This window comes from Pseudomonas sp. 5C2 (assembly GCF_034314155.1).
Classification (GTDB): Bacteria; Pseudomonadota; Gammaproteobacteria; order Pseudomonadales; family Pseudomonadaceae; genus Aquipseudomonas.
The window spans coordinates 461,374-519,044 of record NZ_JAVIWH010000002.1 but is presented as its reverse complement, the minus strand read 5'-3'; the positions used below and the strand labels follow the sequence as shown (position 1 = coordinate 519,044).

The window sequence follows — 57,671 nt, the reverse complement described above, 5'->3', positions numbered from 1 at the left end:
CCAATCAGTTTCGCTTGAGCATGTCGCGCAATGAAATTGGCAACTTCCTGGGTTTAGCCGTGGAGACAGTGTCGCGGGTGTTCACCCGTTTCCAGTCGAGCGAGCTGATCGCAGCCGAAGGCAAGGAAATCCAGATCCTTGATCCTATCCAACTCTGCGCGCTGGCGGGCGGCTCAATCGAAGGCTGAGGCATGCTATCCATGGCGGCTGCGCTGTAGACTAGCGTCAGCCAATACGCCTCAGGATCCTCTTGATGATTTTCGACGAATTCAGCTTCAAATCCCTTATTCGCCCGGTCATGGACTTCCCTAAACCTGGCGTTGTTTTTCGCGATATTACCCCGCTGTTTCAATCGCCAAAGGCCCTGCGCCTGGTGATCGACAGCTTCGTGCAGCGCTATATCGACGCCGAATTCAGCCACATTGGCGCCATGGATGCTCGCGGCTTCTTGATTGGCTCAATCGTCGCTTATGAGCTGAACAAGCCACTGATCCTGTTCCGCAAGCAAGGCAAACTGCCGGCAGACGTGTTGTCCGAGGCCTACCAGACCGAGTACGGCGAAGCATGGCTGGAAGTGCATGCCGACAGCCTGTGTGAGGGCGATGCCATCGTGATGTTCGATGATCTGATTGCCACCGGTGGCACGCTGGTCGCGGCCGCCAACCTGGTACGCCGCATGGGCGCCCATGTCTACGAAGCCGCGGCGATCATCGACCTCCCGGAACTCGGCGGCTCACAGCGCCTGGAAGACATGTCCATCCCGACCTTCTGCCTGACCAACTTTGCGCTGAGCGATAGATAGCGACAGGGGGGCATCAAGCGCCTGCAGGTTTTCGAAAATACACAATCAAAGCCCCATCTGCTTGGCAATGATCTCGTTCATTACCTCACGCGTACCACCTCCGATTGAAAGGATGCGCTTATCGCGGTACAGGCGCTCCACCAGGCTATCGCGCATATAACCCGAACCGCCAAGGATCTGCACCGCGTCGTAAGTGATGCGGTCGGCGGTGTCGGTGGCGAAGTTCTTCGCCATGGAAATCTCTTTGATCACGCTCTGCCCTGCGGCCATTTTTGCCGCCTGGCGGTAGGTGAATTCGCGTGACACTTCCAACTGCGTGGCCATTTCTGCCAACCGATGCTTGAGCACCTGGAACTTGCCAATCGGTTTGCCAAATGCCTCACGCTGCTTGGCCCAACTCAGGCTCTGTTCAAGCGCCAGTTGTGAGGTCATATTCGCCATCAGCGCCAGTGCCAGGCGCTCATGCTGAAAGTTGCCCATGATGCAGGCAAACCCCATGTTCTCCGCGCCAATCAAATTGGCCATCGGCACCCGACAGTCCTCGAAAAACAGCTCAGCCGTGTCCGACGCCCACCAGCCCATTTTCTTCAACTGCCGACCGACACTAAAACCCGGAGTGCCCTTCTCTATCAGCAACAGACTGATGCCCGCAAACCCAGGCTCACCGGTGCGCACTGCTACGGTATAAAAGTCGGCGCGTATGCCGCTGGTGATAAATGTTTTGCTGCCGTTGACCCGATAGCCGTCACCGTCTCGCACCGCACGGGTTTGCAGGTTCGCCACATCAGAACCACCCCCGGGCTCAGTGATCGCCAGCGCCATGATCTTTTCCCCGCTCAGCACCTGCGGGACAACACGTTCGCGTAGCGCCGGCTGCCCCCACTTGACCACCGGCGGCAAACCAATGTCCAGCGAACCCAAACCGGCGACCAGCCCGGCAGACCCGCAACGCATAAGCTCTTCGCTGGCCGCAACCTTGGCAAATACATCACCTTCATGGCTGCCGCCCAGCGCTTCGGGATAACCAATGCCCAAAATCCCGGCAGCGCCCGCCTTCAGGTAGAGCTCACGCGGAAAGCCTTCGGCCTCCTCCCACTCATCGACGAAAGGCAGTATCTCTCGCTCGACAAAGCGCCGCACGGCGTCGCGGATCAATTGGTGGTTGGGGTCGAAGTATTGCTGAAAGTCGGACATCGGCGCGCTCCACTGAGAGGTTCAGCGAACTTACCGAGCGCTTGCTTGGTTTACAAGCGCTAATCGTTCCTCACGCCGAAGCCTCGAACCGGCGCCGAGGAACGATCCATCACAATGCTATTGGCTTACGCCCTGCAAACGAATGCGCCAATGTACCGCCGTCCACCAGCTCCAGCTCACCCCCCAGCGGTACGCCGTGGGCGATGCGGGAGGTGATCAGGCCTTTGTTGCTCAGCAACTGGGCGATGTAATGCGCGGTGGCTTCGCCTTCGACGGTCGGGTTGGTGGCGAGAATAATTTCGGTGAAGGTGCCCTGCTGCTCGATGCGCGTCACCAATTGCGGAATGCCAATGGCTTCCGGCCCGAGACCGTCCAGCGGCGACAAGTGCCCCTTGAGTACAAAGTAGCGACCACGGTAGCCCGTCTGCTCCACCGCATAGACATCCATCGGCCCTTCGACCACGCACAGCAGTGTGTCGTCACGACGAACATCCGAACATTGCGGGCAAAGATCGTCTTCGGTAAGGGTGCGGCAGAGCCGGCAATGGCCGACGCCCTCCATGGCCTGACTCAATGCCAGCGCCAGGCGCGAACCGCCGCTGCGATCACGCTCAAGCAATTGCAGGGCCATGCGCTGGGCAGTTTTTTGACCGACGCCGGGCAATGTACGCAAAGCATCGATCAATTGGCGAATCAGGGGGCTGAAGCTCATGAGAAAGGTCCGACAAAACAACGAGACGCGGTTTATACCCGCGCCTCCGGTTAGCGTCAATTCAAGCATCAGCGACACGGACGACCAGCTTGCCAAAGTTGCGTCCTTCCAGCAGACCGATAAAGGCCTCGGGCGCCTGTTCGAGCCCTTCGACTATATCTTCACGAAACTTGATCTTGCCCTCTTTAACCCACGGGACCATGGCAGCGAGAAACTCCGCGTGGCGATCGCCATACTCCTCGAACACGATAAAACCCTGAATCCGTGCGCGCTTGGTCAGCAACGTGCGCATCAGCAATGGCAAATGATCGGTCCCTTCCGGCAGCGACTGCGCGTTGTATTGGGCGATCAAACCGCATAAAGGAATCCGCGCACGGGCATTGAGCAGTGGTAGCACCGCGTCGAACACCTTTCCGCCAACCAATTCAAAATAGATGTCGATGCCATTGCCACAGGCTTTCGCCAGCTCATCGGCGAAATGTTCGCTTTTGTGATCGATACACGCGTCAAACCCCAACTCATCGACCACGTACCGGCATTTTTTGGCACCGCCAGCGATGCCCACCACGCGCAAACCCTTGAGTTTGGCCACCTGCCCTACCACCGACCCGACCGCACCGGACGCCGCAGCCACCACCAGGGTCTCCCCGGCTTTGGGCTTGCCGATGTCCATCAGGCCCATGTACGCGGTCATCCCTGGCATACCCAGCACGCCGACGGCCATTGAAGGGCTGGGTAGATCCTTGGGCACCGACACCACTTGCGTACCATCGCAGATGCTGTGGGTTTGCCAACCGGTCATGCCTACGACCAGATCGCCCGGCTTGAAATGGGCATTGCGTGACTGCTCGACGCGGCTCACCGCCCCGCCCGTCATGACGTCATTGACCTGCACCGGTTCCGCATAAGACGGCGCGTCGCTCATGCGCCCACGCATATAGGGGTCGAGGGACAGATAGAGCGTACGCAGCAACACCTGACCCTCTTCCAGATCAGGCAGCGCCTCACGCTCCAGACGAAAATTCTCTGGCATGGGTGCGCCTTTGGGACGAGAGGCCAGAACGATGCGTTGGTTGAGGATCAATTCTTGCGCCATAGAGCAGTTCCTTAATCGATAAATTCAGGCTAATACAGAGCAGACCGTTTTGCTCGGCAGGCGTTCGGTCGATATCCAATAAAGCAACCCGTGCAGGCATGGTCTTGCCCACGATAAGCCGGGGACGCGCTCGACCCGCAGGACCTTCTTCGCAGCAAAAAAAAGCCAGGCACGGGGCCTGGCTTCCGGTCACGCTAAAACGTTTTAGAACGGCAGTTTCATGCCCGGTGGCAATTGCATGCCCGCCGTCATGCCAGACATCTTTTCCTGGCTGTTCTGCTCGATCTTGCGCACAGCGTCGTTCACCGCGGCAGCGATCAGGTCTTCAAGGATTTCCTTGTCTTCCTGCATCAGGCTGTCATCCAGGCTGATCCGTTTGACGTCATGACGACCGGTCATCACGACGCTGACCAGGCCTGCGCCCGACTGCCCGGTGACTTCGGCATTGGCCAGTTCTTCCTGCGCCTTGGCCATTTTCTCTTGCATCTGCTGTGCCTGCTTCATCAGGCCGGCCATGCCACCTTTCATCATGGGAATTCACCTCAAGTATTGATGGGTCATTTTTGCGTAGCGCCACACAGGCGCCACGCACGTCAGTTAAAGAGTCTGAGCCGCCGGAGCATCAACAGGTTCAATCGTATCCTCTCGAATCACCGCGCCAAACTGTTGCAGCATTTGCTGGATGAACGGATCGGCGTGGATCGATGCTTCTGCTTCGCTCTGGCGCTCGGCACGGCGGCGCGAACCCGCCTGAGCCGGGGTTTCCTGCTCGGGTTTGATCAGCTCGATGCTCAAGTTCAAGGTCCGCCCGTGGTATTGATTCAGGGCATCGTTGAGTCGGCGCAGTTGCGTTGTATTGAACAGCGCGCTGTGGGCCGGGTCCAGGTGCAGCAGCCAGTTATCGCCCTCCACGGCCATCAAGGTGCAATTGGCAGCGATACTGCCCGTCATGCCCGACACCGGCAGCTTCGGAAACAGATTCAGCCACTCCAGCGCCAGCCCTGTCGCCGGCATCAAGGCCGGTAACGGCTCGGGCTCAACGACCTCGGTCACACTGTCGTGGGCCAGTTCGTCCAGGTAGCTATAAGATGCGGGGTCAATGTCCACCTCCACATCGAAGAAATCATCATCGTCCGGCGGCTCGTCATCACGGTCCATGGGCGCAGGAACGAATGCCACTGACTCTGGAACCGGCTCAACCATGGCCGGCGTCGCCACCTCCGTAGCAGCCTGTACGTCCTCAGGCTTAACTACGTCAGGCGCGTCGGGAACCGGGCTTGCGGGTGCCGGTATCGGCATGGGCGTCAGGTCCGGCTGTTCGGCCACGGTATCGAGCATCGGCTCGGGAACGGTTTCTACGACCGGCTCGGAATCGGATTCCGGCTCAGAGATCGACTCAACGTCGGCTTGTAGCTCTGGTTCAGGCTCAATTACCGGCTGCACGGCCCTGGGCTCATTCCAGGGTAAATCGACTTCTTCTGCCGGAGCAGGTTCAGGCATGATCGGCGCGGCAACAGGCTGAACAACCGGCTTATCCATAGGTGCAGGCACAACGGCAGCTACCGGGGCGCCTGCAACTACCGGCGCAACGGAAGTCGCGCCGGCCACTGGTTGCCTGGAATCAACTGTGGCCTGGTTGATCCCCACTGGCTTTAGCGGCTGCCTCGGCGCATCACTGCTGTCAGCGGGGCGGAAGGCCAGCATCCTCAGCAGAACCATCTCGAAGCCACCCCGAGGGTCTGGCGCCAGCGGTAAATCACGGCGGCCGATCAGGCCCATCTGATAGTAGAACTGCACGTCTTCGGCGGGTAACGCCTGAGCCAGTGCCAGCACCCGATCCCGGTCGCCATGACCGTTATCGACGCCTTCGGGCAACGCCTGGGCAATGGCCACGCGGTGCAACACGTTGAGAATTTCCGAGAGCACACCATTCCAGTCCGGCCCTTGCTCGGCCAGATGTCGCACGGCTTCAAGCACCCCGCGCGCATCGCCATCAAGCAGCGCATGCAGCACGTCGTACACCTGGCCATGATCCAGCGTGCCCAGCATGGCGCGAACGTCCGCCGCCATGACCTTGCCTTCGCCGAACGCAATCGCCTGATCGGTCAGGCTCATGGCATCGCGCATAGACCCATCGGCAGCGCGGCCCAAGAGCCACAGCGCGTCGTCTTCGAACGGTACATTTTCGACCGTGAGCACGTGGGTCAAATGCTCGACCACACGCTCGGGAGTCATGTTTTTCAGGGAAAACTGCAGGCAGCGCGACAGAATGGTCGCCGGCAACTTCTGCGGATCGGTGGTTGCCAGGATGAACTTGACGTAGGGCGGCGGCTCTTCCAGGGTCTTCAACAGGGCGTTGAACGAGTGAGTGGACAGCATGTGCACTTCGTCGATCAGGTAGACCTTGAAGCGCCCGCGGCTTGGTGCGTACTGCACATTATCAAGCAGCTCACGGGTGTCTTCGACCTTGGTCCGGCTCGCGGCGTCGATCTCGATCAGGTCGACGAAACGCCCCTCGTCGATCTCCCGGCAGACCGAACAAGTCCCACAAGGCGTCGACGTGATGCCCGTCTCACAATTCAGGCATTTGGCGATAATCCGCGCAATCGTGGTTTTGCCCACGCCACGGGTGCCGGTAAACAAATAAGCATGGTGCAGCCGTTGGCTGTCCAGCGCGTTGATCAAGGCCTTGAGCACATGGGTCTGGCCGACCATTTCGCGGAACGAGCGCGGACGCCATTTACGTGCAAGAACCTGATAACTCATCGAAAACCGTCGCAACTGGGAAGCGGAAGACCGCCAATGCTAGCGGAGCAAGGGCAAAATTGCATCCGGTGTCATTCTCTAATATGACTACGCTGTTGAAATGGAGGAAACTTCGGCATCAAATTCATCCTGAATCGCATCGTATTGCCCACGCAAAGGAACCGAATGCGGCCGCTCTTGAGCACTTTGTTGTCACTCAGCTGCTTATGCTCGTGCTTCAGCTACGCCGCTGAGGCACCTTTGCGCTTTTCGATTGCCGACAGCTGGTCGATGCCATTGGTACAGATCGACGGCGCTCAGCCAACTGCCGGATTCCTGTTCGACATCATGCAGAGCCTGGCCCGACAGGTCGGCCGCCCCGCGGAATACCATGTATTAGCCCGTCTGCGCGTGCAAAACGCGCTGGACCGTGGCGAAGTCGATGTTCGTTGTTACGCCGCGCAATCCTGGGTACCCAACTTCTCCGGTGACTACACCTGGAGCCTGCCGCTGATGACCCAACGCGACCTATTGATCAGTACCGCTGACAACACAGCTCCGATCCGCGTCGACCAGCTTAATGAACAGATGATCGGCACCGTTCTGGGTTATACGTATCCGCGCCTGCAACCCCTGTTCGACAACCACCAATTACACCGTGAAGACGCCCGTAGCCAGGAACAAGTCCTGCAAAAACTTGGGGCAGGCCGTTATCGCTATGCCGTGGCCAATGAATGGTCGATGAACTGGTACAACCGCCAACTGCCACCGGACAAACAATTGCACAGTGTTTCCATCGTCGAAGAACAAGCGGTAGGCTGCATCGTGCGTAACGACCCGAACCTGCCGGTACAGACCATTCTACGTGCTTTGTTGCGCATGAAAATGTCAGGGGAGATTGATCGGATCATCGAGCGCTACGGCACTCAGGCATCACTCTCGCTTGAACGGAATTAGCCAGCGACTCGCTAGCACCCGGACCGCGGCGTTAATCGCTAAACCCTTCACGCCTACCTTGTAGCATCAGCGTCACACTGCCTGACTACCCTCCTCCGAAATCATTTGTTACGAACTCAGCCAAACACGCAGGTAACCGCCATGAACAACAAAGACGACGACGCGTTGCAGCCGCCTGCTGGCGATAACCCACCCGATGCGGGTAGAAGACGTTTCCTTGGTGGCGTTGCGGCGCTTGGCGTCGGCGCGACCCTCAGCGCTTACGTTTCAGGCAACGAGCCGCCAGCCAAGCCCGACGACAAGCCTTTAACCGGTGCCGCGCTGGATCAGGCACTGCGCGATAACGTGAAAACGGTGGTGGTCATCTACGCCGAAAACCGTAGTTTCAACAATTTGTTCGGTGACTTCCCGGGTGTCGAAAAGCCGCTGGCTGCGCTCACCACAAACGATTATCAGCAACGCGACCGCGACGGCAGCATTCTGGAATCCCTGCCCCCGGTATGGGGCGGTATATTGCAGATTGGCCCACAAACCGTAGACGGCGTGACCTACCCCGCCGAAACCCAGTTTCAAGAGCACCTGATCAACGCGCCCTTCGCCCTTGAGGGGCCCAATGGCGAAGATCTGCCGCTAGGCTTGGTCACCCGCGACCTGTGGCATGTGTTTTATCAGAACCAGATGCAAATCAATGGCGGCAAGAACGACAGCTTCGTCGCCTGGGCAGACTCGGGTGGCCTGACCATGGGCCATTACGCGCAAACCCAGTACTCCCTGCGCCTGTGGGACGTGGCAACGGAGTTCGTGCTGTGTGACAACTTCTTTCAGGGCGCTTTCGGCGGCTCGTTTCTCAATCACCAGTACCTGGTGTCCGCTACTGTGCCGTTTTACCCTAACGCCGCGAACTCACCGGCCAAACAGCAAATCGCCACACTACAGAGCGATAATCCGCACGATACGCGGCTCAAGCCTCTGGAGAAGTCTCCCGCCAGCGCCATGACCGGCCCACCGCAATTCGGTCCAAGCGCATTGACGCCCGACGGTTATGCGGTCAACACCCTGGCCCCACCATACTGGCCGACCTGGCTGCGTGACCCCGAGCGCCCGGACTACTCAAAACCGGGTCTGGCCAACGTATTGGTGCCGCAAACCCATGACCATATCGGCGACAAACTGTCGAAGAAGAACATCGACTGGGCGTGGTACGCCGGCGGATGGCAGGCCACCATCGACCAGTTCAAAGACTCTCCCGGCATCCCGAAAATCCCGAATTTTCAGTATCACCACCAACCGCTCAACTACTTCAAAAAGCTCGGCCCCGACAACCCCACAGAACGCAGTAAACGCCTGCGCGACGCAGGTTTGGGTGAAGAGTCCAGAACCAACAAATTCTTCGCCGACGCCGAAGCTGGCAAGCTGCCCGCCGTCACTTTCTACAAGCCCCAAGGCAACCTCAACATGCACGCCGGTTACGCCGACGTTGCCTCTGGAGACCGCCACATCACTCGCGCCATCAAAGTCCTGCGCAACAGCCCGCAATGGAAAAACATGGTCATCGTCATTGCGGTCGACGAAAACGGCGGCTGGTGGGACCACGTCGCGCCGCCAAAAGGCGACCGCTGGGGCCCTGGCACACGTATTCCGGCGCTGGTCGTCTCACCCTTTGCCCGCAAAGGGGTTGTTGACCACACCGTCTATGACACCGCCTCAATCCTGCGTTTGATCACTCGAATACACGGGCTGGAGAAGCTGGATGGGCTGAAAGAGCGGGATGAAGAAATGCTGACCAGAGGCCAGGAGCCCATGGGGGATTTGACCAAGGCGTTGCAATTTTTCGAGGCCTAGCAACGCCTGCACCGAATGATCGGCGACATTCATCCCCTCTTTCGCAGCAGGAGATTAAGTTGATCGACCACCTCGGCCCAGTCGGCGTCTTCAAGGATCTCCTCGCGCAGAAAAGAGGCCTGTGCGGGGGTCCAGAAAAAAGCGTCCTCTAACGCAAGGTCGGCCTTGAGGGGTGAATGAGTGGCGAGGAAGGCGTCAATGCTGACCGGGTCGGCCGCAAGCCCCAACTGTTGAAAAAGAGCCGGCAAACTATGCACAGGTAATTCCATGAGTCACTCCTTGAGCCAGGTTGAACGCACGCGGCACAACCTGGCTCGATCATTGACGCTCATTACTGGCAGACCTCACGCACCTCGGCATGCGGCACCAGTTTCAGGTATTGGTCCATGCGCATGTGGACCAAATAGTGGTGGTTACCAGCTTCCAGGTAGATGTCCTCCTGGCGGGTCAACATCGGATCGAGCAGCATCTTGATTCCATAGGCCTCACCCAGTGCCGGGATCGCGCCACGCTCACAGTCGCCGAACAGGTGCGGCAAGCCACTTTCGCGAGTGAGCTGCCAATCCCCACTGGTTTGTATTTTGCTCAAATCCAAATGCCGATCAGCGGGCAACACAGCCATCATGTAATGCCCGTGTTGATCATCGAGAATCACTGATTTAGCCAAGCGCTCCGCCGGAACGCTGGCCACCCGCGCGGACTCCAGACTCGTCGCCGAGTGCGGGTGAACCACGATGTCATAATCACAGCGCGCCTGTTCCAGGCTACGTTGTACCGTTTTTGCCATACGCATGATGCACCTCCACGCCCTGCACGGAAGGGCAGAGCCGATATCTTTAACGTCAAGTTTAGGCAGCGCACGGCGTGGCGGCGATTGGATGGCAGTAACAGTTAAGACTATGCGGCACCGTCAATAGTCGAGAATGAACTAAGATCAGAACCTGCCTGCTCGCCCCTCTGTATGCCTACTTTCTGATGTAGATCAACCCCCCCTTAACACCGACTCCTATTCTTAAAACGGCACTCACGACGTTGATAGGAGCTGAAGATGAAAAAAGCAGGCCTGATCGGCCAATACATACTGATGGCAGCAAGTGCTTTACTGCTGCCATCAACCAACGTCTTTGCTAACCCGGAAACGCCACCTTCAGGGGGCGTGGCCGAATACCGTCAGAATTTTGACTGGGTCAAGCACACGCAACAGACTCTGGACGAACTCAAGGGCAAGCTGAATCTAACACCAGCGCAAATGCCTGCGTGGGAGACATGGTCCGCCGGCTTGATGACGGATGCCCATCAGCAACTGGAAAAAGACAAACCCGGACATGAGGAAAAAGGGAGCACGGCGAAACCGGTGATTGACGAAACAACGCCGGAAAGAATGGCACAAGGAATAGAGCGTTTACACGCACAAATCACCTGGATGCAAGCACACGTAGCTCGTCTGGAAGCGGCTCAAGCTCGCACCAAAACGTTTTATGACACGTTGAGCACTGACCAAAAAACCATATTCGATCTGTTCTGGAACGGGATGCACCGCAGAATGCACGGGTACGGCGGCTGGGGCACACACATGCCCATGTCGAGCCCCATGATGGAAGAAAACCAAAGCCGAACACACGAAGAATAAGCTGCATTGCACAGTCTATTAGGTAGACATCATGAACATTGACTCGATAAAACGTTGCACGCTTATTGGCGTGGTTCTGATCGGTACGAGTCTTTCATTACCGGCCACCGCCGACTCGCATGGAGGCGGTCATGGTGGCGGCTGGCACAGCGGCGGCCCCGCATGGTGGGGCATAGGAATTGGTTTGGGCCTGGGCTGGGAAGCCGCGCACATTGCCGGCCCTTACTACTACCCTGCTTACCCGGTCTATTACTATCCCGCCCCTGCTTACTACTACCCTTACAGGCCGTCCACGGTGGTGATTGAGCCAACACCGTCGATGCCGCCCGAGAGGATAACGACGGGGGCGCCATCAAGCCCTCCACCCGCGCCCAATTGGTACTACTGCGACTCGGCCAAAGGCTACTACCCCTACGTACGCCAGTGTCCTGAACCGTGGCGCACAGTCCCGGCGACTCCACCCGGACCGACACGCTGACCTGTCCAGCGAGTGCGATTCGAGGAAGGAATTCTGGACGTGAGAAAACACCCTTTGAATCGCCTTGTAGCGAAAGAGTGGTTAGCTGTTTTAATCGAGGAATTTTGCGTTATGGAGGCAACCCCACCAGCCACACCCCGGCACACAATGTTCCCGCTGTGGCTGCTTCCTTCCGGATCTGACCAGGTTCACGGGTAATCGTTGCGGGGGGACCGATGGGGTCACCATAACGACGTTCACCTGACGGCGAACGGCGCCATTGTACCGGTCTGGCGAGAAGTTACAACCGTTGGTTTTGGATTAAAAATCCGAGGGGGCTCAAGCACTTGTGTGACAGAGGCTGGCGGCTGTGTACGGTGGGCCCGACGTTGGGGCTTTTGCGTTACCCTATTCGGCCGTGACGCGATGCGTCCTCGCAGGATTCGATCGATGCAAACTAAATTGGTCTGTTATGAAGACCTATCGGTTGTTCAACGCCAGCAATTGCAACACCTTGAAGTGCTGCCGGAGCAGAAGGCTTTTTCCGGGGATATCTACAGCGCACTGAATGCCCTGCAGGGTAAACCGAATGACGATATCAAGGGTTTTGTACTGATTGCCGACGACTATCCCATCGGTTTTTTTATGCTAAAGCGCGGGCCGTATTTACCGCACTGGGCAGATCAGGATGCCGCCACCCTGCATGCCTTGCAGATCGACCGCAGGATGCAGGGTCATGGCCTGGGGAGAGTCTGCTTGCAGGCGGTCCCGGACATGGCACGCTCGGTGTGGCCAGATGTGGCGCAGTTGATGCTGTCGGTGGATACGGACAATCAGGCGGCGCTTTGCCTGTATCTTGGTCAGGGCTGGGTCGATACGGGGGAAGCGTATCGGGGGCGGATTGGTTATGAGCGGCGGCTGTCGTTGGCATTGCGGGATGGCGCTACCGAGCGTCTATAAGGGGTGTGCGTGCCCCCTCACTGCGCCTGTAGCACCTCGTCCGCCCTGCCCCCGGCTTGCTGAATAACCAAGTGAATGAAGTGCAGCTTGGTAATGACTGCCGAAGACAGAACGAACGGGTAAAAGTCAGGTTGCCCCATGCTCCGGGACAGTTCGTTGAGCATCCCCGCCAGTTCGATCCAGGCGTTGACGAATGAGAGGAACGCAGGACCGCCGGGGTGCTGGGGGTCGTAGAGAGCTTCCAACGTGAATGGCGGATAGTCGAAGTCCATATCCCGTGCGCTCATGCCAAAACCGAGGGCGGTGTCGACGGCATCCATCATGTGCAGGTAGTGGGCCCAGGTTTCAGCCCAGTCTTCCCAAGGATGCATGGTGGCGTAGGCGCTGACAAAACCCTGTTGCCAGTCAGCCGGCGCGCCTTTCTGGTAGTGGTGCTCAAGAGCATCGGCATAACTGGCGCGCTCGTCGCCGAACAGGGTGCGATAAGCATTTTCCCATGGGCTGTCGGGGATCAGACGATCCCAATAGTAGTGACCCACTTCGTGCCGAAAATGCCCGAGCAAGGTCCGATACGGCTCGTGCATCTGCACGCGCATGGCTTCGCGGTGGGCGTCGTCGGCCTCTTCGATGTTGAGTGTGATCAAGCCGTTGGCATGGCCGGTGGAGGGACACTTGCCTTCCCGGTCGACGCCGACGAAATCAAATGCCAGACCGGTATCTTCATCCTGCGCTTTTGGAATCACCTGCAAACCCAACGCGATCAATTGCGCGACAAGGCGGCGCTTGGCGGTTTCGACTTTGCACCAGCGATCCGCGTTTTCTGGAATAGACAGGTCGGGGATGGTTCGATTGAGGCTGCACGCGATGCAGAACTCACTCTGGTTGTGCGCCGGAAACAGCCAGTTGCAGGCAGCAGGCGTGTCCAGGTTGGCGCAACGCCTGTAAAGCTCCAGGCCGGGTTCGTCGCTCAAGCGCCAGGTGCCTTGATCAGGCCCCGACTCGAGCGCGGCCAGCCGACCCTGCTCCGGCAAATAGCCCAGCGCTGCAGAACAGGCCAGGCACCGGGTATTAGGGAAGAAGATCGACTGTCCACAGTGGCACTGCCAGACCTTGCTATTACGTTTGGTCTCGCCCACGAACGGCGCGGCAATGCGGGAGCTGAGTTGCTCGAAGAAGCGGTACATGACGATCTCCTTTTGGCGTACTAGCACTGGATCATGAATTGCATGACCGATTCCGTGTACATGAGGGTGAACCATGACGCCCCCTTCGCAGACAAGTCAGCTCCTACAGATCTGTCAGCTCACTTCAATATTGTGTTTCTTCAGAAACACCACAAACGCTTCTTCATCCAACACTTTTAGCCCCAGTTCATTGGCCTTGGTCAATTTCGAGCCCGCACCAGGCCCGGCGACGACGGTGTGGGTTTTTGCTGAGACTGAGCCTGAGACTTTAGCGCCGAGGCTTTCGAGTTTTTCCTTGGCGATGTCGCGGCTCATCAGCTCCAGGGACCCGGTCAGGACCCAGGTTTGCCCAGCCAGCGGCAGGCCTTCGACGACTTTTTTCTCGCTCTGCCAATGCATGCCGAAGTCTTCGAGTTGCGCCTCGATCTCCAGTGCACGCTGGACGTGCTCTTTGATGTCGAAGAAATCACGCACGGCTTTCGCCTGTTTCTCGGCCAAGGCCTGACGCATGTCCAGCCAGTCGGCGTCGATGATGCCTTGCAGCGAGCCAAATTTGTCCGCCAGTTTTTGCGCTGCACCCGGCCCAATCGCAGGGATGTGCAGTTTGTCGATCATGCCCGCCAAGGTAGTACTGGCTGCGAATTCAGCACCCAGCTCGCCCTGATCCTGCAATTCCAGACCGCGCTCAAGCAATTGCTCGATGACCTTGATGTTGTGGCCATCCCTGAAGAAGCTGTGGATCTCATAGGCGACTTCCAGCCCGACATCCGGCAAATACGTCAACACTTCCGGCAGCGCCTGTTTAATGCGCTCCAGCGAGGCCAAAGAGCGCGCCAGTACCTTGGCGGTCTCTTCGCCAACGTCGGGAATGCCCAACGCATAGATGAAACGCGCCAGGGTTGGTTTTTTGCTGTCGCTAATGGCCCTGAGCAGCTTGTTGCTGGAGACCTCGGCAAACCCCTCAAGGCCGACGATCTGTTCGAACTTCAAGGTATAGAGGTCAGCCGGGGATGACACCAGCCCTTCATCCACCAACTGCTCGACGCTCTTGTCACCCAAGCCGTCGATGTCCATCGCCCGACGGGACACGAAGTGGATGATCGCTTGTTTGAGTTGCGCGCGGCAGGCCAGTCGACCGACGCAACGGTACACGGCGCCCTCGCTGATGGTTTCCTTGCCTTTGCTGCGTTTGACCAGCTGCGTACGCTCGACCCGAGAACCACAGACCGGGCAGGTTTCTGGAATATGCACCGGACGCGCGTTATCTGGGCGGCGGTCCAGGACGACCTGCATCACTTGCGGGATGACGTCGCCGGCGCGACGAATGATCACCGTGTCGCCGATCATCAAGCCCAGACGCGCCACTTCGTCCATGTTGTGCAGCGTGGCGTTCGCGACAGTAACACCCGCAACCTTGACCGGTTTGAGGCGCGCGACCGGAGTGACTGCACCGGTGCGGCCAACCTGGAATTCCACGTCAAGCAGTTCGGTGAGTTCTTCCATGGCCGGGAATTTGTGGGCGATGGCCCAACGCGGTTCGCGGGCACGGAAACCCAGCTCGCGCTGAGAGGCCAGGTTATTGACCTTGAACACTACACCGTCGATTTCGTAGGGCAGCGACAAGCGCCGCTCGCCAATATCGCGGTAGTAATCCTGGCATTCGTCTATGCCGTTAGCCAACTTCAGCTCATGGCTGACAGGGATGCCCCATTGCTTGAGCTTTTCCATGTTGCCGATATGGGTGTCGGCGAACTCTTCCGACACCTGACCCAAGCCGTAGCAGCAAAATTCCAGCGGACGGTTGGCGGTGATCTTCGAGTCCAGCTGACGCAAGCTGCCGGCCGCAGCATTACGTGGGTTGGCGAAGGTTTTACCGCCGACTTCCAGCTGTCCGGCATTAAGCCGTTCAAAGCCTGCTTTGGACATGAACACTTCGCCACGCACTTCCAGGGTTTGCGGCCAGCCGCTGCCGTGAAGCTTGAGCGGGATATTGCGTACGGTACGTACGTTGACGCTGATGTCTTCGCCGGTAGTGCCATCACCACGGGTCGCACCGCGAACCAGCGAGCCATTCTGGTACAACAGACTGACCGCCAGGCCGTCGAGTTTCGGTTCACAGCTGTACTGAACGTGAGCGCCGTCGCCGAACAGGTCGCCCACCGGCAGGTCCAGGCCTTCGACGACACGGCGGTCGAATTCACGCATGTCGTTTTCGTCGAAAGCATTACCCAGACTGAGCATGGGAATTTCGTGACGCACCTGGGTAAATGCCGACAGCGCTGCGCTACCGACCCGTTGAGTCGGTGAATCAGGCGTTATCAGCTGCGGGTTCTCGGCTTCCAGCGCCTTGAGCTCTTGGAACAGGCGGTCGTACTCGACGTCGGGGATGCTCGGCTCGTCAAGGACGTGGTAGCGGTAGTTGTGCTGCTCCAGTGCTGCGCGCAGTTCCAGGATTCGGGTTTCGACGGCGGTCATACGTGTTCTCTCGAAAAGCAAAAAAGCAGCCGAAGCTGCTCAATGTTGATTCGCCACCGCAGGAAGGTCGTTCCGACCTTCTCGCGGGCAAGCGCGCTCCTACAGGTTAAGCGGCGCGTATTTAGCGGCGCTGGGTCAATGCACGGCGTTCGAATTCGGCGATGCGCTGGCGGTAGTGTTCAATGGTCTGCGCGGTCATGACGCTGCGCTGATCATCTTTCAATTCACCGTTGAGTTCGTGGGCCAGTTTGCGAGCAGCGGCCACCATGACGTCGAAGGCCTGTTTCGGATGACGCGGGCCGGGCAAGCCAAGGAAGAAACTCACGGCGCGGGTGCTGAAGTGATCGATATCGTCGAGATCGAACACGCCCGGCTTGACCGCGTTGGCCATGGAGAACAGTACTTCGCCGTTGCCGGCCATGCTCTCGTGGCGATGGAAAATATCCATCTCGCCGAAACGCAAACCACTTTCCAAAATGTTCTGCAGCAACGCAGGCCCCTTGAAGCCACTTTCGTCGCGGCAGATCACACTAATCACCAGCACTTCTTCAACGGGCGGCAGATCTTCGGTACGGCGCGTCGTATCGTCTGCACGTCGCCCAGGCTTGTTCTCGTCCGGAAAGTCTTCGTCGCGACCGGCGTGCAGGCTTGGCCCGTCCAGATCGAGATTCAGATTCAGGTCGCCCTGATGCGGTTCGTCCTTGCGTTTGCGCTTGGCATCACGCGGGGTGACGTTCACCGACGGCAGATCGTGCTCATCCAATTGCGGTTCTTTCTGGTTGTCCAGCACACGCGGCGGCCCCAAGAGCTCGGCGGACGTGGCTTCGTCGTCATCCGGCAGATTGGAGAAGCTTCGGTCCAGCCTGAATTTCAATTTACCCTTGCCGCCGCGCATCCGGCGCCAGCCATCAAAAAGAATACCGGCAATGACAATAATGCCGATGACGATCAGCCACTCGCGCAGACCGATTTCCATGTAATCCAGTGCCTCTAATAAAAATGCTGAGAAATAAGGGCCGAAACCCCTTTAAAACGTGGCGCCAACTCTATGTTCTGACAGGCGTTTTACCCACGCAAAAGAAAAAGTGGTGATTAAACTAGCACGACCAAAGATAACTTTACACCGTCTGTTGCAAAGGGCCGGCCGCTCAAAAGTGGTCAAACGGCTTCAGACGCTTGATAACACCATGCATTCCCATAGCAAAGGGGCCACTAAAACGCCATTTCCCTTGCTGTACAAGGCCTGCACGCTAGGCATCCACCAGCGCCATCGCTTCCTCCACGTCTACCGCAACCAATCGCGAGCACCCAGGCTCGTGCATGGTGACCCCCATCAACTGGTCTGCCATCTCCATGGCAATCTTGTTGTGGGTGATGTAGATAAATTGCACCGTCTGCGACATATCCTTCACGAGTCGGGCGTAACGTCCTACGTTAGCGTCGTCCAGCGGTGCGTCAACCTCGTCGAGCATGCAAAACGGTGCCGGGTTCAACTTGAAAATGGCAAAAACCAGCGCCAAGGCAGTCAGGGCCTTTTCACCACCGGACAGCAAATGGATGGTGCTGTTCTTCTTGCCAGGTGGCCGCGCCATGATAGTCACACCTGTATCGAGTAAATCTTCGCCCGTCAGTTCCAAGTAAGCGCTGCCACCACCGAAAACTTTTGGGAAAAGTGCCTGTAAACCGCTATTTATCTGATCAAAGGTCTCTTTGAAACGATTACGCGTTTCCTTATCAATCTTGCGAATGACGTTTTCCAGGGTATCCAGCGCTTCGACCAAGTCGGCATTCTGCGCATCCAGATAACGTTTACGCTCGGATTGTTGCTGGTATTCGTCGATGGCCGCGAGGTTGATCGCACCGAGGCGTTGAATACGCTGGGCAATGCGCTCCAACTCTTCTTCCGCGTGTTTTTCGTTGGCCTCGCTGGTCAGCGTAGCCAACACGCCATGCAGGTCGTAGCCGTCTTCGAGCAATTGGTCCTGCAGGGTTTTGCGCCGCACCGTGAGCGCCTGCCATTCCATGCGTTGCTGCTCGAGCTGGCCGCGCACCAGTTGCGATTGCTGTTCGGCCTGAGTGCGGCGTTTCTCGGCATCGCGCAGTTCACGGTCGGCGTCTTCCAGCGCCATTTTTGCCAGACGCATCTCGTCGTCGACAGCCATGCGTTTTTCCAGCAACTCTTCGAGCTTGAGGCGCAGTTCTTCGAGCGGCGCCTCGCCCTCTTCCAGATTAAGGCTTAGCTGCTCGCGTTTTTCGTTCAGACGCTCGGACTGCAACTCCAGCCGCTCAAGGGCCTGTCGGGTGGAATCGTGCTGCGCCTTGAGCGACCCTAGACGCACCGCCAATTGATGGGCGTGGTCCTTATGCTGACGGGCTTCCTGACGCACCCGGTCGAGGCGTTCGCGCAGGCTGTCGCGCTGAGCCAGGAGCAACTCACGCTGTTCGGTGTCGATGGCCATGCTGTCCAGCGCGCCCTGCAATTGCAGGCGAGACTCGCCGAGCTGTTCGTGTTCGATGGCGCGTTGCTCGCCCAATTCGCCCAGCTCTTCGTCCAGACGCGTGCGGCGCAGGGTCAATTGTTCAACCTTGGCTTTGCCAGCAGATAGCTGCGCCTTGAGTTCGCCTTGCTGACGCGCTTCATCCTGTAAACGCCGACGCAGCTGCTCGCGGGTGTCTTCTTGCTGCAACTGCTGCTCACGCAGGGTGACAAGCTGCTCTTCAAGGGCGCCCAGGGTGGCTTCGCGCTCCTCACGCTCCAGCCCCAGGCGCTGCAACTCCTGACCGCGAGCGAGCACTCCGCTTTCTGCTTCACTGGCGCGGCGCACCCTTAGAAAATGCCGACCGACCCAGTAACCGTCGCGGCTGATCAGACTCTGCCCTGCCCCAAGCTGACCGCGCAAGGCTAAGGCGTCTTCAAGACTGTCTACCGGTTTGACCTGACCCAGCCACGCCGACAAATCGACCGACGCTTCAACCTTGTCCAGCAAACTGCCAGGAATTCGCATCACGTCGGCCGACGGGCTGAGCAGGCGCAGGTCGCCCTGTTCGAAACCCGCAAGATCCAGTCCAGCGAAGTCATCCACCAGCACCGCTTGCAGGTCGGCACCGAGCACGGTTTCCACCGCCAGCTCCCAGCCCGACTCGACCCGCAGGCCTTCAGCCAGTCGCGGGTGCTCGGTCAGTTGCTGTTCACGCAGCCACTCAGCAGTACCGGTGCCCGGATCGAGCGCCGCTTGTTGCAAGGCTTCCAGCGAGGCCAGCCGACCGTTAAGGCGCTGTAGATCGCCCTGAGCCTGCTGCTGTGCCTGATTGGCTTGATGCAGCTCTCCGCGCAGTTGTTCCAGGCGCTCGACCAACTGTTCTTCGCTGGCGTGCAACTCTTCCAGGGTCATTTCGCGGGTGGCGAGTTCTTCGCTGAGTTCAAGAATGGCCGCGTCTTCCGGGTCTGCGGCGAGCAACTGTCGCTCTTCGCCCAAACGCCGTTGCCGTTCGCCCAATCGCTCCATACTGCTTTCCAGCTGCTGGATGCGCGACTGCTGCACTTCGGCCTGACGCCGCGGTTCGGCAGAGTCCAGATTGAACGCGTCCCACTTCTCCTGCCAGCCGTGCATGGTGCTTTCGGAGTCCTCCAGCGCTGCGGTGGATTCTTCGGCGGCTGCGCTGGTGATTTCCTGTTCGGGCTCGAGCATTTCCAGCTCTTCGCCTAGCGTCGCCAGCAAGGTGCGGTCGTGGCCCAGATGCGACTCTGTTTCCAGCCGCGCGCGTTCCGACTCGCGCAGGTCGTCCTGCAACTGACGCAAACGCTGCTGGCCGTGCTGGATACTTTGCTCGACCCTGGCAATATCGCCGCCCACGGAATAGAAACGGCCCTGCACCAGATTGAAGCGCTCGGACAGGTCGTGATGACCGTCGCGCAGACGTTCAATGCTGGCGTCGGCATTGCGTTGCTCAGCCACCAGTGCTTCGAAACCGACTTCCTGATTGCCGATCACCGCTTCGCGCTGGCCGACTTGCTCATTCAACGCCTGCCAGCGCAGAGCCGACAGTTGTGCCTTGAGTTGACGCTCTTCGCCTTTGTATTCCTGGTACTTCTCAGCCGCCTGCGCCTGACGGTGCAAACGGTCGAGCTGGCGTTCCAGTTCGTCGCGCAGGTCGGTCAGGCGGGCCAGGTTTTCATGAGTGCGGCGGATACGGTTTTCAGTCTCGCGCCGACGCTCTTTGTACTTGGAGATGCCGGCGGCTTCTTCGATGAAGTTACGCAGTTCTTCAGGCTTGGACTCGATCAGCTTGGAGATCATCCCTTGCTCAATGATCGAGTAGCTGCGCGGGCCCAACCCCGTGCCGAGGAAGATGTCGGTGATGTCACGACGACGGCATTTGGTGCCGTTGAGGAAGTACGTATTCTGGCTGTCGCGGGTGACTTTTCGGCGAATGGAGATTTCCGCGTAGCTGGCGTATTCGCCCACCAGGGTGCCATCGGAGTTGTCGAATACCAGCTCGATGCTGGCCTGACTGACGGGCTTGCGACTGGTTGAGCCGTTGAAGATGACGTCGGTCATCGATTCGCCGCGCAGGTTCTTCGCCGAACTTTCGCCCATCACCCAACGCACGGCGTCGATGATGTTGGATTTTCCGCAGCCGTTGGGGCCTACCACCGCCGCCATGTTACTCGGGAAGTTGACGGTGGTCGGGTCCACGAAGGATTTGAACCCGGCCAGCCTGATGCACTTGAGCCGCATAGGGTCAGCCTGCAGTCAGGGCGGACAGTACCAACTTGCAACTGCGCTCGACATAGCTGCGCAGCACATTACGAATCTGCGCATGGTCGCGCGCCACGACCGAGTCGAGCAGTTGCGCGAACAGGGTCAGGTACTCGCTCATTTCCGCCTTGCGTTGGTCCAGCGCCAGGTAATAGTTACGGCTCATGGACGGCTGCAGGTTTTCGACTGTTTCTTGCAGGTACGGGTTATTGGCGAACGGGTAAGCGGCGCGCATTACGTTGAAGCTCTCTTCAACGAACATTTTCACGTCCTGACGCTCGTAGCTGGCGGTCAGGCGCTGCTGAACCCGCAAAAACGGCGCAAGATCAGCATGCGTTTCCCAACGATTGGCCACGGCATTGGCAAGCAGGATGTACAGCTCGCCCATCAGCGCGCACAGGCTTTCAACGTTGTGCGCGTTAAGTTCGGTCACTTGGGCGCCACGACGCGGCAGGATCACGATCAGGTGGCGGCGCTCGAGAATCAGCAAGGCTTCACGCACCGAACCACGACTGACACTCAATGCTTGAGTGACTTTTTGCTCTTGAATGCGCTCACCCGGCTTGAGCTCGCCACGAACGATCCGTTCTGCGAGGTGGTGAGCGATTTGCTCGGCGAGGCTATCCGGCGCCTTGAACGTCATGGTTTTCCTTCAACTTCGGCTAAATCATACAAGCCGCGCAGTGTATCGCAATGGGCAGCCATGGCGCAGGGCCATGGGGGTTGAATCTGGCACGAAATAAGCAATTCTTTGAGCACTGGTCGGCAATTTTGTTACCGATCAGGCACACCGTTAATCGGCAAAACCGGGAAAAGCGATTTTTCCTGACTTAAGGGTCAGCAAATAATTGACCAAAAAGTCAGAGCTGATAAATTCAGTCCATGTGTCGATTACAAAAATAACGTGCAGAGGGGCCTTCCGTGATCCAACTCTTACTCAATCAGGCGCTACGCACCGAGCACGCCCTGGACCCGAATCTGACCGTGCTCAATTATTTGCGCGAGCATCTGGGCAAACCCGGCACTAAAGAGGGCTGTGCCAGCGGCGATTGTGGCGCCTGCACCGTGGTGATCGGCGAATTGAGCACCGATAACGATGGCGCCGAGCACCTGCGCTATCGCAGCATCAATGCCTGCCTGACGTTCGTTGCCTCGTTGCACGGCAAACAATTGATCAGCGTCGAGGACCTCAAGCATCAAGGCCAACTGCACAGCGTGCAAAAAGCCATGGTCGAGTGTCACGGTTCGCAATGTGGTTTCTGCACACCCGGGTTTGTCATGTCGCTGTTCGCGCTGCAGAAGAACAGCAGCGAAGCCAACACTCATCAAGCCCACGAAGCATTGGCCGGCAATCTGTGCCGTTGCACCGGCTATCGCCCGATTCTCGCCGCCGCCGAGCAAGCCTGCACTCAACGCGAGCCCGACCAGTTCGATCAGCGCCAGACAGAGACCATCGCCCGTTTGCGGGCCATCGCACCAAAAGAAACCGGCGAACTCAACAGCGGCGACAAACGCTGCCTGGTGCCGTTGACTGTCAGCAACCTGGCCGATTTGTATAACGCCTATCCGCAAGCGCGCTTGCTGGCCGGCGGTACCGATCTGGCGCTGGAAGTCACTCAACTCCATCGCACGCTGCCGGTGATGATCTACGTCGGCAACATCGAAGAAATGAAACGCATTGAGCACTTCGACGACCGTATCGAGATCGGCGCCGCCACCTCGTTGACCGACTGCTACGCAGCACTGACCGCTGAATACCAGGACTTCGGCGAGCTGCTTCAGCGCTTCGCCTCCTTGCAGATCCGCAATCAGGGCACCTTGGGCGGCAACATCGGCAACGCCTCGCCCATCGGTGACTCCCCTCCTCTGCTGATCGCCCTCGGTGCGCAGATTGTCCTGTGCAAAGGCGAAGTCCGCCGCACCCTCGCGCTGGAAGACTACTTCATCGACTACCGCGTGACGGCACGCCAGGAAAGCGAGTTCATCGAAAAAATCATCGTACCCAAGGCCAACGACAGACAGGCGTTCCGCGCCTACAAAGTGTCGAAACGGCTGGACGACGATATTTCTGCGGTGTGCGCGGCCTTCCGCTTGCAGGTCGAGAATGGCGCCGTTGTCGATGCGCGCGTTGCATTCGGCGGCATGGCGGCGATCCCTAAACGCGCCGCTGCCTGTGAACACGCGCTGATCGGCGCACCTTGGACCTCGGCCACCGTGGAGCGTGCCTGCGCGGCCCTGGCTGAGGATTTCACCCCGTTGTCAGACTTTCGCGCAAGCAAGGAATACCGCCTGCTGAGTGCGCAAAACCTGCTGCGCAAATATTTCATCGAGCTGCAAACGCCTCACATCGAAACGCGGGTGACCTCTTATGTCTAACCATGCCCCGGACCAAACCTTGGAAGACAGCCAAGCCGAAATGGCCGCGCTGTTTCAGCAGGACCTGAGCACGGGCGTGGGTCGCAGCGTCAAGCACGACAGCGCTGACAAGCATGTGTCCGGCGAGGCGGTGTACATCGACGACCGTCTGGAATTCCCGAATCAATTGCACGTGTATGCAAGCCTGTCCGACCGCGCCCACGCGCGGATCATCAGCGTCGACACATCGCCGTGCTATGCCTTTGAAGGCGTGCGCATCGCCATCACTCATGACGACATTCCGGGCCTCAAGGACATTGGTCCGCTGCTGCCGGGCGATCCGTTGCTGGCCATCGATGTTGTAGAATTCGTCGGTCAACCGGTGATCGCGGTTGCCGCACGGGATATGGAAACCGCGCGCAAGGCGGCAATGGCCGCGATCATCGAATACGAGGACCTCGAGCCCGTTCTGGACGTGGTGGAGGCCTTGCGCAAAAAACATTTCGTCTTCGACAGCCATACCCATCAACGCGGTGATTCGGCCAGCGCTCTCGCCAGTGCGCCGCATCGCCTACAAGGCAACTTGCACATCGGCGGGCAGGAACACTTTTACCTGGAAACCCAGGTCTCGTCAGTGATGCCCACCGAAGACGGGGGCATGATTGTCTATTGCTCGACGCAGAACCCCACCGAAGTACAAAAGCTGGTGGCCGCAGTGCTCGGCGTGTCGATGAACAAAATCGTGGTCGATATGCGCCGCATGGGCGGTGGTTTTGGCGGCAAGGAAACCCAGGCGGCAAGCCCTGCGTGCCTGTGCGCGGTGATCGCCGTGTTGACCGGGCTGCCGACCAAGATGCGTCTGCCCCGGGTCGAAGACATGCTGATGACCGGCAAGCGTCACCCCTTCTATATCGAATATGACGTCGGCTTCGATGACAGCGGACGCCTGCACGGGATTCAGCTGGAGTTGGCTGGCAACTGCGGCTGCTCACCGGACCTGTCCAACTCTATTGTCGACCGGGCGATGTTCCATGCCGATAACGCGTACTACTTGGGTGACGCCACCATCAATGGCCATCGTTGCAAGACCAATATCGCCTCAAACACCGCCTATCGCGGCTTCGGCGGCCCGCAAGGCATGGTCGCGATCGAAGAAGTGATGGACACTATCGCCCGTCACTTGGGCAAAGACCCGCTGGACGTGCGCAAAGCCAACTACTACGGCAAGACCGAGCGTAACGTTACCCATTACTACCAGACGGTCGAGCACAACATGCTCGAAGAAATGACCGCCGAACTGGAGGCCAGCAGCCAGTATGCAGAACGGCGAAAATCGATTCGTGCCTACAACGCACACAGCCCGGTGCTAAAAAAAGGCCTGGCGCTGACCCCGGTGAAATTCGGCATTTCCTTCACCGCCAGCTTCCTCAATCAAGCCGGTGCGCTGATCCATATCTACACCGATGGCAGCATCCACCTGAACCATGGCGGCACCGAGATGGGCCAGGGTCTGAACATCAAGGTTGCGCAGGTGGTGGCCGAGGTGTTCCAGGTTGATATCGACCGCATCCAGATCACTGCGACCACTACCGACAAAGTGCCGAACACCTCGCCGACGGCAGCTTCCAGCGGTGCAGACCTGAACGGTAAAGCTGCGCAGAACGCTGCTGAGATTCTCAAACAACGGTTGGTGGAATTTGCTGCGCGGCAGTACAAGGTCGGCGAAGATCAGGTGCAGTTTCACAATGGCCACGTGCGGGTTGGCGAGCACATTCTGTCGTTCGAATCCCTGGCGCAACAGGCATGGGTCGGTCAGGTATCGCTGTCGAGCACTGGCTATTACAAGACACCTAAAATCTATTACGACCGCAGCCAAGCGCGCGGTCATCCGTTCTACTACTTCGCTTACGGCGTGGCTTGCGTTGAAGTGGTGATCGATACCTTGACCGGCGAATACAAGATGCTCCGCACCGACATCCTGCATGACGTGGGCGCCTCGCTGAACCCGGCCATCGACATGGGCCAGGTCGAAGGCGGCTTCATTCAGGGCATGGGCTGGCTGACCATGGAAGAGTTGGTGTGGAATGCCAAGGGCAAATTGATGACCAACGGCCCGGCCAGTTACAAAATTCCGGCAGTCGCCGACATGCCCCTGGACCTGCGGATCAAGCTGGTGGAAAACCGCAAAAACCCGGAAGACACGGTGTTCCATTCCAAGGCCGTGGGCGAGCCGCCGTTCATGCTCGGCATCGCCGCCTGGTGCGCGATCAAGGACGCCGTCGCCAGCCTTGGCGACTACCGACATCAACCGAAGATCGACGCGCCTGCGACCCCGGAGCGGGTGTTGTGGGGGTGCGAGCAAATGCGCACGTTGCATAGCGCGACGGCTGCGGCCGAGCGCGACCCTGGGCGCATCGCTGGCGAGCCCGCGCCTACAAGAGCTTAGGAGACCGCACATGAACAACTGGATCAGCGCTCTCGCCGAACTGCAAAACCAGGGCGAACCCTGCGTACTGGTGACCATCATCGACGAGCGCGGCTCGACGCCGCGCAATGCCGGTTCGAAGATGGTCGTCACTGCCGGACGGATTTTCGACACCGTCGGGGGTGGGCACCTGGAATACAAGGCCATGCAGATCGCCCGCGAGATGCTCGCCAGCGGCAGTCAATACACGCGCCTGGAGCGCTTCAGCCTGGGCGCCAGCCTGGGTCAGTGCTGCGGTGGGGTGAACGTCTTGCTGTTCGAACCCATGGGCCAGCCTCAGGCACAGATTGCGGTATTCGGTGCAGGGCATGTCGGCCGGGCGCTGGTCCCGCTACTCGCCAGCCTGCCCTGTCGGGTGCGCTGGATCGATTCGCGAGAACAGGAGTTCCCCGCGCTGATCCCGGAGGGCGTTACACGGATCGTCAACGAAGAGCCTGTGGATGAAGTCGAGCAATTACCCACAGGCAGTTATTGCATCGTCATGACCCACAACCATCAACTGGACCTCGAGCTGACGGCAGCCATTCTCACGCGCAATGATTTCACTTATTTCGGCTTGATCGGTTCGAAGACCAAGCGGGTCAAATTCGAGAATCGCCTGCGTGAGCGCGGTTTCGATGCGGCACTGCTGCAACGCATGCGTTGCCCGATGGGCCTGGCCGAGGTCAAAGGCAAATTGCCCTTCGAGATCGCCGTGTCCATTGCCGCTGAAGTGATCGCTACCTACAACGCCAGCTTCGGCCAACACAGCAGCCATGCCGAACCTGTTGCGCACCTATTGCCGGTTTCACGCCGCAGCCAAGTTCAATGAGATTTCTATGACATCTGTATCTGCAAAAAACGGTAGCCACACCGTCACCAAAGCCTACCGTGCTGCCATCCTGCACAGCATCGCCGATCCTGCCGAGGTGGTGGTGGTCGAGGCGTCCTATGAGTATTTCGAAGACGGTTTGCTGGTGGTCGAAAATGGCAAGATTGTCGCCCTTGGGCATGCCGCGGACCTGCTGGGACAGCTCGGTGCCGATGTCGATATTACCGAATACCCTGACGCGCTGATTACTCCCGGCTTCATCGACACGCACATCCATTTGCCACAAACCGGCATGGTCGGTTCCTATGGAGAACAACTGCTGGATTGGCTGAATACCTACACCTTTCCCTGCGAGAAACAGTTCGCTGATCCAGCTCATGCAGCTGAAGTCTCGGACATTTTCCTTAAAGAATTACTGCGTAACGGTACGACCACCGCGCTGGTGTTCGGCAGTGTGCACAAGGCCTCGGTGGAGGCGTTTTTCACCGTAGCCGAAAAGCTCAATCTGCGCATGATTGCCGGCAAGGTGATGATGGATCGCAACGCGCCGGACTACCTGACCGACACCGCAGAATCGAGCTACATCGACAGCAAAGCGTTGATCGAGCGCTGGCATGGCAAGGGTCGCCTGCACTACGCGGTGACCCCACGTTTCGCTCCGACCAGCACCCCGGAGCAGCTGGCATTGGCCGGACAATTGCTCAGTGAATACCCCGACGTGTACCTGCAAACCCACATCAGTGAAAACCTGAAAGAAATCGAATGGGTCAAGGCGCTGTTCCCGGATCGCAGCGGCTATCTGGATGTTTATGACCACTTCAATCTGCTCGGCGAGCGCTCGGTATTCGCCCACGGCGTGCACCTGTGTGACGACGAATGCCAGCGGTTGGCAGAGACCGGTTCGGCCGTGGCGTTCTGCCCGACGTCGAACCTGTTTCTGGGCAGCGGTCTGTTCAATCTGCCAATGGCCGAGAAGCACAAACTCAATGTTGGCCTGGGTACTGACGTCGGCGCAGGCACCAGCTTCTCGATCCTGCAAACGCTGAACGAAGCGTACAAAGTGATGCAGTTGCAGGGGGCGAAACTGAGCCCGTTCAAGTCGCTGTACCTGGCGACATTGGGCGGCGCGCGAGCACTGCGCCTGGAAGACAAAATTGGCAGTTTGCACCCTGGCAATGAGGCGGACTTCCTGATCCTCGACTACCACGCCACCCCGCTGCTCTCCTATCGCCTGAAACAGACCAAGGATATCGAAGAGACGTTATTTGTACTGACGACGCTGGGGGACGACCGCGCGGTGCTGGAGACCTACTCGGCGGGGCAGTTGGTGCATCAGCGATCTTGCAGTCCCACCGCTTAAATCGTCGGACTGCGCCCCGGCTTTTTCTTGCTTTGCAGCAGGTGCGAAAACACCGCGTGCAAGTCGTCTGAGGCGCTCTCTTCGTCAAGGTTGAGTTTGCTGTCGATGTGATCTATGTGATGCATCATCAGGCTCACGGCCAGCTCGGTGTTACGCGCCTCGATGGCGTCGATCAACTGGGTGTGTTCATCGTAGGAGCAGTGCGAGCGGTTGCCGCTTTCGTACTGGGCGATGATCAACGATGTCTGGGAAACGAGACTGCGCTGGAAGCTGATCAGCGGCGCATTCTGCGCGGCCACCGCCAGCGTGAGATGGAACTCGCCCGACAAGCGAATCCCGGCACCTCGGTCTCCACGTGAAAAACTGTCGCGTTCATCACTGACCATTTGCCGCAATTGGGCAAGCTGCTCAGGCGTAGCGTGTTCGACCGCCAACTCAGTGATCGCTTTTTCCACCATGCGTCGGGCAAAAAATACCTGCCGCGCCTCCTCGACGCTCGGACTGGCAACCACCGCGCCACGGTTGGGCCGCAGTAACACGACTCCTTCGTGGGCCAGGCGTGACAGGGCACGACGAATGATCGTGCGGCTGACGCCGAAAATCTCCCCGAGAGCCTCCTCGCTCAGCTTCGTACCGGGGGCCAGACGCTGTTCGAGAATCGCCTCGAAAATATGCGCGTAGACCCTGTCGTCCTGCGTGCCGACACGGCCAGCCTTGACGGTTCTCGGCTGTTTTTTGAGGGGCTGCAACGGTTCGTTCATGGGCGCTCGTGTGCAAATCACAGATAAAGTACCGCCACATTGTACACAGTGCATGAGGGGTGAATAGGTGCGGTCTTGTCTACAGCTTTACGCACACGACATCGAACATATTACGTACAACTTTAAAAAAATTATTAGGTTTTTTGTACACAAAATCACGACTTCGCTTATTGCGAGGCGCTGAGCTGGCGGTCAAAAAATCCGACAGCTCGGCGCGTTATTGCAAAGCAAACTCGGCCAACGCGTTCCCGCAAAAGCGTATTGAAAATCAACCTCCGTCAAATATCATCGGCGACCCTGACGACAAACAATTGTGTTCTAACACCCGACACCCTCGTGGTGTTTGTCCCGCCCACCAGCCTGATCAGACTCCCCTGCTCTTGGGCGGTCGCGATTCTTGTCGCTACCGACGTACCGGCATAGCGGTCCAAAAAGGCATCAAGCCACGTGCTGGACAGCGGAAATCCCAACGGTAGAGGTTGTAGCTCATGCGCCACCTGACTGTTGTGGACTCGCCGCACACTCATCATGTACAGCTTATCCAGTCCGGGCCGCTGAAACGTCAACGTGGGCGTGAAGTGCATCAAGTCCCCGCCGGGTAATAGCTCGTAACCGCTCGACGTCAACTGGCGGGTCATCAACTCACTCAGTTCCTGGGCACTCATCGCATCCGCCCCCCCTCTAAGCTTTGCCAGGTCTGACGGATCGCCGGGCAGGAAGTCCAGCCGATGAAAGGTGTCGAGCGAACTTTCATAGCTGATGTTCATGCTTTGATAGGTGCTGCCTGTAGGCCTTGCCCCATCAAGCATGGTCAGCGGATCGTTGAGTTTTGCCAATGGCGCAGCGTGCCCCTTCCTCCAGGCATTGAGCGTCGCTTTCATATTTATCAACCGGGTCGCCGTCATGCTGAGGCTGGTACTGTCGGCCAGTTGATAAAGCTTTTCCGCCAGCACTCGCTGGGAGATGGGGGTAAATGCCGGGCGAATATCAGCAATGAGGCTCTGGATTTTTTTCGAAAACAAAGGCCCATGAACCGTCCATTGGCCTGCCTTGAAAGAAGCCATCACCGGTTGATCGAACGGATTGACCCTGATGACCTCGTTCAACTCTGCGAAGCTGCCTCTGGAGTTCCCCGCTGCCGGGTTGCGCAGAAATACCATGCTCGGGCTTTGTGTCGAACCGGCAGGCAGGATATCGAAACACTCGCGGCCGATGACAACGACTTCGCGCTCAGGCGCACCGGTCACCCGGAAGATCGGCGGTTGTTGCCCGATGGGCTCCAGAACAGTCAGCTCGTCCAGCTCCTGGCCCCAGCCTTTCCAATTATCTGCTGGCACGGCGATGCTCCGACTGGTACCCGGAACCGGTTGCGGCGGCTGGCGATTGGTTTCGCTGGTTGAGGGTGCTGGCTGCTTGCGTTTGCTTGCAACGGGAATGGGCAGGGGAGCGACCGTCTCACCTTGTGGTTGGCGTCGATGGGCCTCTGCCCAGCCTGGAACTGCTCTGTGGCTTTGGTAATGTACGGCCACGTCCAATTCAAGCCGTCGTTGTTGATCGACGGGAAACGCAAACTGATCAAGCAACTCGCGCGCCTGCTTGCGCGTAAAGCTGCCATCGGGATGGGCTTCACTAATCAGCGTCTCGGCAATACTCGATTTCACCCCTCCCTTGAGGCCGACATCCATGTGATAAACCCAGTCCCCCTGCGAGTCGAGACGCACCGGAGGTTCATACCCCTGACCCACCGTCTTTTGCAGACGAAGTGACTGCTCGCCTTTGCGCCTGTAGACCTTGTAAAACTTGCCTTGCCGTTGTATCCAGAGCTGCCCGTCTTTCAACGCCGTGCACGCGTTGACCCCGTTCTGTTTGCTTGCTCCGACCGGTGAAACGTCGGCCTCATACCCTTTGAATGACGTGAGCACGTAGCGCTTGCGCGTGACCGAGGGCAGGGTGCCCGTCAACCGGGCAGCCTGGCGCAATTTTGTCGCGCGGCGGGCGACCTTGGCGAAGGCGGCAACCGTGGCGACACCGGGCACGACTGAGAGCAGGATGTCCAGAACGCTCAGGGATGCGCTTGCCGTCAGCACCTCGCCCTCGAACGTTCTGCCCTCTCTGAAAGCTGCAGCTGCGGAGTGACCGTCATTCCAGCCGTCATGCACGCTGAACAGGGTCCCCATACCGGGCAAGAACGACAGGATTGCCTTGAAGTACGCCATATATGCCTGGCTTTCACGAAGGTCGTGTCCACTGCGGATGTCGGCGTTGCTACGCGCATCAAGCTTGGTGTGTACATGGATCAGCCTGGCACGTACATCCACCTGCTGAGCCGCTATTTTTAGAAAAAGAGCTGGGGTGAAGGTGATAAAACCGTCGAATTTGCGTAGCAATGCCTGTTCGATATAACGCGTATTAGCCGCTTGGCTGCCCTCTTCGCCAGCACGCGAAACCAGGTACTCGATCAGCGGCGGGTTATTGATGAGTTTGTTAATCAGCCGCGCCTTGGCTTCTTGCAGACTCATGGCTTCTATCAGCGAAACGCCAGTGGGTGCCTGGGGCAAATAGACCAATGTGGTCCCTGTTGTCTCGTGATGGATAACGCAGAGACCTGAAAGCGTCGCGCTTTTGGTTTCACCGCTTACCGCATGACCCGGGTTTAAAACGACCCAGCTCATTCGCAGTTGGGCTGCGTGCAAGTCCGCATTGGAACGTGCCTGCACCGCCTGCTCAAGCACGCGATAGCCATGAGCGCTCAAGCGTTTTTCTTGCAGGGCAGCAAAACCTTCCAGCAGAATTTCCAGTTCATAGGGTTTGAGCAAAACATCGGGCGTGATCAGCGGCGACGTCTCCGTACGCGTCTGGAACACGCGGCCCAGCAACGCCCGGTACTGAGCGGCGATATTGACCAGAGGAATGATTCGGCTGATGTAATCGACTGTCAGGCCAATCGCCGTTCCAAGGTCACCGGCAGGCGAATCGATCCGGGCAAAGGTCAGTCGCGCCGTCATCTCTTCATCCTTGGGATCGATGTTATAACGAGCCCACTCAGCCACGGAGAACCTTACCCGCCCGGCACTTGCACTCCAGCTGTTGCCATGGCGAAGCACGCCGTACTGCGGATCGATATCGAAATCCCGAGTCGCGCTTTCGGGCAGATCGATAAAGACCTGATCGGCGTCGACATCAATGCCCAGATCGTCCTTGATCCGAGCCGCGAGCGTCTGGCGGGTGAATGCCTCGAATGACGGCAACACTGCGTCCAACTCGCGTTCCAGCAAGGCCGCCGCTGCATGGTATGCGCTCAATCGCTGGCCATGCTCACGGCGAATATCGACCGGGGCGTGCAACAGCCATTGCGGCATCTGAGCAACTAATTCACCGGTTCGCTGCTGCTCTGCCACACGGTCGATGGCCTGGTCCCGCGCGTCGTTGCGATGGACCTGCAGGTTGTCAGCCGACTCCAGATACAAACGACTCAGCGTGGCCTCCTCGTTGCTGGCGTCATCAAAAAATCGTTGACCATCGGTGGCCGCGCGAATGGAGGCTTCAAGGCTTTCAATCTGCACGTGCACGCTGTGGGTCATGGCTGGCGCAGTGGTGACACGGGTAATCAACTCCAGAGGGCCGGTCCTGGCCGCGCCCATTGCCGCACCTCGCGATGAGGCAGACACATGCCGCCAGAACGGCGTGTCCAGGCCCGACTGCAAGGTGAACTGCACGTCATCTTTGAGCGCCTGCAAAGACGAGAACTTCTGCAGTCCACCACCTTTCCCCGGCATGAATAACAACGCGGACTCTTCGGCATCAGGCGTATCGAGCGCCTGTTGCGTGGTAAAAATCAGGACGCCGCTCAAGGCATGAACCGTTTCGCCGACAGCGATGCACAGGTCAGTCACCCGCACTGACTCGGCAACAGGGTCAAGCGTGCCAACCGCTTGCTGGATGTGCGTCAGCTCGACAGCGCTGATCGAGCCCTCATAGGCCTGAAGCTGCGCTTCACTGAGCAACGCTTGCTCGCGATGCGCGATCAACCCGGCAGTGTTTTCATTGATAAGTTGCGCTGTACTGGCACCCAGGGTGCTCGTAATTGCTTGCATCGACACCGAGGCGCTATGCAATGCAGCGTGAAAACGGCGGTACTCGGCCAAGGGCTTTACGCGCTCGCCCTCCTCCCCGATCCATGCCTGAATACGGTTGCCATACAGCGCGACTTTCTCTTCGCACAAGGCGACGAAACGCGCGGGCGGCAAACTGCCAAACGATACGATCCGGCGGTACAGCAAAGCGTCGACAGACGGAATGTCTTCGCCCTCTTGTGTCAGGAGGTCTGCGGGGGCTAGCGTCATTGAAATCATGGATTATTCCAGAATTGATTAGACCCGGAAGTGTGCCCAAGCCCGCCGGCGCGCAATGACTACATAAATATCGGCTACCTGTTTTCCGGACAGAAAAAAGCCCGCAACGTGAGCGGGCAAGAGATGACGAGGGGAGCTACCCGGCAGCGACTAACTGCCGCGATACGTCGAGTAGCTGTAGGGCGAAATCAATAACGGCACGTGATAGTGGTCCTGCGCGGCATCAATCCCGAACCGCAGAACCACCACATCAAGGAACGGTTGATCAGGCAAATCCATGCCCCGTGCCCGGTAGTAGTCACCGGCATGAAACTGCAATTGGTAGACGCCCGAACGGTAATCATCGCCCTGTAACAAAGGACCATCGCATCGGCCATCGGCGTTGGTCACCGCAGTGGCAACCCGCTCCAGGCGTTCACCTTCGACCCGGTACAACTCGATTTTGATAGCGCTGCCCGGGCAGCCGTGGGCGGCATCCAATACATGCGTCGTCAATCGTCCCATTGCTCGTCAGCCCCTCGCGCAGTCAGTTGAAAGATCAGGCTGCCCCCTTATGGTGCCAGGATTGAGAGCGGCGAGCCGTAATTAAGACATTTGCTAAAAAAATTGTACACAATAAATATCGCTTTCTAGAGCGGCATGACGAGGATTACATCGAGACATCTGTTTCGGCCAACAATCAGGCGATTAAGCCCTCTTGCAGATATAAGCTGATCGCTCAGGCAAGTTTCTTGCAGGCACTAGCTCCTGGAAAAACGCTAAAAACCAGGCTTACAAAACGATTTAAGAGTTGTATACAATCGAGCCATCGCGATGGCGCCGGCCTTGATTGCCCTGGCAACCGCCGCCACTGACAATACGCACATAAGGAAGCCTGCTGTGAGTGCTGACTACCCACGGGACCTGATCGGATACGGCAACAACCCGCCCCATCCTCACTGGCCGGGAAATGCCCGCATCGCGCTATCCTTCGTGCTCAATTACGAAGAAGGCGGCGAGCGCAATATTCTGCACGGTGATAAAGAGTCCGAATCTTTCCTGTCGGAAATGGTGTCAGCCCAACCGCTGCAGGGCGAGCGCAACATGAGCATGGAATCGCTCTACGAATACGGCAGCCGTGTCGGCGTGTGGCGCGTGCTCAAGTTGTTCAAAGCATTCGATATCCCGCTGACAGTTTTCGCCGTGGCCATGGCCGCGCAGCGTTACCCGGAAGTGATCCGCGCCATGGTTGCAGCCGGTCACGAAATCTGCAGCCACGGTTATCGCTGGATCGACTACCAGTACATGGATGAGGCTCAGGAGCGCGAACACATGCGTGAGGCGATTCGCATCCTTACCGAGATCAGCGGCGAACGCCCACTGGGCTGGTACACCGGCCGTACCGGGCCCAATACCCGCCGCTTGGCGATGGAGGAAGGTGGCTTCCTCTACGACTCCGATACCTATGACGATGACCTGCCCTACTGGGAACCGAACACTCCCACCGGCAAGCCACACCTGGTGATTCCTTACACCCTGGACACCAATGACATGCGCTTCACCCAGGCGCAGGGTTTCAACAATGGCGAGCAGTTTTTCCAGTACCTCAAGGATGCGTTCGACGTGCTGTACGCCGAAGGTGCCGAGGCGCCAAAAATGCTCTCCATCGGCCTGCACTGCCGGCTGATCGGGCGCCCGGCGCGACTGGCAGCGCTCAAGCGTTTTATCGAATACGCCAAGGGCCACGAACAGGTCTGGTTCAGTCGGCGCGTCGATATCGCCCGGCACTGGCACACCGAACATCCTTATCAGAAAGCCGAGAACACGCCATGAGCCGCTTTCAGACACTGACGCCATCGTCTCTGAACCGTGAAGCATTCGTCGCCGCCTTCGCTGATATTTATGAACATTCACCGTGGGTGGCCGAGCAGGCCTACGACATGGGCCAGGGCGCAGACTTGGACCATGTCGAAACCTTGCATGCCCTTATGAGCGACATTCTGTTGAGCGCTGATCATGCCCGGCAACTGGCTGTGATCAACGCCCACCCGGACCTTGCCGGCAAAGCCGCCGTGCAGGGCCAACTGACTGAAGCCAGCACGTACGAGCAAGCGGACGCCGGTATCCACCAATGCTCGGCCGAAGAGTTTCAGCGCTTCACCGAGCTGAACGACGCCTACAAGGCCAAGTTCGCGTTCCCCTTCATCATGGCGGTGAAAGGCAGTGACCGACATCAGATCCTCGCCGCTTTCGAAACACGCATTCATAACCCGGTCGACACCGAGTTCGCCTGCGCGCTGGCGGAAATCAACAAGATCGCGATGTTCCGTTTGCAGCATGTGTAATCACCCTGTCCCACGCCAACTTTTGTAAAGGCAGACAAGAACAATGAAAGCTTACGCCGCACCGTTCGAGAAATTCGTCAACCTGGCCGACGCCCGTCTGGGCACCAAAATCATCTCGGTCACCGATGACTGGTTCGCCGACGCCAACCGTCTGTTCCAGCCGACCCCGGCCGTCTGGAAGGAGGGCGTGTTCGATGACAACGGCAAGTGGATGGACGGCTGGGAGTCACGCCGCAAACGCTTCGAAGGTTATGACAGCGCCGTGATCCGCCTGGGCGTGCCGGGCTCGATCAAGGGCGTGGACATCGACACCTCATTTTTCACCGGCAACTTTCCGCCCTCGGCCTCGCTGGAAGCGTGCTTCCTGACCACTGGCGAGCCGGACGAAAACACCCCATGGACTGAAGTGCTGTCGGCCGTCGAACTGCAAGGCAACAGCCACCACTTCCACGAGATCAGCAACACTCAAGCGTTCAGCCACTTGCGCTTCAACATCTACCCGGACGGCGGCGTGGCACGTCTGCGGGTGTATGGCGTTCCGTTCCGCGATTGGTCGGCCGTGAGTGACAACGAACAACTCGACCTTGCTGCAGCGCTCAATGGCGGCCGGGCGCTGGCCTGCTCCGACGAGCATTACGGGCGTATGAGCAACATCCTGAACCCGGGCCGCGGGATCAACATGGGCGACGGTTGGGAAACCGCGCGTCGACGCACGCCGGGCAATGACTGGGTGATCGTCGCCTTGGGCCATGCTGGCGAAATTGAAAAAGTCATCGTCGACACCCTGCACTTCAAGGGCAACTACCCGGACACCTGTTCGATTCAGGCCGCGCTCGTCAAAGGCGGCACGGACAATCAGATCGAAACCCAGAGCCTGTTCTGGCGCGAACTGCTGCCGGCCCAGAAGCTGGAAATGCACGCCGAACACACATTCGCCGAACAGATAAGAGCCTTGGGCCCGATTACTCATATCCGCCTGAATGTGTTCCCGGATGGGGGCGTGAGTCGCCTTCGCGTGCTGGGTAAAGTCGCGAAATAAATACAATCCCCTACAGATTAATCGTGAACCTTAGAACAGAAGAAATAGCATGCGCACACTGATGATCGAACCCCTGACCAAAGAAGCTTTCGCCCCCTTCGGTGACGTAATTGAAACCGATGGCAGCGCGCACTTCATGATCAACAACGGTTCGACCCTGCGTTTCCATCGTCTGGCCGAGGTTGAAACCGCCGCGCCGGATGACAAGGCGATCATCAGCATCTTCCGCGCCGAAGCGTTGCAGATGCCACTGACCGTGCGCATGCTGGAACGACATCCACTGGGCAGTCAGGCGTTCATACCGCTGCTCGGCAATCCTTTTCTGATTGTGGTCGCGCCACGTGGCGATGCACCTGAATCAGAGTGGGTCCGCGCCTTCATCAGTAATGGCAGGCAGGGCATTAATTACCATCGCGGCGTTTGGCACCACCCGGTGCTGACGATCGAAAAGCGGGATGATTTCCTGGTGGTTGATCGCAGCGGAACTGGCAATAACTGCGATGAGCATTTTTTCGATGAGGACCAGTGCCTGTTCCTCGACCCCCATCAACAAGGAAGGTCTGAGCGCCCTTAAGTGGTGACAGGCAAGAGGTCAATTCTGTGGAAGCACATTTAATGGAATGGCTGAACCTGAGCGTGCGCTGGGTTCATATGATTACCGGCGTGGCCTGGATCGGGGCGTCGTTCTATTTTGTCTGGCTGGAAAACAACCTCAACCGAGTCAACCCGCGTGACGGGCTGGCCGGCGATTTATGGGCCATTCATGGTGGCGGTATCTACCACCTGGAAAAATACAAACTCGCCCCGCCGACCATGCCCGACAACCTGCACTGGTTCAAATGGGAAGCCTATTCCACCTGGATGTCCGGCGTAGTGTTGATGTGTGTGGTGTTCTACTCCAACCCGACGCTTTATTTGCTCGCCCCTGGCAGCAGTCTTTCGGGCGTCGAAGGTATCGCCATCGGTATCGGTTCGCTGATCGCTGGCTGGTTCATCTATGACGTACTGTGCGACTCGCCACTGGGCAAGCGCCCCGCCCTGCTCGGCCTGATTCTGTTCGTGCTGCTGATTGGCGCCGCGTTCGGTTTCAGTAAAGTGTTCAGCGGTCGCGGCGCGTACCTGCATGTGGGCGCCATCATCGGCACGATCATGGTCGGCAACGTGTTCCGCATCATCATGCCCGCCCAGCGCGCATTGGTGGCCGCCATCGCTGCTGGCCGCACGCCGGACCCCAGCCTGCCCGCCAAAGGCTTACTGCGCTCCCGGCACAACAACTACTTCACCCTGCCCGTGCTGTTCATCATGATCAGCAACCACTTCCCTAGCACTTACGGCAGTCAATACAACTGGCTGATCCTGGCCGGAATCTCGGTACTGGCGGTTCTGGTTCGCCACTACTTCAATACCCGCCATAACAGCCACACATTCGCCTGGACCCTGCCCGTTGCCGCGCTGGGCATGATCTGCCTGGCGTATGTCACTGGCCCTGCGCAAGGGCCGACTGACGCGGCATCTGCAGCACGCGCCAGCGGTATCGATTTCAACAAGGTTCACAGCGTGATTCAAGAACGCTGCGCCGTGTGCCATTCGGCCAAGCCGACCAGCCCACTGTTCAGCACAGCGCCCGCTGGCGTGATGTTCGATACCCCGCAACAAATCCAGCAACTGGCACCGCGCATCCAGGCCCAGGCCGTGATTTCGCAGATCATGCCGCTGGGCAATATCACCCAGATGACCCAACAGGAACGTGATCTGATCGGCGCATGGATCGACAAGGGTGCGCAGACCAACTGATCGATTAATCCAAGGCACTTGAGCCGCGCGACTTGTGCCCGTATCCATTGCACCTTCCTGATAAGAAGCCAGAAGGTGTAAACCTTATTCAGGGCGAGTCAATCCCCTGAAAAAAGCCTGAATACTCAGGCTTTTTTGCTATAGACCGGTGACGCGCTGGACGCCCGTCCCGGGCAATCTTGAGCCTGCCGCAAAACCGGTGCTACCATGCGCAACCGCTGGCACAGGCAAGGAAAACTCTGGTTCATGAGCAGCATTCGCGAGCGTAACAAAGAACTGATCCTGCGCGCAGCCAGTGAAGAGTTCGCCGACAAGGGTTTCGCAGCCAGCAAGACCAGCGATATCGCGGCCAAGGCCGGGCTGCCAAAACCTAACGTCTACTACTACTTCAAATCCAAGGACAACCTCTACCGCGAGGTGCTCGAAAGCATCATTGAGCCGATCCTCCAGGCATCGACGCCGTTCAATCGCGACGGCGTACCGGCTGAGGTGCTGAGTGGCTACATTCGCTCGAAAATCCGCATATCCCGCGACTTGCCGTTCGCCTCGAAGGTGTTCGCTAGCGAGATCATGCACGGCGCACCGCACTTGACTGCCGAGCAAGTCGAACAGCTCAACAGCCAGGCCCGACACAACATCGACTGCATTCAGTCCTGGATCGACAGCGGTCAGATCGCACCGCTCGACCCGCACCATTTGATGTTCACCCTCTGGGCCGCGACCCAGACCTACGCCGACTTTGACTGGCAAATATCCACCGTCACCGGCAAAGCCAAACTCGACGACAGCGACTACGAAGCCGCCGCGCAGACCATCATCCGGTTGGTGCTCAAAGGGTGTGAGCCCGATAAGTGACACTGCGGCTGATACATAACCTGTAAGAGATCCCGCTCCGCCTTCGACACCGCGCAGGCGATACTGTGTGCATGCCCTGCCCACCTTGACCCCATCTTTTACCCCCGCTGGCTCTGTTAGTTCAAGCCAGCGCTTGCCTGTTACATCAGTCAGCGCTGGATCATCAGTTGCACTGGTGACCGGAAAGCTCCTAGGCTCTACGCATACTCAATTCGGAAATAGCCCATGGACAGCAACACCGGCTGGCGGGAACAGCTACGCATCATCATCTTTCAGACCGATACGGTCGCGGGCAGACGCTTCGACAAGACCTTGCTGCTGATCATTCTGAGCAGCCTGGTCGTGGTGATTATCGATAGCATCGAAAGCATTCATCACGACTACGCCAACCTGCTGGCAACTATCGAATGGGGGTTCACTCTGGTGTTCACCATCGAGTATGTCCTGCGTCTGTACTGCTCGCCTAAACCGATGCGCTACGCCTTCAGTTTCTATGGCCTGGTCGACCTGCTGGCGATTGTGCCCGGCGTTCTCGCGTTGTATTACAGCGACGCTCAATACCTGCTGATCATTCGTATCATTCGGATGTTGCGAATCTTCCGGGTGCTCAAGCTCGGTCATTACCTCAAGCAGGCCAACTACCTGCTCGCGGCGCTACGCGGCAGCAAGCAAAAGATCATCGTATTCCTGGCCACCGTCACTACCCTGGTCATCGTTTTCGGCACCCTGATGTATGTGATCGAAGGCCCTGAACATGGGTTCACCAGTATCCCCATCGGGATCTACTGGGCCATCGTCACGCTGACGACAGTAGGCTTCGGCGACATTGTGCCGAAGACACCGCTGGGGCAAATGTTGTCGTCGCTGGTGATGATCACCGGTTACTCCATCATCGCGGTGCCCACCGGGATCTTCACCGCCGAACTGGCCAACGCCATGCGTGGAGAACAACTGGAGCACACGTGTCCGGTCTGCGCCAAGAACGACCACCAGCCCAGTGCGGCGTTTTGCGCGCGGTGTGGCAATGCCTTGTTTCCCAAAAATGAGAACAAAGCATAAGCAAATTGCTTTTGAGTATTTAAATGACTATAGCCACCCGGCTATAGTCGCCAGCAATGAGCCACTCGCCCTATCAGCAGCCTCACCCACACCTCCAATAAGGAATGCGCAGTGAACAAATTCTTTGGCGCCTCACTTCTGGCCGCAGGCCTGGCCTTCGGCAGCGTGGCCCAAGCCGCCCCGACCCTGCTCAACGTTTCCTATGATGTGATGCGCGACTTCTACAAAGACTACAACAGCGCGTTCCAGAAACACTGGCAAGCCGAACACAATGAAAACGTCGCCCTGCAAATGTCCTTCGGTGGCTCAAGCAAACAGGCCCGCTCCGTAATCGATGGTCTGCCGGCTGACGTCATCACCATGAACATGGCCACCGACATCAATGCGCTGGCCGACAACGGTGGTCTGGTGCCGAAAGACTGGGTCTCTCGCCTGCCAAACAACAGCGCGCCGTTCACCTCGGCCACGGTTTTCATCGTGCGCAAGGGCAACCCTAAAGCCCTGAAAGACTGGCCTGATCTGGTCAAGGACGGTGTTCAGGTGATCGTACCCAACCCGAAAACCTCGGGTAATGGTCGCTACACTTACCTGTCGGCGTGGGGTTATACGCTGAAGAATGGCGGTGATGAAGCGTCCGCGAAAAAGTTCGTCGGCCAGTTATTCAGCAATGTGCCTGTACTCGACACAGGCGGTCGTGGTGCCACGACCACCTTCATGACCAACCAGATTGGTGATGTGCTGGTGACCTTCGAAAACGAAGCCGAAATGATCGCCCGGGAATTTGGTCGGGATCAGTTCGAAGTGGTTTATCCAAGCGTTTCGGCCGAAGCCGAGCCACCCGTGACCGTGGTCGATAAAGTCGTCGACAAGAAAGGCAGCCGTGCCCTTGCAGAGGAATACCTGAAATACCTCTGGTCCCCTGAAGGCCAGGAAATCGCAGCCACCAACTACCTGCGCCCACGTGATCCGACCATATTGGCCAAATACAACGACCGCTTCCCTAAAGTCGACTTCCTCTCGGTAGAGAAAACCTTCGGCGACTGGCGCACCGTGCAAAAAACCCACTTCAGTGACGGTGGTATTTTCGACCAGATTTACACGGTGAAATAAGCCCTGGCGCATAAACAAAAACGGCGACCCTGGGGTCGCCGTTTTTTTACGCTGACTCAATGACCGTACTGACGCCCCAGCCCCGGCGGCACGCCATTGGCATCTGTCACCTGCCATGGCCCGTTACGCCCGGTCGACCAACTCCAGCCGTTATTCCAGCGGTAGTAAGTGCGCTGACGGTAGAAGGTGTCCGCCTCGTCATCCAGTACGTACACACCGAGGCGCGCATCCCAGTGGCAGTTACCACCCGGCGGTGGAGCGAAGTGGGCAGAGGTTTTGGGGCCAGTGGCGGGCGCCGGACGCTGGGGAGACGTCTGCGGCGCAGTGTGCGGTTTGCCGGATTGCGGTTTGCTGGGCAGTGTCGGAATCGACTCGCTGCTTTGCGGTCCCGTGGGGTGCTGGACGGCACACGCACTCAAGCCAAGGACCAGACTCAATAAGGTGATACGTGCGACAGCGGTCATGGGACATTCTCTCTACTGATCTGGACTGTCGATGGTCAATGCTTGCTGGGCCGTGGTGCTGCTGGCCAGTGGTTTGCTGCGACCGATCCACTCACCCTTGGTCGCCTGACCGGCACGGGACACCCGTGCAACCAGTTGGACTTCCGGAAAGTTCGACAGTTTCAGTTGCGGCATCATTGCATCGGCATCAGCCAATTCGACTTCGGCCGGCAGGTCCGCCACGGTCAGGCGTTTGACGGCCAGCGGCATCGGTGGGCCTGAGGTCGCGCGAGCAAAAATGAACACGCTATCACCCGGCTGGACGCTGGCTTTGACTGCTGCCGTCAGATCGACACGAACCTTGAGTAACCCGGCGACCTTGTTGTCGGCCGCTGGGGAACCCGCTGGTTTTGCAGCAACTGTCGGTGTCACGGCGACTTTGCCGCCGCTCGCCACCAACCTGTCACCGGCACGTGAGATACCGCCTTCGAGCGCAGAACGGGAAGGGTCTTCGGCAGGCAGTACAGCCAACAGACGCTTCCAGTAATCGATAGATTGCTGATAACGCTCGCCTTCAAATGCCTCGATCCCCAACAGCCCCAGGCTGGTGACTTCGTTAGGATCAGCTTTGAGTGCTTCATCGGTCAGGGCCTGAATCTGCGCCGACCATTGCTTGTTGCCCGCAAAATACAGCGCCTGAGCCCACTGTCCGAGCAGTTCCGGCTGACGTCCGGCCAACCCCACGGCACGTTCGAACATGTTCGCTGCATCGGCTGGACGCTCCTGAGCCATGTAGGTGCGGGCGAGGAAGTACATGCCTTCGGCCGAATCCGGCTGGGCTTTTACCGCGCGCTCCAAACGATTGGACATTTGATCCAGTGATGTCGGCGCCTGGGCAAACTCGCGAGTCAGTTCGACCTTGTCGCTGGCACCGAAATGCAGATACAGCGCCAAACCCAATACCGGTACCAGCAACGCAGCCAGCAACGGCAAGGGCTTACCCAGGCGTGAGGTGCGTGGGATGTCGGCGCCTTCGGTATCCGCCAGCAACTCACGGGCGGCCTCGGCACGGCCACTGTCCATCTGCACAGAAGAGAGCACGCCCTCCTCCTGCTGATCTTGTAGCTCGGCCAGGCGTTCCTGATACAGGGCAACGTTGAGCGCGGTACGATCCTCTTCGCTTTGCGCACGACGACCGCCGCGCAGAACAGGGATCAACAAGAAACTCAGGGCCACCAGCAACAGCAGGCCGGCAGCTAGCCAGAAATCAATCATTCGTGTTTTTTATCCAACAGTTGGTCGAGGCGCTGACGCTCCTCGTCAGAAAGAACGTCCGCACCTTCGGCACGCTTGCCGCGCCGGCGCATCACGATCACACCCATCACCAGCACGCCGCCAATCAGCAAGATCCCGGGACCGAACCAGAGCAGCCAGGTGCTTGAATTGAGCGCCGGCTTGTAGCGTACAAAGTCACCGTAGCGATCGACCATGAAGTCGATGATCTGCTGATTGCTCTGGCCTTCGCCAAGCATGCGGTAGATCTCTTTACGCAGGTCAGCGGCAATCGGCGCGTTGGAGTCGGCGATGTCCTGATTCTGGCATTTAGGGCAACGCAGCTCTTTGGTCAATTCGCTATAACGGGCGCGTTCGGCTTCATCACGAAACTCGTAGGCGTCAATGGCGGCCTGCGCCACATTAGCGAGCCCGACACTTAAAACAGCTGCGACTAACCAACGCTTCATGGTTTGGCCTCATCGACCAAGCCTTGATACAACCCAGCCAACTTTTCACGCCAGACGGTCTCGTCGATCACGCCGACGTACTTGTGGCGAATCACGCCCTTGCTGTCGATCAGGAAGGTTTCCGGTGCGCCATACACGCCCAGGTTCAAACCAAGACTGCCAGCGTCATCGCGAATGTTTATCTGATAAGGATTGTGAAACTCCTTCAGCCACTTCAATGCGTCGGCGTTCACATCCTTGTAGTTGACGCCGTAAATCACCACGCCCTGCCCCGCCAGCTTGTTCAACACGGGGTGTTCAACACGGCAGGAAATGCACCAGGTGCCCCAGACGTTGACCAAGGCAGGTTTGCCCAGCAAGTCAGCCTGGGTGATGATTTTGCCGCTCTGCACATCCGGCAGCGAGAACGCAGGAAAAGGTTTACCAATCATCGCTGAAGGCAGTTCGGCCGGGTCAAGGTACAGACCCCGGTAGAGAAACGCCGCCATACCCAAAAACAGCGCAAGCGGCACCAGCAGAATCCAGCGCTTCATACCGCAGCTCCAGACAGGCCCAACGCGTCGCGCACTTTGCTTTTGACCTTGACCCTGTAACGCCTGTCAGCAGCGGCCAACAGCCCGCCAAAGCCGGTGAACAGGCCACCGAACCAGATCCAGCGCACAAACGGCTTGACGTGAACCCGTACCGCCCAGGCACCATCGCCCAGCGACTCGCCAAGGGCAACGTATAGATCACGGCTGAAACCGGCGTCGATGCCTGCTTCCGTCATCATCGACTGCTGCACGGTGTACAGACGCTTTTCCGGGTGCAAGACGGTGACTTCCTTGCCGTTTTCAAGCACACGGATGGTGCCCTTGTCGGAGGTATAGTTCGGGCCCTGAACATGCTTGGCACCCTCAAAAACAAACATATAGCCACCCAGCTCCATCGATTCGCCCGGCGCCATGCGCAGGTCGCGCTCGGCACTATTCTGGCTGGACAGAACCACGCCCAGTGCGCAGATGGCAATACCGATGTGGGCCACTTGCATGCCCCAATAGCTACGGGTCAAGCTGCGAGCACCTTTGATCAAGCCTTTGTGCCGCGTCTTGTCCAGCAGGTCGCGCACGCCAGCCAGCAATACCCAGGCCGCAAGCATGAAGGTCGCCAGCACTGCCCATTGGAAATCACCGAGTACGAAGCAGGCAACGATGGCCAATATGGCACTGCCGACCAGCACCGGTGCAAGCATGCTCACCAGCCATTTAACCGGCGTGTCCTTCCAGCGCACCACCATGCCGACTGCCATCACGACCATCAGCAGCGCCATCAACGGCACGAACAACGCGTTGAAGTACGGAGGACCGACCGACATTTTGGCACCGGTCAGTGCATCGAGTACCAGCGGGTACAGGGTGCCCAGCAGAATCATCGACGCAGCAACCACCAGCACCAGGTTGTTGCCCAGCAACAGGGTTTCACGCGACCACAGGGCGAAACCCACGTGGCTTTTGACCACCGGAGCGCGGAAGGCGAACAGCGTCAGCGAGCCGCCGACGACTGTCAGCAAGAAGATCAGGATGAACACGCCACGGGCCGGGTCGGACGCAAACGCATGCACCGAGGTCAGCACCCCGGAACGCACGAGGAAAGTGCCCAGCAGGCTCAGCGAGAACGCAGCAATCGCCAACAACACGGTCCAGCTTTTGAACACGCCACGTTTTTCCGTGACCGCCAGAGAGTGGATCAACGCAGTACCCACCAGCCATGGCATGAAGGAAGCGTTTTCCACCGGGTCCCAGAACCACCAGCCGCCCCAGCCAAGTTCATAATAAGCCCACCAGGAACCGAGGGTGATACCGATGCCGAGGAAGGCCCAGGCGACGATGGTCCATGGTCGCGACCAACGCGCCCAGGCGGCGTCAAGACGTCCGCCAAGCAAGGCGGCGATGGCGAAGGCAAAGGCCACCGAGAAACCGACATAGCCCATGTACAGCATCGGCGGATGCACGATCAGACCGATGTCTTGCAGCAACGGGTTGAGATCGCGGCCGTCGGCCGGTATTTGCGGCAGGATGCGCGAGAACGGGTTGGACGTGAGGATCAGGAACAGCAGGAAGCCGACGCTGATCATGCCCATCACCGCCAGTACACGCGCCAGCATCACTTGCGGCAATTGCCGGGAGAAGATCGACACGGCGAAGGTCCAGCCGCCGAGGATCAAGGCCCACAGCAGCAACGAACCTTCGTGAGCACCCCACACCGCGCTGAACTTGAAATACCAGGGCAAGGCGCTGTTAGAGTTATTGGCCACATAACCGACTGAGAAATCATCGGTCATGAACGAGTAGGTCAGGCAGGCGAAGGAGAATACGAGGAAAGCGAACTGCCCCCAAGCGGCCGGTTGGGCCAGGCTCATCCAAAGACGATCGCCGCGCCAGGCACCGATCAACGGCACGACTGCCTGCACGATGGCAAAGCACAGCGCCAGAATCATGGCCAGATGGCCGAGTTCGGGAATCATGGTTTCAGCCCTGTTTGGATGGTGTGGTGGACGTCATGGGCGCCGACTGGCCGCTGTCTTTCAGCGCTTTGGTCACTTCCGGCGGCATGTATTTTTCATCGTGTTTGGCGAGTACTTCATCGGCGACAACCACGCCATCGGCGTTGATTTTCCCCAGCGCGACGATACCCTGCCCTTCACGGAACAAGTCCGGAAGAATGCCGCGATACGTGATGGTCACCGACTTGTTGAAGTCGGTGACGATGAACCTGACGTCCAGTGAATCGCCGGAGCGTTGCAACGATCCTTTCTCGACCATGCCACCTGCGCGAATGCGCGTGTCATGCGGCGCTTCGCCATTAGCGATCTGACTCGGGGTGTAGAACAAGTTGATGTTCTGCTGCAACGCGTTCAAAGCCAGGGTCACGGCAATGCCGACCCCCGCCAGAATCGCGACGATGATCAACAGACGTTTTTTACGCAGCGGATTCACTTCTTATTCTCCCAGCGCAAACGTCGCGCCTCTTGTTGCAGGTAACGCCGACGCGCCAGCACCGGCCACGCCACGTTGAGGGCCATGACCAACAGGCTGATGCCATAGGCCGACCACACATATAAACCATGGTGACCCATGGCGAGAAAATCACTGAAGGAGGCAAAACTCACAGCGGGGCTCCTTTGACCGGGACTTGACCGAGGCTTTTCAGAACTTCGGCCTTGACCCAACTGCTGCGCGCTTCGCGCTTGAGCACTTCAAGGCGCATACGCAGCAACAGCACCGCGCCAAAGAAACAGTAGAAACCCAACACCATGAACAGCAACGGCAGCCACATCTCGGCCGGCATCGCAGGTTTCTCGGTGAGGCTGAAGGTCGCGCCCTGATGCAGAGTGTTCCACCACTCCACCGAATACTTGATGATCGGGATGTTGATCACGCCCACAATCGCCAGTACCGCACAGGCCTTGGCCGAGCTGTCACGGTTACTGATTGCCTGGCCCAATGCAATAAGACCGAAGTACAGAAACAGCAGGATTAACATCGACGTTAGTCGCGCATCCCAGACCCACCACGAACCCCATGTCGGTTTACCCCAAATAGCGCCGGTGACCAGTGCCACGGCGGTCATCCAGGCGCCAATGGGCGCGGCGCATTGCAGCGCGACATCGGCAATTTTCATCTTCCAGACGAGCCCGACCACACCACAGACCGCGAGCATTACGTAGCAAGACTGAGCGAGCATGGCTGCCGGGACGTGGATATAGATGATGCGAAAGCTATTGCCCTGCTGATAATCGGGCGGCGCAAAGGCCAACCCCCACACCAGGCCGATGCCGATCAGTAATACGGCGGCGATGCTCAGCCAAGGCAGCATTCGCCCGCTGATGCCATAAAACCATTTAGGTGAGCCCAGTTTGTGGAACCAGGCCCAACTGATGCTCGCTTTCATCACGTTGCCTTTCATCACGGTGCATCCAGGGTCTTTACTGATCGCCAGCCGTCGTATGCGGGCGTGATCAGAACCTCAATTATTCGCCGACGCTGATCTTCAGCCCAGCCGCTATTGCAAAAGGTGTCAGGGTCACTGCCAAGGCGGTCAGGCTGCCAAGCCAGAGCAGATAACCCGTTGCCGGCATCCCTTGCAGGCTCGCTTGCAACGCGCCACTGCCAAGGATCAATACCGGGATGTACAGGGGTAAAATCAACAACGCCAACAACAGTCCACCGCGTTTCAAGCCTACCGTCAACGCCGCGCCCACCGCACCCAGCAGGCTCAATACCGGTGTGCCCAGCAGCAGCGAAATCAGCAACACAGGGACACATTCACCGGGCAAACCCAACATCAGCGCCAGCAACGGTGCCAACAATACCAGCGCCAACCCGGAAAACGCCCAGTGTGCCAGTACCTTGGCCAGAACTAGAAGAGCCAGGGGGTGCGACGAAAGGACCCACTGCTCCAGAGAACCGTCTTCAAAATCACTGCGAAACAGCCCGTCAAGCGAGAGCAGGACTGACAATAACGCCGCCACCCAGACCAATCCCGGTGACAAGGTTTGCAACAATTGAGTCTCCGGGCCGACGGCCAGCGGAAACATGGCGATCACAATTGCAAAAAACACCAGCGGGTTGGCTAATTCCGCCGGGCGACGAAATAATAGACGCGCTTCACGGGCGACCAACAGGGTAAAAACGTGACTCATACAGCCCAATGCCCCAGATCAAGGTCCCGATAGCCGGCAGGAATCCGGGTCAGCGTGTGATGGGTGGTCAGAACTACCATGCCACCTTGCTCGCAATGTTTGGTCAAATGTTCTTCAAGTTGGGCCACACCTTGCTTGTCTAGAGCTGTAAAGGGCTCATCCAGAATCCACAAAGGCGGCCCTGCCAGATACAGACGCGCCAATGCCACTCGTCGTTGCTGTCCGGCCGATAAGGTGTGACACGGCACATCCTCAAAGCCGCGCAGGCCAACTGACTCCAGCGCCTGCATGATCGCATCGCGCTCGACAGGGCGGTGCAAGGCACAGAGCCAGGTCAGGTTCTCTTCCGGGGTCAACAGGTCCTTGATGCCTGCGGCATGACCTATCCAGAGCAGATTGCGTGCCAGCTCGGTTCGTTGCTGCGCCAGAGGTTGGCCGTTGAGCCGGACTTCACCTGAGGTGGGCTGCATCAACCCGGCCAACAACCGCAGCAGACTGGTCTTGCCGCTGCCGTTCGGGCCACTGATTTGCAGCATGTCACCGGCGGCAAGACGCAATTCGAGATTCTCGAAGAGCATCCGCCAGTCACGCTCGCAAGCAAGCGCCACGGCTTCTAGAAGAGGGCTGGGCATGGCTGACCTTTTCTTTTGATCAAGAGCTGAGCGGTTCAAGTCGGCTAAACAGCAGCCGTTATACTGATGACGATTAAATGAACATCCAGCCTGAAACCGTGGATCGCAGACGTTCTTATGCGCGCCACCGTAGACGGGGCGGCATTATACATGTCATGTCCTGATACCAAGAGGGCAATTTCGACAGGTTGTAACCCATGACAGGCGACATCAGCAGCCTTGCACCGCTTGCCCCGACCACCGCTCTGGTGAAAGCGGGCGTTACACCGAATGAAATTCTCAAATTGATACAACCTGTGGACGGTTTGGTGGCCGCTGGCGAGTCAGTCAAGGCCGAAGTCGTGAACCTGAAACCGGTCGATCAGGCGTTTCAAGTGCTAATGCGGCTGACGCTGGACGGTGGCCGCCAGGCATTGGTAGAAGCCATCAGCCAGCGACCTCTACCCGCCGGCGCCAACCTGATCGTCACCCAGCCAACGCCGAGCAGTCTGGCAATCACTGTGCAGCAAAGCTTGAGCGCCGCCGTCGCCACCCTGACGAGTATCGACACCAAACAATTACCGGTGGGTACGTTGTTACAGGGCACCGTAATGAGCAGCCAGGCGCTCGCGCAAAGCGCGGGTCAACCGGCGTTGTACCGGAACGTGATCAGCCTGCTCAACACCCTGCTGGCCGGTGCCAGCCTGACCGTGGACAGCCCAAAGCCGTTGACCGTCGGCAGCCTGCTCAGTGCGCAAGTCCAGGGAGCGCAGGCGCTGAACTTCGTGCCGCTGAGTGGTCGGCTCGACCAGTTGGCGGTTGCGCAACAACTGAGCGTTCAGCAAAGCCGCCAGGGTTCACTGGACGGGCTGATCAAAGCGCTGCAGACCGTCCAGCAAGACGGCGATCTGCCACCCAACCTGCGCGCCAGCATCGAGACCCTGTTGGACGACCTGCCGGATATCCGTCAACTCGCAGACCCAAAAACGCTCGCACAGGCGTTGAACGGCAGCGGACTGTTCCTTGAAGCCAAATTACTCAGTGGTCAGAACCCCGCCGCAGCCCCGGACTTGAAGGCCAACCTGATGCGCCTGATCGCGCAAATTCTTCCCGGCCTGCCCGGCAACAGCAATTATGACGCAGCCGCAGCCGCAAACACCCTGGCCCGCGTCATGCCCAGCATGATCCGCAGCGCCTTGGGAACGTTAGGCCTGGTCAGTCCTCGCGCGCAACCCAGTAGCTTCCCTCTGCCCTCGCGTACTATGAATGGCGAACATGGCGAAGACTTGGAGACCCTGCTCAAACTTGCCGCCGCAGCAGTGTCGCGCCTGCAAAGCCATCAACTGTCAGGCCTGGAACAGACCCGCACGAACGCCGACGGAACTCAATTGACCACATGGCAGTTGGAAATACCGATGCGCAACCTGCAGGACATTGTGCCATTGCAGGTCAAATTGCAGCGCGAGGAAACGCCGGACAAGGACCAGCCAGCCGACAAGGATGACAATACGGTCAAGCCTGCCAAGGAAAAACTGTGGCGAGTTGAACTGGCGTTTGATCTTGAGCCACTGGGACCATTGCAGGTCCAGGCGCAATTGATCAGAGGCAGCTTGTCCAGTCAGTTGTGGGCCGAACGCGCTGAAAGCGCGAACCTGATTACCCAGGAACTGGACCACCTGCGCGACCGCTTGATCGCATCTGGTCTGACTGTTGGCGAACTGGCCTGCCGTCACGGCACACCACCACAAGGGCCGCGCACCGCCCTGGAACAACGCTGGATCGACGAGACCGCCTGATGACTCAATCCGAACATACCCCGCGCCAGGCAATCGCCCTCAGCTACGACGGGCAACACGCGCCTACGCTTACCGCCAAAGGCAATGACCAGTTGGCCGAGGCTATCCTGACCATCGCCCGGGAATATGACGTGCCTATCTATGAGAATGCCGAGCTAGTCAAATTGCTGGCTCGCATGGAACTGGGTGACAGCATTCCCGAGGCCCTGTACCGCACCATCGCCGAAATCATCGCGTTCGCCTGGCACCTCAAAGGCAAATTCCCCGAAGGGCAGGATCCAGATGCACCGCCTATGGAAAGAGATATAACGCCGACCGCCTGAAAACGACGCAGCACGGTTTAGTTGTCGGACTCTTCCATGCCCAATCTACGCCCAGGCGACTGGTGCATTTTGCTCATCAGCCGAGCTTCTGCCTGAGTCAGACCGCAAGACTGGGTCAGTTCATCGGCACTCGCACCCATGCCGACCAGTCGTGCTGCCTGGGCAAACGACAGGCTGGAGGGGTCGCGCTGTTCGAGCTGAATCAATTTGTCAGGCAAGGGCCCAACCACCGCGCGCAGTTCGTGCAGGTCTTCACCCATGCGAATGGTGCCGCTCTGGTAGTCATCCAGGCGCCTGGCCAACTCCTTGACCCGCTGATCGCGCAACACGTCATCCTCGGCCTGCTGCGCAACCAATAGCCGCTGGCGCTTGCTGTACGCAAGGAACAGCACCAGTGACAATGCCCAGAGAAGGCCCAGAAAAATGACAGCAGCCTCTAAGATCAATCAGATGTTCTCCAGATCCGACCACTCTTCTTCGGACATCATCTTGTCCAGCTCGACGAGGATCAGTAATTCACCGTTTTTGTTACACACGCCCTGAATGAACTTGGCTGACTCATCATTGCCTACGTTCGGCGCAGTTTCGACTTCGGACTGACGCAGATAAACCACTTCAGCCACGCTATCGACCAGAATCCCGACCACTTGCTTGTCGGCTTCGATGATCACGACGCGGGTGTTGTCGCTGACTTCTACCGGAGCCAGGCCGAAACGCTGACGGGTGTCGATCACAGTCACAACGTTGCCGCGCAGGTTAATGATCCCCAGCACATAGCTTGGCGCGCCTGGCACAGGGGCGATTTCGGTGTAGCGCAGCACTTCCTGAACCTGCATCACGTTGATGCCGTAAGACTCGTTGTCCAGACGGAAGGTAACCCACTGCAGGATAGGATCTTCGGAACCCTGTGCTGACGACCTATTCATACCCTAACCCCTCAAGTGTGTGCTGTGCAGACGGTGCTTTGCACCGCCCTATGATTATTTGATGGTGTGCATTTGCTTGACCGCGCCACTGGCTATCAGCTCGGCCAATTCGGAAACATCCAACAGCGCGCACATATGCTCGATCACTGTGCCCGCCAGCCAGGGACGCTGGCCTCGGTGGATGCGCCATTTGATTTCGTTCGGGTCCAGGCGTAACGAGCGGCTGACCTGATGCACCGCCAGCCCCCACTCATAGCCTTGAACCGAGATAACGTATTGCAGGCCCTGACGTAAATCGTCGCGGTAACGGTCCGGCATGACCCAGCGTGCGGTATCGAGCACCTTCAGGTTCCCGCTCTGGCTGGGCAGAATGCCAAGAAACCAGTTCGGCTGACCGAACAGCGGCGTCAACTCCTGCCCTTCCAGCGAATAAATCGAGCCCAGACACACCAACGGCACGGCCAGGGTCAGCCCGGCGACATCGAATAACAGGCATTCGAACGGCTCGGCAGCCCATGCCGGCCTACCGTCAGCAGACGATGGCGGCGGCGTGCGATGACCGGCCGCAAGATGCACCTCGACCACAGGCTCAACCAAGGTCACAACCGGAGTCTCAACCGCCTCTAAAACAGGTTCCGGCAGTGCAACATCAGCGATAACGGCAACCGGCGCAGGCGTGGCAACCGCAACCACTGGCGAATTGAGCGCCGCGCGAACCACTGCATCGCGTGCCTGCTCTTCAAGTACCGCCGCCTGGAATTCGTCAAGACTGGAGCTGAGCGTCAGCTCTTCAGTCGCTTCCTGCAGCAAGGCATCCAGATAAGACTGCAGCGCCAATTGTGGCCGTGTTGCTATATCGACAGGGCGGCTCATAAGGGTGCCCATAAACAAGTACCGTAGAAATAACATTCACTGTTTATTGTTATCGGCTGCGCTGGCGCCCGACTTGAATGTGTCCGAGAGTCACGCACCAACACCTCAAGCGACCTGAGCAACAAGTTGCTGGGAAAGCAGGTCTTTGAGCAGCGCCCGATAGGCCACCACGCCACGACTTTTGTTGTCGAACTGCGAGGGCGTCAGCCCGGCCCGGCTGGCATCGCGCAAACGGGTGTCCACTGGCACGTACGCCTTCCAGATGTTTTCCGGGTAGTTGTCGCGCAGCACCCTCAAGGTACTCATGGACGCCTGCGTGCGGCGGTCGAACAAGGTTGGAACAATGGTGTAAGGCAGCGCCTGTTTGCGCGAACGATTGATCATCGCCAGCGTGCTGACCATGCGTTCAAGGCCCTTGACCGCCAGAAATTCGGTTTGCACTGGAATGACTAACTGCTGACTGGCCGCCAAAGCATTGACCATCAACACGCCGAGTAACGGTGGACTGTCGATGATGGCGTAATCAAAATCCTGCCAAAGCTGCGCCAGACTTTTTGCAATCACCAGCCCCAGGCCACTTTGCCCCGGCGACTGACGCTCCAGCACCGCCAGCGCTGTACTCGATGGCAGCAGGGAAATGCGCTCATCGCTGGTCGGCAACAGCAACTGACCGGGCAGACCATCGGGCACGACACCCTTGTGCAGAAACAGGTCATAAGCGCTGTGCTCCAGCGTGTCGGGGTTGTGCCCGAAGTAACTGGTCATGGAACCATGAGGGTCGAGATCGACAACGACCACGCGCTTGCCCGCCTCTGCCAGCAAGCCAGCTAAAGCGATGGAAGAGGTGGTCTTACCGACGCCACCTTTTTGATTGGCTACTGCCCAGACTCTCATTGTGCTTTTCCTCCCGACATGACGCTTGCCATACCGAGAATTGACTATAAGGCGGGTGACGGGGAATTGACGGCGTTCCCACTTACCGGCTGCGTACGGTGGGTCGGTGCAGTTTGTGTGCCAGCACGCTTCAACGCGGCATCCGGTTTTGCATTGGCAGTGCCGGAGCCAGTAAGACTGCGGCGTACCTCGAGATTGCGCGAAATCACCAGCACCACGCGCCGGTTATGGGCGCGCCCCTCGGCCGTGGTATTTGAAGCCACCGGCTGAAACTCGCCGTAACCCACCGATGCCATGCGAGCCGGGTTAACCCCATCCATCGCCAGCATGCGCACGATGCTTGCCGCCCGCGCCGACGACAACTCCCAGTTGGTCGGGTACTGCGCCGTGCGGATCGGCTGGTCATCGGTGAAACCTTCAACGTGCACCGGGTTGTCGAAGGGATGCAAAATCTTCGCGACCTTCTCTATGATATTGAATGCCATGTCACTGGGCATGGCATCGCCGCTACCGAACAACAGACTGGAGTTGAGCTCGATCTCAATCCACAGTTCATTGCCGCGAACCGTCAACTGATTGGACTTGATCAAATCGCCAAAGCCACTGCGCACATCGTTCGAAATCGCCTGCAGCGGGTCAATCGAGCTTGGCGACAAACCCGCATCGACCTCCTCGCTGTCCCGAATCAATCGTTCCGCCGGTCTGACCGTCAGGGGGCGCTCGTTACCGATAGGAATCGGTTTGAGACTGCGCTCGGCATCGCTGAATACACCATTCAAGGCCTCCGACAGAACTTTGTACTTACCCTCGTTGAGCGATGAAATCGAATACATCACCACAAAAAAAGCAAACAACAAGGTGATGAAGTCCGCGTAAGACACCAGCCAACGTTCGTGATTTTCATGCTCTTCGGGACGGCGACGGCGGGCCATGACTATTGCATCACTCCATGAAACCTTGCAGTTTCAATTCGATTGAGCGCGGGTTCTCGCCCTCGGCGATAGACAAAATGCCTTCGAGCAACATTTCGCGATAACGCGACTGACGCAGGGCAATCGCTTTGAGCTTGCTCGCGATCGGCAGCAAAATCAGGTTGGCTGAAGCCACCCCGTAGATAGTCGCGACGAATGCCACGGCAATCCCGCTGCCCAACTGACTTGGCTCGGCGAGGTTGCCCATCACATGAATCAAGCCCATAACCGCGCCGATGATGCCGATGGTCGGCGCGTAGCCACCCATGCTCTCGAAAACCTTGGCCGCCTGAGTATCGCGTGCTTCCTGGGTCATGAAGTCCACTTCCAGAATGCTCCGAATCGCTTCGGGTTCAGCACCGTCGACCAACAACTGCAAGCCTTTGCGCGAATAGGTATCGGGTTCCCCGTCGGCGATGGCTTCAAGCCCGAGCAGCCCTTCCTTGCGTGCAATCAGGCTCCAGTTGACGACACGGTCAATCCCACCCGACAGATCGATGCGTGGCGGGAACAGAATCCAGCCAACAATCTGCAGGGCTCGCATAAAAGAACTCATGGGAGACTGCAGCAGCGAAGCCGCCAGAGTTCCACCCAGTACGATCAAGGCTGCCGGACCATTGAGCAAGGCGCTCAGGTGTCCGCCCTCCAGGAAATTGCCGCCAATAATGGCGACAAACGCCAGGATGATCCCAATCAGGCTCAGCACATCCATCAGAGACAGGCCTCGACCAAATGCTTGCCAATCTCGTCCAGGCTGTACACCGCATCCGCCAGGTCGGCTTTGACGATCGCCATAGGCATGCCGTAAATCACACAGCTTGCCTCATCCTGCGCCCAGATATGGCTACCACCCTGCTTGAGCAGGCGAGCACCCTCGCGACCATCGGCCCCCATACCGGTGAGTACCACCGCCAACACCTTGTCACCGTAGGATTTGGCCGCAGAACCGAAGGTAATATCCACACAGGGTTTGTAATTCAAGCGCTCGTCACCGGGCAGGATCTTCACCGCGCCGCGACCATCGATCATCATTTGCTTGCCGCCAGGGGCCAGCAATGCCAGACCCGGACGCAAAATATCACCGTCTTCGGCTTCTTTGACACTGATCTGACACAGCTTGTCCAGACGCTCGGCGAACGCCTTGGTAAACGCTGCCGGCATGTGCTGAATCAGGACGATAGGTGCAGGGAAGCTGGCGGGCAATTGCGTTAACACGCGCTGCAATGCCACCGGGCCACCCGTTGATGTACCGATTGCCACCAGCTTGTAGGCTTTGCGCTTTGGAGCAGGCGACGCATGCGCTGGCACGTGCGCCGAGGAAGCGTTTGTCGGCGAGCGTACGGGTACAGCGCGGGGAGTCGTCGACCCGACACTCAAAGCGCTACTGGAAGTTGCGCCCGATGACACAGCCACCTGCGGCGCCGGAGTCGGAGTGCTGTAGCCAGTGAAACGACGGTTGCTGCGCGAAATAGTGTGAATTTTTTCGCACAGCAGCTGTTTGACCTTTTCGGGGTTGCGCGAGATGTCTTCGAAGTTTTTGGGCAAGAAATCGACCGCACCCGCATCCAGCGCATCCAGCGTAACCCGGGCGCCTTCATGGGTCAGCGAGGAGAACATCAAGACCGGTGTCGGAATGCGCTGCATGATGTGACGCACTGCTGTGATGCCATCCATCATTGGCATCTCGTAATCCATGGTAATCACATCGGGTTTCAGCGCCAGCGCTTGCTCGATGGCTTCTTTGCCGTTAGTCGCCGTGCCGACTATCTGGATATTCGGGTCCGCAGAAAGAATTTCCGAGACGCGGCGGCGGAAGAAACCTGAATCATCCACCACCAGGACCTTGACTGCCATAAACACTCCGTTAGGTGCTGCGGGCACCAAAAGCGGCCCGCAGCCCCAGAATCAAATACGCCGTGCAGCGTAACGCTTGAGCATGCTTGGTACATCGAGAATCAAGGCAATTCGACCGTCACCGGTAATGGTGGCGCCTGACATACCCGGTGTTCCCTGCAGCATTTTGCCCAGCGGCTTGATGACGACTTCCTCCTGACCCACCAACTGATCGACGACAAAACCGATACGCTGGGTGCCGACCGACAGGATCACCACATGACCTTCGTGCTGCTCCTCGTGAGCGGCCTTGGCCACCAGCCAACGCTTGAGATAGAACAGAGGCAAAGCCTTGTCGCGCACGATGACCACTTCCTGGCCGTCGACAACGTTGGTCCGCGACAGGTCGAGGTGGAAAATCTCGTTTACGTTGACCAGCGGGAAGGCAAAAGCCTGATTGCCAAGCATCACCATCAGGGTCGGCATGATCGCCAGGGTCAACGGCACCTTGATGACGATCTTCGAACCCTGGCCCTTGGTCGAGTAAATATTGATCGAGCCATTGAGTTGGGCAATTTTGGTTTTCACCACGTCCATGCCCACGCCGCGCCCAGATACGTCGGAAATCTCGGTTTTGGTCGAGAAGCCCGGCGCGAAGATCAGGTTGTAGCAATCGGTTTCGCTCAAGCGATCCGCAGCGTCCTTGTCCATCACCCCGCGTTTCACGGCGATGGCACGTAACACGTTGGCGTCCATGCCCTTGCCGTCATCGGAAATCGACAACAGGATATGGTCACCCTCCTGCTCAGCCGCCAGAATTACCCGACCGCATCGGGCTTTCCCGGATGCTTCGCGTTCTTCCGGGGTTTCGATGCCGTGGTCGACAGCGTTGCGCACCAAGTGGACCAGCGGGTCGGCCAAGGCCTCGACCAGGTTCTTGTCCAGGTCGGTTTCTTCGCCGACCAGCTCCAGATTGATCTCTTTCTTCAGCTGGCGTGCAAGGTCGCGAACCAGTCGTGGGAAGCGGCCAAAGACTTTCTTGATCGGCTGCATGCGGGTTTTCATCACCGCGGTCTGCAGATCAGCCGTGACCACGTCAAGGTTCGACACCGCCTTGGACATGGCTTCGTCGCCACTGTTGAGACCCAGACGAACCAGGCGGTTCCGCACCAACACCAACTCGCCGACCATGTTCATGATTTCGTCGAGGCGTGCGGTGTCGACCCGCACCGTGGTTTCAGCTTCAGACGCCGCGTGCTTCTCCGGTACGGGCGCTTTGGCCGGAGCCGGGGCTGCAGCAACAGCCTTGGCCGGCGCAGGCGCCTTCACCACTGCGGCTTTAGCTACGACAGGTGCAGGGGCAACAGCTGCCACAACGGCTTCAGGCTCAAACTTGCCTTTGCCATGCAGCTCATCAAGCAACGCTTCGAATTCGTGATCGGAGATTTGATCGCCGCCC

The 57,671-nt window shown here is 58.3% G+C and carries 54 protein-coding genes and 1 other RNA gene (2 of these 55 only partly in view); 21 read left to right on the top strand and 34 right to left on the bottom strand.

The features are described from left to right. On the top strand, positions 1 to 188 hold the 3' end of the coding sequence (gene fnr / locus RGU44_RS03045; protein ID WP_219060514.1) for a fumarate/nitrate reduction transcriptional regulator Fnr. 547 nt of this gene lie to the left of the window's left edge; 188 of the gene's 735 nt are visible here — the last part of the coding sequence; its start codon lies off the left edge, out of view; its stop codon occupies positions 186 to 188. A 65-nt stretch (positions 189 to 253) separates the two neighbouring features. Beyond that, complete coding sequence (locus tag RGU44_RS03040) at positions 254 to 802, top strand: adenine phosphoribosyltransferase (RefSeq protein WP_322215545.1); 549 nt, start codon at positions 254 to 256, stop codon at positions 800 to 802. A gap of 45 nt (positions 803 to 847) precedes the next feature. Here RGU44_RS03040 and RGU44_RS03035 read toward each other — a convergent pair whose 3' ends face one another. The 5 genes from RGU44_RS03035 to dnaX all read right to left on the bottom strand — a co-directional run bounded on the left by RGU44_RS03035 (position 848) and on the right by dnaX (position 6,570). After that, entirely contained in the window at positions 848 to 1,996 is a 1,149-nt protein-coding gene (locus RGU44_RS03035) for an acyl-CoA dehydrogenase family protein (RefSeq protein WP_322215542.1), read from the bottom strand. Between the two features lie 109 nt (positions 1,997 to 2,105). Further along, positions 2,106 to 2,708, bottom strand: a complete 603-nt coding sequence (gene recR / locus RGU44_RS03030; RefSeq protein WP_322179899.1) for a recombination mediator RecR — start codon at positions 2,706 to 2,708, stop codon at positions 2,106 to 2,108. A 61-nt stretch (positions 2,709 to 2,769) separates the two neighbouring features. Continuing rightward, a complete protein-coding gene (locus RGU44_RS03025; protein ID WP_322179900.1) occupies positions 2,770 to 3,804 on the bottom strand; it encodes an NADP-dependent oxidoreductase in 1,035 nt (344 codons plus the stop codon). Positions 3,805 to 4,008: 204 nt separating this feature from the next. Further along, positions 4,009 to 4,335 carry a YbaB/EbfC family nucleoid-associated protein gene (locus RGU44_RS03020; RefSeq protein ID WP_219060509.1) on the bottom strand — a complete coding sequence of 109 codons (327 nt, stop codon included), beginning with the start codon at positions 4,333 to 4,335 and terminating at the stop codon, positions 4,009 to 4,011. Between the two features lie 66 nt (positions 4,336 to 4,401). Continuing rightward, positions 4,402 to 6,570: a DNA polymerase III subunit gamma/tau gene (gene dnaX / locus RGU44_RS03015; protein WP_322215539.1), complete on the bottom strand. Its 2,169-nt coding sequence runs from the start codon at positions 6,568 to 6,570 to the stop codon at positions 4,402 to 4,404. 165 nt (positions 6,571 to 6,735) lie between these two features. On the opposite strand from dnaX, the gene RGU44_RS03010 reads away from it, so the two are divergent. Both RGU44_RS03010 and RGU44_RS03005 read left to right on the top strand, forming a co-directional pair. Next, complete coding sequence (locus tag RGU44_RS03010) at positions 6,736 to 7,506, top strand: transporter substrate-binding domain-containing protein (protein ID WP_322179902.1); 771 nt, start codon at positions 6,736 to 6,738, stop codon at positions 7,504 to 7,506. A 141-nt stretch (positions 7,507 to 7,647) separates the two neighbouring features. Next, entirely contained in the window at positions 7,648 to 9,348 is a 1,701-nt protein-coding gene (locus RGU44_RS03005) for an acid phosphatase (protein ID WP_322215536.1), read from the top strand. A 29-nt stretch (positions 9,349 to 9,377) separates the two neighbouring features. Here the strand turns inward: RGU44_RS03005 and RGU44_RS03000 are convergent, their stop codons facing one another. Next, complete coding sequence (locus RGU44_RS03000; RefSeq protein ID WP_322179904.1) at positions 9,378 to 9,617, bottom strand: DUF2789 domain-containing protein; 240 nt, start codon at positions 9,615 to 9,617, stop codon at positions 9,378 to 9,380. 62 nt (positions 9,618 to 9,679) lie between these two features. After that, positions 9,680 to 10,141, bottom strand: a complete 462-nt coding sequence (locus RGU44_RS02995) for a YbaK/EbsC family protein (RefSeq protein ID WP_322215533.1) — start codon at positions 10,139 to 10,141, stop codon at positions 9,680 to 9,682. Between the two features lie 255 nt (positions 10,142 to 10,396). Here RGU44_RS02995 and RGU44_RS02990 point away from each other — a divergent pair, with 255 nt between their 5' ends. Together RGU44_RS02990 and RGU44_RS02985 are read left to right on the top strand one after the other, a co-directional pair. After that, complete coding sequence (locus RGU44_RS02990; RefSeq protein WP_322179905.1) at positions 10,397 to 10,978, top strand: Spy/CpxP family protein refolding chaperone; 582 nt, start codon at positions 10,397 to 10,399, stop codon at positions 10,976 to 10,978. A gap of 31 nt (positions 10,979 to 11,009) precedes the next feature. Beyond that, positions 11,010 to 11,456: a hypothetical protein gene (locus RGU44_RS02985; RefSeq protein ID WP_322179906.1), complete on the top strand. Its 447-nt coding sequence runs from the start codon at positions 11,010 to 11,012 to the stop codon at positions 11,454 to 11,456. 121 nt (positions 11,457 to 11,577) lie between these two features. Here the strand turns inward: RGU44_RS02985 and ffs are convergent. Continuing rightward, positions 11,578 to 11,674: signal recognition particle sRNA small type (gene ffs, locus RGU44_RS02980), an RNA gene on the bottom strand. A gap of 211 nt (positions 11,675 to 11,885) precedes the next feature. On the opposite strand from ffs, the gene RGU44_RS02975 reads away from it, so the two are divergent. Continuing rightward, positions 11,886 to 12,395, top strand: a complete 510-nt coding sequence (locus tag RGU44_RS02975; RefSeq protein WP_322215531.1) for a GNAT family N-acetyltransferase — start codon at positions 11,886 to 11,888, stop codon at positions 12,393 to 12,395. Between the two features lie 17 nt (positions 12,396 to 12,412). On the opposite strand, the gene RGU44_RS02970 is transcribed toward RGU44_RS02975, so the two are convergent. The 5 genes from RGU44_RS02970 to RGU44_RS02950 all read right to left on the bottom strand — a co-directional run bounded on the left by RGU44_RS02970 (position 12,413) and on the right by RGU44_RS02950 (position 21,457). After that, entirely contained in the window at positions 12,413 to 13,579 is a 1,167-nt protein-coding gene (locus RGU44_RS02970) for a zinc-binding metallopeptidase family protein (protein WP_322215528.1), read from the bottom strand. A gap of 114 nt (positions 13,580 to 13,693) precedes the next feature. Then, positions 13,694 to 16,054 (bottom strand): NAD-dependent DNA ligase LigA, encoded by a 2,361-nt coding sequence (gene ligA, locus RGU44_RS02965; protein WP_322179911.1) that lies wholly within the window; start codon positions 16,052 to 16,054, stop codon positions 13,694 to 13,696. Between the two features lie 121 nt (positions 16,055 to 16,175). After that, positions 16,176 to 17,030: a cell division protein ZipA gene (gene zipA, locus RGU44_RS02960; protein WP_322215526.1), complete on the bottom strand. Its 855-nt coding sequence runs from the start codon at positions 17,028 to 17,030 to the stop codon at positions 16,176 to 16,178. Between the two features lie 274 nt (positions 17,031 to 17,304). Next, positions 17,305 to 20,793 carry a chromosome segregation protein SMC gene (gene smc, locus RGU44_RS02955; RefSeq protein WP_322179915.1) on the bottom strand — a complete coding sequence of 1,163 codons (3,489 nt, stop codon included), beginning with the start codon at positions 20,791 to 20,793 and terminating at the stop codon, positions 17,305 to 17,307. A 4-nt stretch (positions 20,794 to 20,797) separates the two neighbouring features. Beyond that, entirely contained in the window at positions 20,798 to 21,457 is a 660-nt protein-coding gene (locus RGU44_RS02950; protein ID WP_322215523.1) for a GntR family transcriptional regulator, read from the bottom strand. Positions 21,458 to 21,735: 278 nt separating this feature from the next. Between RGU44_RS02950 and xdhA the strand changes: the two genes are divergently transcribed. Genes xdhA through guaD form a run of 4 tightly spaced genes read left to right on the top strand, consistent with a single transcriptional unit; the run spans position 21,736 to position 27,825 of the window. After that, positions 21,736 to 23,190 carry a xanthine dehydrogenase small subunit gene (gene xdhA / locus RGU44_RS02945; protein ID WP_322179919.1) on the top strand — a complete coding sequence of 485 codons (1,455 nt, stop codon included), beginning with the start codon at positions 21,736 to 21,738 and terminating at the stop codon, positions 23,188 to 23,190. Continuing rightward, entirely contained in the window at positions 23,183 to 25,615 is a 2,433-nt protein-coding gene (gene xdhB / locus RGU44_RS02940; protein ID WP_322215520.1) for a xanthine dehydrogenase molybdopterin binding subunit, read from the top strand. The genes xdhA and xdhB overlap by 8 nt, the downstream gene beginning before the upstream one ends. A gap of 10 nt (positions 25,616 to 25,625) precedes the next feature. Beyond that, entirely contained in the window at positions 25,626 to 26,465 is an 840-nt protein-coding gene (xdhC, locus tag RGU44_RS02935; RefSeq protein WP_322179923.1) for a xanthine dehydrogenase accessory protein XdhC, read from the top strand. A gap of 7 nt (positions 26,466 to 26,472) precedes the next feature. Further along, complete coding sequence (gene guaD, locus RGU44_RS02930) at positions 26,473 to 27,825, top strand: guanine deaminase (protein WP_322215517.1); 1,353 nt, start codon at positions 26,473 to 26,475, stop codon at positions 27,823 to 27,825. On the opposite strand, the gene RGU44_RS02925 is transcribed toward guaD, so the two are convergent. From RGU44_RS02925 to uraH, 3 genes are all read right to left on the bottom strand, one after another. Continuing rightward, positions 27,822 to 28,586, bottom strand: a complete 765-nt coding sequence (locus tag RGU44_RS02925; RefSeq protein ID WP_322179927.1) for a GntR family transcriptional regulator — start codon at positions 28,584 to 28,586, stop codon at positions 27,822 to 27,824. The genes guaD and RGU44_RS02925 overlap by 4 nt on opposite strands. Positions 28,587 to 28,864: 278 nt before the next feature. Next, positions 28,865 to 32,938, bottom strand: coding sequence for a dermonecrotic toxin domain-containing protein (locus tag RGU44_RS02920; RefSeq protein ID WP_322215515.1), 4,074 nt, complete (start codon positions 32,936 to 32,938; stop codon positions 28,865 to 28,867). Between the two features lie 150 nt (positions 32,939 to 33,088). Next, positions 33,089 to 33,442 carry a hydroxyisourate hydrolase gene (gene uraH, locus RGU44_RS02915; RefSeq protein ID WP_322215513.1) on the bottom strand — a complete coding sequence of 118 codons (354 nt, stop codon included), beginning with the start codon at positions 33,440 to 33,442 and terminating at the stop codon, positions 33,089 to 33,091. Positions 33,443 to 33,817: 375 nt separating this feature from the next. On the opposite strand from uraH, the gene puuE reads away from it, so the two are divergent. The 8 genes from puuE to RGU44_RS02875 all read left to right on the top strand — a co-directional run bounded on the left by puuE (position 33,818) and on the right by RGU44_RS02875 (position 41,119). Next, positions 33,818 to 34,750, top strand: a complete 933-nt coding sequence (puuE, locus tag RGU44_RS02910; RefSeq protein WP_322215511.1) for an allantoinase PuuE — start codon at positions 33,818 to 33,820, stop codon at positions 34,748 to 34,750. After that, positions 34,747 to 35,262 carry a 2-oxo-4-hydroxy-4-carboxy-5-ureidoimidazoline decarboxylase gene (uraD, locus tag RGU44_RS02905; RefSeq protein WP_322215509.1) on the top strand — a complete coding sequence of 172 codons (516 nt, stop codon included), beginning with the start codon at positions 34,747 to 34,749 and terminating at the stop codon, positions 35,260 to 35,262. Before puuE ends, uraD begins: the two co-directional genes overlap by 4 nt. 43 nt (positions 35,263 to 35,305) lie before the next feature. After that, positions 35,306 to 36,301 (top strand): allantoicase, encoded by a 996-nt coding sequence (gene alc, locus RGU44_RS02900; RefSeq protein WP_322215507.1) that lies wholly within the window; start codon positions 35,306 to 35,308, stop codon positions 36,299 to 36,301. Positions 36,302 to 36,350: 49 nt separating this feature from the next. Then, positions 36,351 to 36,875 carry an ureidoglycolate lyase gene (locus tag RGU44_RS02895; RefSeq protein ID WP_322215505.1) on the top strand — a complete coding sequence of 175 codons (525 nt, stop codon included), beginning with the start codon at positions 36,351 to 36,353 and terminating at the stop codon, positions 36,873 to 36,875. A 26-nt stretch (positions 36,876 to 36,901) separates the two neighbouring features. Continuing rightward, positions 36,902 to 38,095, top strand: a complete 1,194-nt coding sequence (locus RGU44_RS02890; RefSeq protein WP_322179943.1) for a urate hydroxylase PuuD — start codon at positions 36,902 to 36,904, stop codon at positions 38,093 to 38,095. A gap of 246 nt (positions 38,096 to 38,341) precedes the next feature. Continuing rightward, a complete protein-coding gene (locus RGU44_RS02885) occupies positions 38,342 to 38,950 on the top strand; it encodes a TetR/AcrR family transcriptional regulator (protein ID WP_322179945.1) in 609 nt (202 codons plus the stop codon). Positions 38,951 to 39,175: 225 nt separating this feature from the next. Continuing rightward, on the top strand, positions 39,176 to 40,009 hold the full coding sequence (locus RGU44_RS02880; RefSeq protein WP_322179948.1) for an ion transporter: 834 nt from the start codon (positions 39,176 to 39,178) through the stop codon (positions 40,007 to 40,009). Positions 40,010 to 40,120: 111 nt separating this feature from the next. Further along, the gene (locus RGU44_RS02875) at positions 40,121 to 41,119 is read left to right on the top strand and encodes a sulfate ABC transporter substrate-binding protein (protein WP_322215502.1); all 999 of its coding nucleotides are present in this window, start codon (positions 40,121 to 40,123) and stop codon (positions 41,117 to 41,119) included. Positions 41,120 to 41,175: 56 nt separating this feature from the next. Here the strand turns inward: RGU44_RS02875 and RGU44_RS02870 are convergent, their stop codons facing one another. The 10 genes from RGU44_RS02870 to ccmA form a co-directional block, all read right to left on the bottom strand. Continuing rightward, complete coding sequence (locus RGU44_RS02870) at positions 41,176 to 41,583, bottom strand: hypothetical protein (RefSeq protein ID WP_322179952.1); 408 nt, start codon at positions 41,581 to 41,583, stop codon at positions 41,176 to 41,178. Between the two features lie 12 nt (positions 41,584 to 41,595). Next, entirely contained in the window at positions 41,596 to 42,837 is a 1,242-nt protein-coding gene (gene ccmI, locus RGU44_RS02865) for a c-type cytochrome biogenesis protein CcmI (RefSeq protein WP_322179954.1), read from the bottom strand. Further along, positions 42,834 to 43,304 (bottom strand): cytochrome c-type biogenesis protein, encoded by a 471-nt coding sequence (locus RGU44_RS02860; protein WP_322179956.1) that lies wholly within the window; start codon positions 43,302 to 43,304, stop codon positions 42,834 to 42,836. The genes ccmI and RGU44_RS02860 overlap by 4 nt, the downstream gene beginning before the upstream one ends. After that, complete coding sequence (locus RGU44_RS02855; protein WP_322179958.1) at positions 43,301 to 43,837, bottom strand: DsbE family thiol:disulfide interchange protein; 537 nt, start codon at positions 43,835 to 43,837, stop codon at positions 43,301 to 43,303. Before RGU44_RS02855 ends, RGU44_RS02860 begins: the two co-directional genes overlap by 4 nt. Further along, positions 43,834 to 45,807 carry a heme lyase CcmF/NrfE family subunit gene (locus tag RGU44_RS02850; protein ID WP_322179960.1) on the bottom strand — a complete coding sequence of 658 codons (1,974 nt, stop codon included), beginning with the start codon at positions 45,805 to 45,807 and terminating at the stop codon, positions 43,834 to 43,836. The genes RGU44_RS02855 and RGU44_RS02850 overlap by 4 nt, the downstream gene beginning before the upstream one ends. Before the next feature lie 4 nt (positions 45,808 to 45,811). Next, positions 45,812 to 46,279, bottom strand: coding sequence for a cytochrome c maturation protein CcmE (gene ccmE / locus RGU44_RS02845; RefSeq protein ID WP_219060474.1), 468 nt, complete (start codon positions 46,277 to 46,279; stop codon positions 45,812 to 45,814). Next, complete coding sequence (gene ccmD, locus RGU44_RS02840; RefSeq protein ID WP_322179963.1) at positions 46,276 to 46,452, bottom strand: heme exporter protein CcmD; 177 nt, start codon at positions 46,450 to 46,452, stop codon at positions 46,276 to 46,278. Before ccmD ends, ccmE begins: the two co-directional genes overlap by 4 nt. Next, positions 46,449 to 47,234 carry a heme ABC transporter permease gene (locus RGU44_RS02835; RefSeq protein ID WP_322182748.1) on the bottom strand — a complete coding sequence of 262 codons (786 nt, stop codon included), beginning with the start codon at positions 47,232 to 47,234 and terminating at the stop codon, positions 46,449 to 46,451. The genes ccmD and RGU44_RS02835 overlap by 4 nt, the downstream gene beginning before the upstream one ends. 79 nt (positions 47,235 to 47,313) lie before the next feature. Further along, positions 47,314 to 47,985, bottom strand: a complete 672-nt coding sequence (ccmB, locus tag RGU44_RS02830; protein WP_219060472.1) for a heme exporter protein CcmB — start codon at positions 47,983 to 47,985, stop codon at positions 47,314 to 47,316. Beyond that, entirely contained in the window at positions 47,982 to 48,617 is a 636-nt protein-coding gene (gene ccmA, locus RGU44_RS02825; protein ID WP_322179965.1) for a cytochrome c biogenesis heme-transporting ATPase CcmA, read from the bottom strand. Before ccmA ends, ccmB begins: the two co-directional genes overlap by 4 nt. A gap of 197 nt (positions 48,618 to 48,814) precedes the next feature. On the opposite strand from ccmA, the gene RGU44_RS02820 reads away from it, so the two are divergent. Further along, on the top strand, positions 48,815 to 50,392 hold the full coding sequence (locus tag RGU44_RS02820) for a flagellar hook-length control protein FliK (RefSeq protein ID WP_322215500.1): 1,578 nt from the start codon (positions 48,815 to 48,817) through the stop codon (positions 50,390 to 50,392). Beyond that, positions 50,392 to 50,715, top strand: coding sequence for an EscU/YscU/HrcU family type III secretion system export apparatus switch protein (locus tag RGU44_RS02815; protein WP_322215497.1), 324 nt, complete (start codon positions 50,392 to 50,394; stop codon positions 50,713 to 50,715). Before RGU44_RS02820 ends, RGU44_RS02815 begins: the two co-directional genes overlap by 1 nt. A gap of 17 nt (positions 50,716 to 50,732) precedes the next feature. Here RGU44_RS02815 and RGU44_RS02810 read toward each other — a convergent pair whose 3' ends face one another. The 8 genes from RGU44_RS02810 to RGU44_RS02775 form a co-directional block, all read right to left on the bottom strand. Further along, positions 50,733 to 51,161, bottom strand: a complete 429-nt coding sequence (locus tag RGU44_RS02810; protein WP_322179971.1) for a DUF2802 domain-containing protein — start codon at positions 51,159 to 51,161, stop codon at positions 50,733 to 50,735. Beyond that, positions 51,162 to 51,641 (bottom strand): chemotaxis protein CheW, encoded by a 480-nt coding sequence (locus tag RGU44_RS02805; RefSeq protein ID WP_322179973.1) that lies wholly within the window; start codon positions 51,639 to 51,641, stop codon positions 51,162 to 51,164. A 54-nt stretch (positions 51,642 to 51,695) separates the two neighbouring features. Further along, a complete protein-coding gene (locus RGU44_RS02800; RefSeq protein ID WP_322215495.1) occupies positions 51,696 to 52,514 on the bottom strand; it encodes a CheW domain-containing protein in 819 nt (272 codons plus the stop codon). A gap of 105 nt (positions 52,515 to 52,619) precedes the next feature. Further along, positions 52,620 to 53,408 carry a ParA family protein gene (locus tag RGU44_RS02795; RefSeq protein ID WP_219060466.1) on the bottom strand — a complete coding sequence of 263 codons (789 nt, stop codon included), beginning with the start codon at positions 53,406 to 53,408 and terminating at the stop codon, positions 52,620 to 52,622. A gap of 44 nt (positions 53,409 to 53,452) precedes the next feature. After that, positions 53,453 to 54,340 (bottom strand): flagellar motor protein MotD, encoded by an 888-nt coding sequence (motD, locus tag RGU44_RS02790; RefSeq protein WP_322215493.1) that lies wholly within the window; start codon positions 54,338 to 54,340, stop codon positions 53,453 to 53,455. A 10-nt stretch (positions 54,341 to 54,350) separates the two neighbouring features. After that, entirely contained in the window at positions 54,351 to 55,091 is a 741-nt protein-coding gene (locus RGU44_RS02785; RefSeq protein WP_322179980.1) for a flagellar motor protein, read from the bottom strand. After that, positions 55,091 to 56,233, bottom strand: coding sequence for a chemotaxis response regulator protein-glutamate methylesterase (locus tag RGU44_RS02780; RefSeq protein ID WP_322179982.1), 1,143 nt, complete (start codon positions 56,231 to 56,233; stop codon positions 55,091 to 55,093). Before RGU44_RS02780 ends, RGU44_RS02785 begins: the two co-directional genes overlap by 1 nt. Positions 56,234 to 56,284: 51 nt before the next feature. Further along, on the bottom strand, positions 56,285 to 57,671 hold the 3' portion of the coding sequence (locus tag RGU44_RS02775) for a chemotaxis protein CheA (protein WP_322215491.1). It continues 830 nt past the right edge of the window; only the last 1,387 of its 2,217 coding nucleotides appear in the window; the start codon falls outside the window, past its right edge; its stop codon occupies positions 56,285 to 56,287.

Coding starts and splice junctions, on each gene's coding strand:
- RGU44_RS03040 (WP_322215545.1), top strand. CDS start 254: ATGATTTTCGACGAATTCAGCTTCAAATCCCTTATTCGCCCGGTCATG.
- RGU44_RS03035 (WP_322215542.1), bottom strand. CDS start 1,996: ATGTCCGACTTTCAGCAATACTTCGACCCCAACCACCAATTGATCCGC.
- recR (WP_322179899.1), bottom strand. CDS start 2,708: ATGAGCTTCAGCCCCCTGATTCGCCAATTGATCGATGCTTTGCGTACA.
- RGU44_RS03025 (WP_322179900.1), bottom strand. CDS start 3,804: ATGGCGCAAGAATTGATCCTCAACCAACGCATCGTTCTGGCCTCTCGT.
- RGU44_RS03020 (WP_219060509.1), bottom strand. CDS start 4,335: ATGATGAAAGGTGGCATGGCCGGCCTGATGAAGCAGGCACAGCAGATG.
- dnaX (WP_322215539.1), bottom strand. CDS start 6,570: ATGAGTTATCAGGTTCTTGCACGTAAATGGCGTCCGCGCTCGTTCCGC.
- RGU44_RS03010 (WP_322179902.1), top strand. CDS start 6,736: ATGCGGCCGCTCTTGAGCACTTTGTTGTCACTCAGCTGCTTATGCTCG.
- RGU44_RS03005 (WP_322215536.1), top strand. CDS start 7,648: ATGAACAACAAAGACGACGACGCGTTGCAGCCGCCTGCTGGCGATAAC.
- RGU44_RS03000 (WP_322179904.1), bottom strand. CDS start 9,617: ATGGAATTACCTGTGCATAGTTTGCCGGCTCTTTTTCAACAGTTGGGG.
- RGU44_RS02995 (WP_322215533.1), bottom strand. CDS start 10,141: ATGCGTATGGCAAAAACGGTACAACGTAGCCTGGAACAGGCGCGCTGT.
- RGU44_RS02990 (WP_322179905.1), top strand. CDS start 10,397: ATGAAAAAAGCAGGCCTGATCGGCCAATACATACTGATGGCAGCAAGT.
- RGU44_RS02985 (WP_322179906.1), top strand. CDS start 11,010: ATGAACATTGACTCGATAAAACGTTGCACGCTTATTGGCGTGGTTCTG.
- RGU44_RS02975 (WP_322215531.1), top strand. CDS start 11,886: ATGCAAACTAAATTGGTCTGTTATGAAGACCTATCGGTTGTTCAACGC.
- RGU44_RS02970 (WP_322215528.1), bottom strand. CDS start 13,579: ATGTACCGCTTCTTCGAGCAACTCAGCTCCCGCATTGCCGCGCCGTTC.
- ligA (WP_322179911.1), bottom strand. CDS start 16,054: ATGACCGCCGTCGAAACCCGAATCCTGGAACTGCGCGCAGCACTGGAG.
- zipA (WP_322215526.1), bottom strand. CDS start 17,030: ATGGAAATCGGTCTGCGCGAGTGGCTGATCGTCATCGGCATTATTGTC.
- smc (WP_322179915.1), bottom strand. CDS start 20,793: ATGCGGCTCAAGTGCATCAGGCTGGCCGGGTTCAAATCCTTCGTGGAC.
- RGU44_RS02950 (WP_322215523.1), bottom strand. CDS start 21,457: ATGACGTTCAAGGCGCCGGATAGCCTCGCCGAGCAAATCGCTCACCAC.
- xdhB (WP_322215520.1), top strand. CDS start 23,183: ATGTCTAACCATGCCCCGGACCAAACCTTGGAAGACAGCCAAGCCGAA.
- xdhC (WP_322179923.1), top strand. CDS start 25,626: ATGAACAACTGGATCAGCGCTCTCGCCGAACTGCAAAACCAGGGCGAA.
- guaD (WP_322215517.1), top strand. CDS start 26,473: ATGACATCTGTATCTGCAAAAAACGGTAGCCACACCGTCACCAAAGCC.
- RGU44_RS02925 (WP_322179927.1), bottom strand. CDS start 28,586: ATGAACGAACCGTTGCAGCCCCTCAAAAAACAGCCGAGAACCGTCAAG.
- RGU44_RS02920 (WP_322215515.1), bottom strand. CDS start 32,938: ATGATTTCAATGACGCTAGCCCCCGCAGACCTCCTGACACAAGAGGGC.
- uraH (WP_322215513.1), bottom strand. CDS start 33,442: ATGGGACGATTGACGACGCATGTATTGGATGCCGCCCACGGCTGCCCG.
- uraD (WP_322215509.1), top strand. CDS start 34,747: ATGAGCCGCTTTCAGACACTGACGCCATCGTCTCTGAACCGTGAAGCA.
- alc (WP_322215507.1), top strand. CDS start 35,306: ATGAAAGCTTACGCCGCACCGTTCGAGAAATTCGTCAACCTGGCCGAC.
- RGU44_RS02895 (WP_322215505.1), top strand. CDS start 36,351: ATGCGCACACTGATGATCGAACCCCTGACCAAAGAAGCTTTCGCCCCC.
- RGU44_RS02885 (WP_322179945.1), top strand. CDS start 38,342: ATGAGCAGCATTCGCGAGCGTAACAAAGAACTGATCCTGCGCGCAGCC.
- RGU44_RS02880 (WP_322179948.1), top strand. CDS start 39,176: ATGGACAGCAACACCGGCTGGCGGGAACAGCTACGCATCATCATCTTT.
- RGU44_RS02870 (WP_322179952.1), bottom strand. CDS start 41,583: ATGACCGCTGTCGCACGTATCACCTTATTGAGTCTGGTCCTTGGCTTG.
- ccmI (WP_322179954.1), bottom strand. CDS start 42,837: ATGATTGATTTCTGGCTAGCTGCCGGCCTGCTGTTGCTGGTGGCCCTG.
- RGU44_RS02860 (WP_322179956.1), bottom strand. CDS start 43,304: ATGAAGCGTTGGTTAGTCGCAGCTGTTTTAAGTGTCGGGCTCGCTAAT.
- RGU44_RS02855 (WP_322179958.1), bottom strand. CDS start 43,837: ATGAAGCGCTGGATTCTGCTGGTGCCGCTTGCGCTGTTTTTGGGTATG.
- RGU44_RS02850 (WP_322179960.1), bottom strand. CDS start 45,807: ATGATTCCCGAACTCGGCCATCTGGCCATGATTCTGGCGCTGTGCTTT.
- RGU44_RS02835 (WP_322182748.1), bottom strand. CDS start 47,234: ATGAAAGCGAGCATCAGTTGGGCCTGGTTCCACAAACTGGGCTCACCT.
- ccmB (WP_219060472.1), bottom strand. CDS start 47,985: ATGAGTCACGTTTTTACCCTGTTGGTCGCCCGTGAAGCGCGTCTATTA.
- ccmA (WP_322179965.1), bottom strand. CDS start 48,617: ATGCCCAGCCCTCTTCTAGAAGCCGTGGCGCTTGCTTGCGAGCGTGAC.
- RGU44_RS02820 (WP_322215500.1), top strand. CDS start 48,815: ATGACAGGCGACATCAGCAGCCTTGCACCGCTTGCCCCGACCACCGCT.
- RGU44_RS02815 (WP_322215497.1), top strand. CDS start 50,392: ATGACTCAATCCGAACATACCCCGCGCCAGGCAATCGCCCTCAGCTAC.
- RGU44_RS02805 (WP_322179973.1), bottom strand. CDS start 51,641: ATGAATAGGTCGTCAGCACAGGGTTCCGAAGATCCTATCCTGCAGTGG.
- RGU44_RS02800 (WP_322215495.1), bottom strand. CDS start 52,514: ATGAGCCGCCCTGTCGATATAGCAACACGGCCACAATTGGCGCTGCAG.
- RGU44_RS02795 (WP_219060466.1), bottom strand. CDS start 53,408: ATGAGAGTCTGGGCAGTAGCCAATCAAAAAGGTGGCGTCGGTAAGACC.
- motD (WP_322215493.1), bottom strand. CDS start 54,340: ATGGCCCGCCGTCGCCGTCCCGAAGAGCATGAAAATCACGAACGTTGG.
- RGU44_RS02785 (WP_322179980.1), bottom strand. CDS start 55,091: ATGGATGTGCTGAGCCTGATTGGGATCATCCTGGCGTTTGTCGCCATT.
- RGU44_RS02780 (WP_322179982.1), bottom strand. CDS start 56,233: ATGGCAGTCAAGGTCCTGGTGGTGGATGATTCAGGTTTCTTCCGCCGC.